Source organism: Bradyrhizobium sp. R2.2-H (genome assembly GCF_004346455.1).
Taxonomy (GTDB): Bacteria; Pseudomonadota; Alphaproteobacteria; order Rhizobiales; family Xanthobacteraceae; genus Bradyrhizobium; species Bradyrhizobium diversitatis.
Genome location: NZ_SMBR01000002.1, coordinates 223,012 through 280,682, shown reverse-complemented (window position 1 = coordinate 280,682; position 57,671 = coordinate 223,012). Strand labels below are relative to the sequence as shown.

36 protein-coding genes (2 of these 36 only partly in view) are annotated in these 57,671 nt (G+C 63.3%); 13 read left to right on the top strand and 23 right to left on the bottom strand.

Features of this window, described 5'->3' with window-relative positions:
* Positions 1-2,039, top strand: partial view of a nucleotide-binding protein gene (locus EDE08_RS05365; protein ID WP_207912895.1) — the 3' portion only. It extends 265 nt beyond the left edge of the window; 2,039 of the gene's 2,304 nt are visible here — the last part of the coding sequence; the start codon falls outside the window, past its left edge; it ends in the stop codon at positions 2,037-2,039.
* 15 nt (positions 2,040-2,054) lie between these two features.
* Here EDE08_RS05365 and EDE08_RS05360 read toward each other — a convergent pair whose 3' ends face one another.
* The 9 genes from EDE08_RS05360 to EDE08_RS05320 all read right to left on the bottom strand — a co-directional run bounded on the left by EDE08_RS05360 (position 2,055) and on the right by EDE08_RS05320 (position 12,648).
* A complete protein-coding gene (locus EDE08_RS05360; RefSeq protein ID WP_131867875.1) occupies positions 2,055-2,417 on the bottom strand; it encodes a helix-turn-helix domain-containing protein in 363 nt (120 codons plus the stop codon).
* Between the two features lie 239 nt (positions 2,418-2,656).
* On the bottom strand, positions 2,657-4,111 hold the full coding sequence (locus EDE08_RS05355; protein WP_165935755.1) for an undecaprenyl-phosphate glucose phosphotransferase: 1,455 nt from the start codon (positions 4,109-4,111) through the stop codon (positions 2,657-2,659).
* 142 nt (positions 4,112-4,253) lie between these two features.
* Positions 4,254-5,279 carry a peptidylprolyl isomerase gene (locus EDE08_RS05350; RefSeq protein WP_131867871.1) on the bottom strand — a complete coding sequence of 342 codons (1,026 nt, stop codon included), beginning with the start codon at positions 5,277-5,279 and terminating at the stop codon, positions 4,254-4,256.
* Positions 5,276-5,869 carry a hypothetical protein gene (locus tag EDE08_RS05345; protein ID WP_131867869.1) on the bottom strand — a complete coding sequence of 198 codons (594 nt, stop codon included), beginning with the start codon at positions 5,867-5,869 and terminating at the stop codon, positions 5,276-5,278. Before EDE08_RS05345 ends, EDE08_RS05350 begins: the two co-directional genes overlap by 4 nt.
* A gap of 2 nt (positions 5,870-5,871) precedes the next feature.
* Complete coding sequence (locus tag EDE08_RS05340) at positions 5,872-7,734, bottom strand: putative porin (protein WP_131867867.1); 1,863 nt, start codon at positions 7,732-7,734, stop codon at positions 5,872-5,874.
* A 41-nt stretch (positions 7,735-7,775) separates the two neighbouring features.
* Positions 7,776-8,489: an energy transducer TonB family protein gene (locus EDE08_RS05335; protein ID WP_131867865.1), complete on the bottom strand. Its 714-nt coding sequence runs from the start codon at positions 8,487-8,489 to the stop codon at positions 7,776-7,778.
* 6 nt (positions 8,490-8,495) lie between these two features.
* Positions 8,496-8,900: an ExbD/TolR family protein gene (locus EDE08_RS05330; protein WP_061029534.1), complete on the bottom strand. Its 405-nt coding sequence runs from the start codon at positions 8,898-8,900 to the stop codon at positions 8,496-8,498.
* A gap of 4 nt (positions 8,901-8,904) precedes the next feature.
* Complete coding sequence (locus EDE08_RS05325) at positions 8,905-10,782, bottom strand: DUF2341 domain-containing protein (protein WP_245524709.1); 1,878 nt, start codon at positions 10,780-10,782, stop codon at positions 8,905-8,907.
* A 54-nt stretch (positions 10,783-10,836) separates the two neighbouring features.
* Positions 10,837-12,648: a ShlB/FhaC/HecB family hemolysin secretion/activation protein gene (locus EDE08_RS05320; protein ID WP_245524708.1), complete on the bottom strand. Its 1,812-nt coding sequence runs from the start codon at positions 12,646-12,648 to the stop codon at positions 10,837-10,839.
* Between the two features lie 298 nt (positions 12,649-12,946).
* Between EDE08_RS05320 and EDE08_RS05315 the strand changes: the two genes are divergently transcribed.
* Positions 12,947-13,606 carry an RNA polymerase sigma factor gene (locus EDE08_RS05315; RefSeq protein ID WP_131867861.1) on the top strand — a complete coding sequence of 220 codons (660 nt, stop codon included), beginning with the start codon at positions 12,947-12,949 and terminating at the stop codon, positions 13,604-13,606.
* On the top strand, positions 13,503-13,820 hold the full coding sequence (locus EDE08_RS05310; RefSeq protein ID WP_131867859.1) for a FecR/PupR family sigma factor regulator: 318 nt from the start codon (positions 13,503-13,505) through the stop codon (positions 13,818-13,820). The genes EDE08_RS05315 and EDE08_RS05310 overlap by 104 nt, the downstream gene beginning before the upstream one ends.
* Before the next feature lie 51 nt (positions 13,821-13,871).
* Here EDE08_RS05310 and EDE08_RS05305 read toward each other — a convergent pair whose 3' ends face one another.
* From EDE08_RS05305 to EDE08_RS05275, 7 genes are all read right to left on the bottom strand, one after another.
* Entirely contained in the window at positions 13,872-14,699 is an 828-nt protein-coding gene (locus EDE08_RS05305) for a lytic transglycosylase domain-containing protein (RefSeq protein WP_131867857.1), read from the bottom strand.
* Positions 14,699-15,118 carry a hypothetical protein gene (locus tag EDE08_RS38985; protein WP_245524707.1) on the bottom strand — a complete coding sequence of 140 codons (420 nt, stop codon included), beginning with the start codon at positions 15,116-15,118 and terminating at the stop codon, positions 14,699-14,701. Before EDE08_RS38985 ends, EDE08_RS05305 begins: the two co-directional genes overlap by 1 nt.
* Before the next feature lie 159 nt (positions 15,119-15,277).
* The gene (locus EDE08_RS05295; RefSeq protein WP_245524706.1) at positions 15,278-16,486 is read right to left on the bottom strand and encodes a polysaccharide biosynthesis/export family protein; all 1,209 of its coding nucleotides are present in this window, start codon (positions 16,484-16,486) and stop codon (positions 15,278-15,280) included.
* 284 nt (positions 16,487-16,770) lie between these two features.
* Positions 16,771-16,983 carry a hypothetical protein gene (locus EDE08_RS05290; protein ID WP_131867855.1) on the bottom strand — a complete coding sequence of 71 codons (213 nt, stop codon included), beginning with the start codon at positions 16,981-16,983 and terminating at the stop codon, positions 16,771-16,773.
* Positions 16,984-17,260: 277 nt separating this feature from the next.
* Positions 17,261-30,517 (bottom strand): filamentous hemagglutinin family protein, encoded by a 13,257-nt coding sequence (locus EDE08_RS05285; protein ID WP_131867853.1) that lies wholly within the window; start codon positions 30,515-30,517, stop codon positions 17,261-17,263.
* Positions 30,518-30,831: 314 nt separating this feature from the next.
* On the bottom strand, positions 30,832-31,638 hold the full coding sequence (locus EDE08_RS05280) for a hypothetical protein (RefSeq protein WP_131867851.1): 807 nt from the start codon (positions 31,636-31,638) through the stop codon (positions 30,832-30,834).
* A 201-nt stretch (positions 31,639-31,839) separates the two neighbouring features.
* Positions 31,840-33,339: a substrate-binding domain-containing protein gene (locus tag EDE08_RS05275; RefSeq protein ID WP_245524705.1), complete on the bottom strand. Its 1,500-nt coding sequence runs from the start codon at positions 33,337-33,339 to the stop codon at positions 31,840-31,842.
* 504 nt (positions 33,340-33,843) lie between these two features.
* Here EDE08_RS05275 and EDE08_RS05270 point away from each other — a divergent pair.
* The 3 genes from EDE08_RS05270 to EDE08_RS05260 all read left to right on the top strand — a co-directional run bounded on the left by EDE08_RS05270 (position 33,844) and on the right by EDE08_RS05260 (position 38,922).
* Positions 33,844-34,773: a peptidylprolyl isomerase gene (locus EDE08_RS05270; protein WP_131867847.1), complete on the top strand. Its 930-nt coding sequence runs from the start codon at positions 33,844-33,846 to the stop codon at positions 34,771-34,773.
* Between the two features lie 67 nt (positions 34,774-34,840).
* On the top strand, positions 34,841-37,027 hold the full coding sequence (locus EDE08_RS05265; RefSeq protein WP_165935756.1) for a glycosyl hydrolase family 28-related protein: 2,187 nt from the start codon (positions 34,841-34,843) through the stop codon (positions 37,025-37,027).
* A 125-nt stretch (positions 37,028-37,152) separates the two neighbouring features.
* Positions 37,153-38,922 (top strand): carbamoyltransferase family protein, encoded by a 1,770-nt coding sequence (locus tag EDE08_RS05260; RefSeq protein ID WP_131867843.1) that lies wholly within the window; start codon positions 37,153-37,155, stop codon positions 38,920-38,922.
* A gap of 62 nt (positions 38,923-38,984) precedes the next feature.
* On the opposite strand, the gene fcl is transcribed toward EDE08_RS05260, so the two are convergent.
* From fcl to EDE08_RS38980, 4 genes are all read right to left on the bottom strand, one after another.
* On the bottom strand, positions 38,985-39,941 hold the full coding sequence (gene fcl, locus EDE08_RS05255) for a GDP-L-fucose synthase (protein WP_502700570.1): 957 nt from the start codon (positions 39,939-39,941) through the stop codon (positions 38,985-38,987).
* Positions 39,919-40,992: a GDP-mannose 4,6-dehydratase gene (gene gmd / locus EDE08_RS05250; RefSeq protein WP_131867839.1), complete on the bottom strand. Its 1,074-nt coding sequence runs from the start codon at positions 40,990-40,992 to the stop codon at positions 39,919-39,921. Before gmd ends, fcl begins: the two co-directional genes overlap by 23 nt.
* Before the next feature lie 122 nt (positions 40,993-41,114).
* Entirely contained in the window at positions 41,115-42,320 is a 1,206-nt protein-coding gene (locus tag EDE08_RS05245; protein WP_245524724.1) for an MBOAT family O-acyltransferase, read from the bottom strand.
* Between the two features lie 227 nt (positions 42,321-42,547).
* Positions 42,548-43,345 (bottom strand): hypothetical protein, encoded by a 798-nt coding sequence (locus tag EDE08_RS38980; protein ID WP_132013654.1) that lies wholly within the window; start codon positions 43,343-43,345, stop codon positions 42,548-42,550.
* A 650-nt stretch (positions 43,346-43,995) separates the two neighbouring features.
* On the opposite strand from EDE08_RS38980, the gene EDE08_RS05240 reads away from it, so the two are divergent.
* The 5 genes from EDE08_RS05240 to EDE08_RS05220 all read left to right on the top strand — a co-directional run bounded on the left by EDE08_RS05240 (position 43,996) and on the right by EDE08_RS05220 (position 51,341).
* Positions 43,996-45,642, top strand: coding sequence for an FAD-dependent oxidoreductase (locus EDE08_RS05240; protein WP_131867835.1), 1,647 nt, complete (start codon positions 43,996-43,998; stop codon positions 45,640-45,642).
* Positions 45,639-46,613: an aldo/keto reductase gene (locus EDE08_RS05235; protein ID WP_131867833.1), complete on the top strand. Its 975-nt coding sequence runs from the start codon at positions 45,639-45,641 to the stop codon at positions 46,611-46,613. Before EDE08_RS05240 ends, EDE08_RS05235 begins: the two co-directional genes overlap by 4 nt.
* A gap of 53 nt (positions 46,614-46,666) precedes the next feature.
* Entirely contained in the window at positions 46,667-48,451 is a 1,785-nt protein-coding gene (gene asnB / locus EDE08_RS05230) for an asparagine synthase (glutamine-hydrolyzing) (RefSeq protein ID WP_131867831.1), read from the top strand.
* Between the two features lie 10 nt (positions 48,452-48,461).
* A complete protein-coding gene (locus EDE08_RS05225) occupies positions 48,462-49,631 on the top strand; it encodes a glycosyltransferase (protein ID WP_131867829.1) in 1,170 nt (389 codons plus the stop codon).
* A 315-nt stretch (positions 49,632-49,946) separates the two neighbouring features.
* Positions 49,947-51,341: a WcaI family glycosyltransferase gene (locus EDE08_RS05220; protein WP_131867827.1), complete on the top strand. Its 1,395-nt coding sequence runs from the start codon at positions 49,947-49,949 to the stop codon at positions 51,339-51,341.
* Positions 51,342-51,344: 3 nt separating this feature from the next.
* Here the strand turns inward: EDE08_RS05220 and EDE08_RS05215 are convergent, their stop codons facing one another.
* Positions 51,345-52,709 (bottom strand): oligosaccharide flippase family protein, encoded by a 1,365-nt coding sequence (locus EDE08_RS05215; protein WP_131867825.1) that lies wholly within the window; start codon positions 52,707-52,709, stop codon positions 51,345-51,347.
* 205 nt (positions 52,710-52,914) lie between these two features.
* Here EDE08_RS05215 and EDE08_RS05210 point away from each other — a divergent pair, with 205 nt between their 5' ends.
* A complete protein-coding gene (locus EDE08_RS05210; RefSeq protein WP_131867823.1) occupies positions 52,915-53,844 on the top strand; it encodes a glycosyltransferase family 2 protein in 930 nt (309 codons plus the stop codon).
* 6 nt (positions 53,845-53,850) lie between these two features.
* On the opposite strand, the gene EDE08_RS05205 is transcribed toward EDE08_RS05210, so the two are convergent.
* Both EDE08_RS05205 and EDE08_RS05200 read right to left on the bottom strand, forming a co-directional pair.
* On the bottom strand, positions 53,851-54,789 hold the full coding sequence (locus EDE08_RS05205; protein ID WP_165935757.1) for a class I SAM-dependent methyltransferase: 939 nt from the start codon (positions 54,787-54,789) through the stop codon (positions 53,851-53,853).
* A gap of 34 nt (positions 54,790-54,823) precedes the next feature.
* A complete protein-coding gene (locus tag EDE08_RS05200) occupies positions 54,824-55,513 on the bottom strand; it encodes an FkbM family methyltransferase (protein ID WP_245524723.1) in 690 nt (229 codons plus the stop codon).
* 232 nt (positions 55,514-55,745) lie between these two features.
* Between EDE08_RS05200 and EDE08_RS05195 the strand changes: the two genes are divergently transcribed.
* Positions 55,746-57,671, top strand: partial view of a tetratricopeptide repeat protein gene (locus tag EDE08_RS05195; protein ID WP_165935758.1) — the 5' portion only. Its footprint extends 543 nt past the window's final position; only the first 1,926 of its 2,469 coding nucleotides appear in the window; the start codon lies at positions 55,746-55,748; its stop codon lies off the right edge, out of view.

The window sequence follows — 57,671 nt, the reverse complement described above, 5'->3', positions numbered from 1 at the left end:
AAGTGGGATCACAGGTCGAGATCCTGGCATCACGCAAGCTCGGGCTCGATGTCGTGCGGGATTTGCATCTTGCCGATGATCCGGCGTTTGCTGCCTCGACCAGCTGGAACCCTTTCGCGTCATCCGCAACGTCGAGCCTCGAAGCTCGCGAGCAGCACGCGCTGGACGAATTTCTCGCTCACCGCAGCATCAGCCGCGCCGAGAAGACCTACGCCCTCAACATCTCCTATACTTCGCAAAGTCCGGCGAGGGCCGCGGAAATCGCGAACGCCATCGCGGAAGCCTATATCGACGACCAACTCGGCGCCAAGTACCGGACGGTGACTCGCGCCGGCGCCTGGCTGCAGGACCGCATCAACGAACTGAGGTCGAAGGCCACTGCCGCCGACCGCGCCGTGCTCGAATTCAAGGAGAAGAACAAGATCGTCGATCTCGGCGGCGCCGGTCCGACCACCGCGGGCGCCGGCACGTTCAGCCGGCTGATCGGCGAGCAGCAGCTCTACGAACTGAACAGCCAGCTCGCCACGGCGCGTGGAGCCACCAGCGAAGCCAAGGCGCGTCTCGATAGGATCGAGCAGGTGCTCAAGATGGACGTCAGCGAGGGCGCCGTCGCCGACACGCTCAAGAACGACGTCATCACCCGCCTGCGCAATCAGTTCATCGACCTTTCCACCCGCGAAGCGAATATTTCCGGCCGGTACGGCGCGGACCATGGCGCTGCCGCCAATCTGCGCGACCAGATGGAGGAAATTCGCCGCAACATCACCGCCGAACTCGGGCGGATCGCCGGCAGCTACCGCAGCGATTACGAGATCGCCAGGACGCGGGAGGAGAGTCTGGAGCGGGCGCTGGCGGCGCTGGTATCCGAAGGCCAGCTCACCAACCGCGACCGGCTGGGGCTCGCCGAGCTCGAGAGCTCGGCCAAGGTCTATCACACGCTGTTCGACAATTTTCTCCAGCGTTACATGGAAGCGATCCAGCAACAATCGTTCCCAATCACCGATGCCAGGATCATCAGCCCGGCGGTCGCACCGGCGAGGAAGAGCAAGCCGGTCACCTCGCTCGTTCTCGCCATTTCGCTGTCCCTCGGAATCATGGCAAGCATCGGCATTGCATCGCTGCGCGAGGCCACGGACGGGGTGTTCCGCACGGCGCGCCAGGCCGAACAGGAGCTCGGAGCGCGCTGTCTCTGCATCATCCCGCAGATGTCGGCCGTGAACGCGCCGGGGCTCATGCGCGGCGGCGGCGCGCCGGAGACGTCCACGCTCCCCGCCCTGCCGGCCCCTGCGCCGGGGCCGGGTGAACCCGTACCCGCGCAGGAGCAGCGCTTTGCATTCAACGATCCCCTGAAGCGGCGCGCCGTCGAGGATCCGATTTCGGTGTTCACCGAGGCATTTCGCGCCATCAAGGTCAGCGCTTGGCTGCAGGCCAATGTTCGCCAGACCAAGGTGATCGGCATTACGTCGACCCTGCCGGCCGAGGGCAAGTCGACCGTAGCGGCCAATCTTGCGGCCCTGATGGCCGACGCAGGCCGGCGCGTGGTGCTGATCGATGCGGATCTGCGCAACCCCAGCCTGGCGCGCTCGCTGTTGCCCCGGCCGCAGGCGGGCTGGCTCGAAGTGATCAGCGGTGAGCTCGATCTCACCGACGTCACGGGCCGCGAGCCGACGACCGGATTGGCCCTCCTGCCGCTGCTCCTGACCGAGGCCCCCGTCCATTCCGACGAGATTCTGGCCTCGCAGGGCTTCCGCGACCTCCTGGAACGGTTGCGCCAGAGCTACGACTACGTCATCGTCGACCTGCCGCCGCTCGCACCCGTCGTCGACGTTCGCGCCACCGTCCCGGCCATCGATTCCTTCGTGTTCGTGGTGGAATGGGGGGCAACCAGCGTCAAGACAGTGCGCCGTCACTTTGCGCCGGAAGCGGAATTGCACGAGCGGTTGCTGGGCGTGGTCCTGAACAAGGCCAATCCTCGGCTGCTCGAGCGCTTCGAGCAGTCCGGCATCTATCGGAATGGCTACTATATGAGGGGAGCCTAACGCTCAAGCATCGGCTCAGCCGTTGTCCGGGCGCCTCATTCGGGGGCTATGCCGCGACCGCAGCTCCTCTTCGTATTTGAGCTTTTCGAGAAGCATGTCGGTCACGAGGCGACGCAGCTGGGCGTTCTCGAGCTCCAGCCGCTTGATGGTCTCGTCCGAACTCGCATCATTGGCGCCCGACTGTGGTCTGCTATCGAGGGCGCGCACGCCATTGTCCGCCGGCGAAGATTTGAGCATCTTCTTCCAGCGATGGTACGTCATGATACTGACGCCGAGCGCCTTCGATATCTCGCGCTGTGTCTTGCCCTTTGCAGCCAGCTCGTTGGCCTGCGCTAGCTTGGCCGAAATCTCGCCGGAGGCATGCCTTTTCCCAACCATGATGGGTCCTTTCAGGCCCGAATGCGCTAGCCCAAGTCTAGTAAGCGCGAATCGTGAACCTTTTCAATAGGCCCTACTCGACTTCTCCGGCCATCGTCATCCGCTGGCCGCAGCCTCCTTGCCTTGCAGGGTCCCGGATCAACCCGCCTGGCCCGGCGCGAACGCCGCGCCTACGAGAACTCAGCATTGATCGTTCTCAGTGATTCGCTCCCTGGTCCAAAGCGGCAACCGCGACCGCATCAATAGGCGTTGCGAGGCCGGATCAACTCGAACGCCGTCCTAAACATGACATAGATATCAAGCATCAGGCTCCAATTATCAATATACCATAGGTCGAGTTCGATCCGCTGCTCCATCAATTCAAGCTGCGGTGTGCCCCCGCGATACCCGTTGACCTGGGCCCAGCCGGTGATGCCCGGCTTGACATGGTGGCGGAAGGCGTAGTTCGCGATCATCCGGCCGTATTCGTAGTCGTGCACCAGGGCGTGAGGTCGCGGCCCGACGATCGACATGTGGCCCTGCAGCACGTTGATCAGTTGCGGCAGTTCGTCGATGCTGGTCTGGCGCAGCAGCCGCCCGACCCTGGTTATCCTGGGGTCCTGCTTGGTCGCCTGGACGACAGACCCGCCATCCTCCTGCACGCGCATGCTACGCAACTTGTAGATGATAAATGGCTTTCCGTTGAACCCATGGCGGCGCTGCCGGAAGATCACCGGTCCCTTCGACTCCAGCTTGATTGCGACGGCGGAGATCACCAGAGGAAGTATGAGGATGAGCAGCGAGGTCGTCGCCACGACAATATCGAGCAGGCGCTTGCTCAGCCGATTCAGGGCCGAGAGCGGAGCGGGCTGCACCTCGACCATGTAGAGCCGCTGCGACATCGAGGTCTGGTGCCGCAGCAATGTGGAGACCGCGCAATCGGGCAACAGCTTCACGGGAAGCGGGATTGCGCGCAAATGGCCGAGCAGCGCCGTGACCGCCTGTGGAGCCGACCAGGGCAGCGCCAGCACGACCTCCTCGGCGGCGGCGTGGCGAATCCGCGCCATCATGGCCTGGCCTCGCTTCGCCTCGGATGACGAGAACAGGTCGTCCACGCGCGGCAAGGTCACGCGTTCGATCTCCTGCAGCCCAAATCGGGTCAGCAGGTCGTTCCGGCCGAACTGTGCGAGTTCCGTAGGCGTTCCGACCACCACCACCCGCCGGCCTCGAATGGTCCCCGTGAGCAGCGCGGCTCTGAGGCTGCACTTCGCCATCCAGCGTCCGCAGACCAGACCGGCGGCCGCAACCGAGACGAAACAAAGCACCGATCCGCGCGAGACCTCGTCACCAGATTTGAAAAGGAACAGGGCCACCGGGATAATTAGCGCCGCGATACACCAGCCGGCCAGGACGCGGCCGCCTTCGCGCTCGTCGTCCAGCAGATGGTTGTGCCGGTACAGGCCAAGGAAATACGCGACGAGGATGTGGGCAAGGCTGGCGACCAATCCCAGCCCTGCATAAAATCCGACGTTCTCAAAGGTCCCCCCGAGAACGTACTGATAAGCGATGCCCCCCAATGCGCCGGCCGCAACGATGATGGCGGCGTCGAGGCTTGCGAACAGCGGCTCGATCAGAACGAACGGAAGGGCAAGACGAACTGGTGATCGGACCTCGGATGTCGTGGTCGATCCACCCGTGTTGGTCAAGTCGGTCACAATGCACCCCCCGGGATCGAAGTCCCGATCCTGATAACATGCGCACTGTACCATAATTATGATACTTTTACTGCTAGTTAACTGTCAATGACGGCCGCACCGGATCGGCCGCTGCGCTGTCATCGCAACGTCATACGGGCGCTCAGCGCGACGGCGCGGCGTCGGGCTTGGGTTCGAGCAGACGGGACAGGGCGATCTCGTTCACGACGGGCGGGGTCTGCTTCAGGAGCTCCGCCACATAGGCGCGGCGGTTCGCCTCGACGCGCTCGGCCCGCATGCGCTGCACCAGAGCGTCTCTCACGTCAGGGAGCGGCCGCGTGTGCGAGGCCTCGGTGTCGACCAGCTTGAGAACGTGCCAGCCGTCCTCGAGGCGGATCGGATCACCAATCCCTGATTTGGGCAGGCCCGTGACCTGCGCGCGGATTTCGGTGCGCAGATCGGGCTCGGCAACCCAGCCGATCTCCCCTTCCCGCCCCGCGGTTGCCGTATCCTCCGACAAGGCGCGGGCGAGCGCACCGAAGTCCGCGCCGGGCTGCTTCACCTTGCGCATGATGTCGTCCAGTTTCCGCCGCGCGGCATCTTCCGCGCCCTTGTCAGCATCCTTCGCGAGATTGACGACGATCTGAGCCAGCCGGAAGCGGCGCGGGACCAGGAACGCGCTGGCGTTGGTCTCGTAGACGCTCTTGATCTCGGCCTCGCTCGGATATTGGTCGCCTACCGCCGTGACCGATTGCAGATAAGTTTCGACGATGAGACCGTCACGGGCCCGCGCAAGCTGTGTCACCACGCTCGGCTGATGGTCCCACTTCTTCGCCGTCGCTTCCTTCAGCACCAGGCGGTTGGCCAGGAGGGCGCGCACGGTCTGATTGAGCAGCGCCGGATCGCGGGCCATCGTCGCCTGCTGGCGGGCGTCCAGCATCTGGATGGTGGCACGAACCTCCTCGGCAGTGACCTCGCTGTCGCCGACCCGGGCGATGACCTCGCCGCCCTTCACCACGGCGTTGTCTTGCGCCGTCGGTTGTGCCGGCGGCGCAGGAAGGGGCGCAGGTGCTGCGCGCTGTGCGGCGGGCGGCGGATTGCGTGTTTGCGTCTGTGCCTGCGCCATCGACATGGACGACACGGTCGTCAGGAACGCGGCGGCAAGCAGCGCGGAGTTGGAGACGGTCATGGCTTGGCCTTCTGCTCGATGATCTTGTCGCGGAAATCCTGCGCGGCGTTCTGGTGTTCGACGCGCTTCAGCCCGAACACGGGATCGCGGTCGAGCACCTTCTCCAGCGGATCCATCCGCTCATATTGCTTGACGACGTCGTCGGCGATTTTGACCAGTGTGACGTTCTTGGCTTCGCAGGCCTTGGCGCTCGCCTTCCAGGTCGTCGCCTCGCCCTCGAACTTGGCACGCTCGGCATCCTTGGTGCGCGCGACGCTGGCCGCTTCGCCGTAGGCCGCCTTCCACTTCTCCAGCGAATCGTCGCGCTCGGCGATGCGCTCGTTGAAGTCCTTGACGGCCTGGCGATAGGCCTGCTCGGCTTCCTTGACCTGGGCACGGTAGGCTTCGTTCTGCTTGCGTAGACGATCCCGCTCTTGCTCGGCCGCGGTCAGCTTCGCCTGCACCGCGGCGCGCTGGTCCTCGGCCGTGCGCGCCTGCGCAGTGGCGCTGCGCAGCGCCTCGCGGAGACGATCGGATTCCTGATCGGCGTGGGCGGCCGTCCCGGCAACCGCTACCAAAAGAAGGATGAGCGGAGAATGCAGAAGCCGCATCGTCAGAACCTTGCATTGAGATCGAACTGGAAGATGTCAACTGCGTAAGGCGCGCCCGCAATCTGGTTTGCGCTCATCCACCGGGTTGTGAGCCATACATTGGATGACAGCGCCACGTTCCCTCCGATGAAGTAGCCTTTCAGGTTAGTGCCGCCGAGACCAAAATCAGAGTCTGCGAACGCATCCAGGACGGCGTCGGACTCGAGATACTTATAGCCGACGTAAGCGTTCCAGTCCCAGAGCTGCTTCAACTCACGGTGGCCGACCGAAAGCCGCGCGAGCCAGCCCTGATTTCCGCCGGCATATTGCTGGGTGCAGGGAAGACCGGGGCAAGGGGCGATCGCGCCAAGAGGGATCAGGCCGTTGCTAGGCAGGATCGTTCCGGCCCCAGCCAGCTTCATTGCGATATCATCGCGATTCCAGGCGACGTTTCTAACATACTCGCCATCGATGATGATATGGATCGGGTTAAAATGTCCCAGATCAAGTCGCGCACTCAGGTCGACATTCTGGAACGCTGATGCAAGCCCAAAGTACTGATAGAGGAATTGCGTTCCCAAGTCATTGAACGCGGTTGGAACGATCGATCGCAGGGGAATATAGGTGTTGCCCTTCTGCGCAAACGACGGACGGGTCAAGTCCGTGTCGCATAGGTCTTGAACGGTGTAGACGTAGCAATTGCTCGAGATTTTTCCCTGGACGTTTGTGAAGTCGTAGAAGGCCGCACCCACGGTGAGTTCGATTTCAGGGTCTGGTCGGAAGTTACCGCCGACCTGGGCGCCGAACATCCATTTGTCTCGGCTCGGCAGCTTCGAGAAGGTCGCCGAGCTCCCATCCGAGCCGACCTGAGCGCCGACATCAAAGGCAGTATTGTAGATCGGAAATGCGCCCGCCACTACGAACGGCGTGACACCGGGCATGACTTCATAACGGCCCTGGGCCGCAAAGCCATCAAAGCCGAGATCACGATGATAGACCAAGTCTGTCGCAGTAAAGAACGGGTTGTCAAAGCGACCGGCGCTGAATGTCATATCGTTGGTCGGGCTATACTTGATGTAGGCACGATCCAACCAGATTGCATACTTGCTGAAGTTGCCTCCTGAGCCTCCCATCGTTTGGTTGAACGAGACTGGACCACTGTTTTCGCCTGTAGCGATCCGAATTCCGCTCGAGAATCCGTCGAAAAGTTGGGCCTCCAGGCCGATGCGCGCCCGAAGGCGCTGGCGGTGCCGGTCCTGATCCGCGTTGTAGGATGGATAGGTGTTTGGATTGCTGATATTACTGACGTCAAATGGATTGCCGGTATTGATGGCATTGAAGTTTGGGAAATAGCCAACCGCATTGCCCGTCGGGAAGAAATCGCTCTCTTGACGTATGCGCACATCGCCATACCAGCGAATGCGTGAAATCCATTCCGGCAACGCACCCGGCGAGGCCCAGCCCTCCTTGTGCGCGCGGTCCATCACTTCGGCCCGGATCTCCTCGCGCAGCTGCTTGCGCACGATCTCGGGGACGTAGGTCACGCGCTTGGTGCCGGGCGGCGAGACGGCGTCCGCCGCACCGGTCGCCTTCTTCTCGGCGCTGTCGGCCTTGGCCGCGGCATCGCGCGTCGCCTGGCGGGCGACATAGGCTTCGTCATCGGCCTGCTTGATCAGGGCGGCCGCCTGCTCCTCGCTGAGCGTGCCCTGTTTCACCAGGAGATTGATCAGGTTGACCGTGGCGTTCGACGACGGCGGTGCGGCCCGCGAGACTGTCGGGCGCTTGCCTTGCGCCGGACTGTCGTCCTGCGCCGCCGCGGGGGCTGCGCATGCGACCAGCATCAGGGCCGTCGTGGCCAGCTCTCGCGTTTTCAGTTCACGCCACATGACGTCACCTCTCCTCTCAACTCACTCATAGTCGCTCGACATCACCCTGCCCGGCTGCGCGCCGTGATGCGGGTGATGATCGGCATCGGCATGTCCCTCGGCGGCGGCTCTCGCATGCGCATGCCGCCGATCACCTGATCGCGGATCGTCGCGTCCAGCGCGCCGTCGCCCGTCGAGGGCGAGAGCTGAACGCGGCTGACCTTGCCCGAGCTGTCGAGCCAGACCCGGATCACCGCCTGCATCGAGGCGTACCGGGTCTTCTCGTTGGCCTGGAGCGCGGCCTCCATTTGCGACTGCACGATGCTCGCATACCAGCCGAAGCGGCTGTTGCCCCCGCCTCCCCCGCCGCGGCCCTTGCCCTGCGCAAGCCCCCCGCTGCCCGGTCCGTTGCCGAGACCAAGGTCCGGCGGGCCCGGCGTCGGATCCGGTCCGGCGTCGGGCGGCGCGTCCTTGGGAATGTCGACCGGCTTCTCCTCGACGACATCCTTGATGGGCGTCTGCTCCATCACCTTCTGCTCGGGCTGCTGTTCCGGCTGCTGCTCGGGCGGAGGCGGTGGTGGCGGAGGCGGCGGTGGAAGCACCATCGTCACCTGAAGCTCGTTGACCTTGCGCGGCGGGTCCTTGTCGCCACTCATCACCATGACGACGACGCCGACGGTCAGCGCAATCACGACCAGAGCCGAACCGCCGAGCAGCAGATAGCGCCGCCATGCCGGACCGCCGTCCTCGTTGCTGTCGTCGTCCCACGCCATCATCCCGTCTCATCGCGCCGACGGCTTGGTCGCCATGCCGACCTGGCTGAAGTTGAGGCGGCCGAGCAGGTCGAGCACGTCGACGACGTTCTGGTAAGGCGTCTGGCTGTCGCCGCGCACGACGATGGGAAACTCAGGCGTCAGCGCACGTTGCTGCACCAGGCGCTGCTCGAGCTCGGGCAGAGTCACCGGGATCGTGTCGAGGAACAGCTTGCCGTCGCTGGCGACCGTGATCGCCTTTGTGGTCTGCTGGGCCAGCGACGGCGCCGCGCTCGCCTTCGGCAGGTTCACCTTCATGCCCTGCACGGTCGCCGTGGTCATGATGATGAAGATCACCAGCAGCACGTAGGCGAGATCGAGCATCGGGGTGATGTTGATGTCGTCGTACGGCTTGCTTTCGGACTGGACTTGCATCGATCTACTCCGCCGCCTGCTTCACCGGCTCGTCCGGAATCTCGTAGGATTCCGCAATCCGCGTGATGAACTCGTCGACGAAGACCTGCATCTCGCTCGAGGCGTCCTTGATGCGGATCGTCAGATAGTTGTAGGCGAACAGCGAGGGAATCGCGACGCCGAGGCCGGCGACGGTCGCCACCAGCGCCGCAGCGATGCCGGGCGCGATGGCGTTGACGTTGACGTCACCCGAGGCCGCGATCGCCGCGAAGGTGATCATGACGCCGACGACGGTGCCGAGCAGGCCGAGGAATGGGCCGCCGGAGATCGCGATGGTCAGCATCACCATCAACCGATTGAGGCGCTGGCTCTCCCTTACGAAGCCGCTGTCGAGCACGGCGCGGATCGACTGGATCGCCTGCGGCGACAACCGGCGATAGCCACCGCCCGCAAAGCGCCGCCGGATTTCCTGTGCGCCGGCTGCGAACAAACGGTAGAGTGGCGAGGCATGGACCGCCTTGCGCTGCTTCTTGCCGAGCTCGCCGCCGAAGCCCGGATCGTTCTCCTGGGTGTCCAGCTGAAGCAGCCCGCCGATGTCGGTCGACGTCTCCCGAAAATGCTTGAGGAAGATGGTGTTGCCGGCTGAGACGCGGCTCAGATATGAGACGCGGTCCACCATGACGTACCAGCTGACGAATGCCATGATTGCGAGCAGACCGATGACGATCCAGCCGTCGAGCGTCACCGCGCGCAGGAGCACGCCGAAATAGCCGCCGCTGAACCAGCCCGCGTTCTCCTCATCCACACTGAAAGCGATCAGCTTGGCCTGGTCGGGGCCCTGCCCGATCGCGCCGAGCTTGATGAAGCCGGGCGGACGCGCGACCTTGGCGATCTGGAATTCGTCGATATCGCCGACAAAGCCCGCGGCAGCGCCGTCTGGTACGGCTGCGGGCGCAGCGGCATCGGCGGCAGGGGCGGCCGCATCTGCAGGGGGGGCAACTGCTGATGCGGCACGACCGAGTTGCGCCGGGCCCGTCATGGTGGGAAGACCGGCGGCGAGCGGCGCGGCCTGATTGCCGTCGACGTAGAGCGTGATCTGGGCGGCCTTCGCGGTGAAGGCGATCTGGTGCCAAGTGCCGGCCGAGATCGCCGCGCCGCCGGCGCTGCGCTGAACGTTGCCGCCATTCGTGACTTCCACAAAGGCGACGCCGTTGTCCAACCCGACGGTGAGCCCGTTCGCGCCTTCGCTGCGTGAGAACACCACGGCGCCGGGTTGCGGTGCGGTCATCTTGACCCACAGCGACCAAGTGAGTTCACCGTTTTCGGCGACCACCAGCGAGGGTGAGCCAGGCAGCATCAGCGCGGTCTGCCCATCGAGGCGGGCGCCCTGGCCGATGATGGCGCCGTCCGCGGCGGGGACCGCATTTTGCGCGGTGTTCGCCCAGGCCGTGACGTCCTGCGCCGGCGTCGAGCGATCGTTGAAATGGTAGACAAGCAGCGTGTCGGGATCATAGGTACCCTTTGCGTCGACCGCAGCAGGGGCCTTCTGATTGCCGTAGTAGAGCCAGATGTCGTTCTTGGCGCCCGGCTTCAGGTCGGGAACGCCGACCCAGACCAGCGCCTCGCCGAGCAGCGAATCGTACTTCTCGACGTGATGCTTGAGCGGCGTCTTGTCGTCGGCGGCCACGAAGCGGAGATCGCCGCCGTCCTCCTTTGCCGCGCCGAAGCGGAAATTGCCAACGTGAAGACGGACCAGCACCGGAGCCGGGCCGATCGCATCGCTGATGCCGGCGCCGGAGGGACCGGTGTCGACGGTGATCTTCTTGCGCAGCGTCCACTGCTCGTTCCACCACGCCGACGCCGAACTCGGCCACAGCGCTGCAAGAAGCAGCAGAGCGAGCATCAACGGCGCACTCAGGCGAAATCGGGGAGGTGATCCGAAGCGAAGGAGCGACATCTAGAATTCCCCCCAGAGTCGAAAGCCGAACCGTGGATAATTGGCGACCGTGACCTGCTGGTTGGTCAGCGGCACGCCGACGAATACGATGCTGTTGAAGTAGCGAAGTGTCTTCATCCGCATTCCGACCCCGTAGCTCGCAAGGTCGAAGTGCGATTGCTGGTCGACGAGGGGCTCGTGGATGCGCGCGTGACCGGCGTCGGCGAATGCAAAGAAGCGCCAGTCGTCGAACGCGTTGAACTTGATGGGATCACCGATCGGGTTCGGCAGGTTCTGCGCCATGTAGGGCGCAAGGTTCGGGCTGCGGATTTCAACCGTTCCCGCCACGCCATAATCGCCGAGCACCTCGGACTCCAGATATCCGCGCACCGTGTCCTGTCCGCCCAAGCTCAGCTGTTCGCTGGACACCAGCGGCTGATCAGCGGCTTGCCCCTGCAGCTTGGCGTAAAGCTGGAAGCCCTCGGCCAGCTCTTGGGTGTGGGATATGTCGGCATGCAGGTGCGCAAAGCTGGCCGTCGCCTTGTAGCGCTTGGCGTCGAACTCTTCCGGGCTGCTGCCGATGCCTCGCAAGCCGGCGGTAATGACGGCATTGAGCTGCGTCAGCCGTCCCTCGGCCTGCCAGCTCGCGCCATAGCTCGCGACGAGCGGCGCGTAAGTCACCGGAGAGTCGAAGCTATCAGTGCCGAGTCGCAATGTCTGCTGGAACTCCTTGTAGTCGATGCCGATTGACAAGGTGTGGAAGAGCTCGCCCTTGCCGGGCAAGGTCAGCACGGCGCGGCCGCCAACCACCTGCCCCGGACCGACGACGTTCGCACCGCCGACGGTTGCAACCGAGCTGTCCGATTTGAGGCCATAGACGAGCACGTTAAGCCAGTCGATCTCCGTCCGGGCCAGATACGAACCGGAGATCACCATCGCATCCTTCGGATTGAGCGGCGCCCACTGGAAGCTCCACGTCATGGAGTGGCCGAGCTGCCATAGATTGTCGTAACGGAGCGATACGCTGGATCGCAGCGCCGTGGTGCTTGGACTTTGCCGGTTGTTGAGCTCGGCACTGCCGTGAAGCGGAAACGTATCCTCGACGTTGAGATCCACGTCGATCGTCCCGGGCGTGACGCCGGCCCGCAGCGCCGGTGTCACGCGGCGGTCCGGCCATCGGTTGAGCGCAACGATGTCCTTCGTTACCGCCTGGAAGTTCGGCAGGGTTCCTTCCTTAAGCGAAGGCGCGCTGCCCTTGATATTCGCGAGATCGAAATAACGTGATCCTTTGACCCGCAACCGTCCGACGCGATTTTCGGCGACCTTGAGCACGACGAAGCCGCGTTGCGCATCCTGCTGCGGGACCGAGACAGCGACGGTCTGGAGGCCCTTGTCATGATAAGCCTTCTCGACTGCCGCGCGGGCCTTCTCGACCTCCTCCGCGGTCTTGTTGGGACCTAAAAAGGGGTAGACTGCCGCCTCGATCTCGATCTGCGGCAAACTATCCGCCCCCTCGACGCGATATTCGTCGATATCGAAGCGCACTTCCGGCGCCGCGGGCTTGGGGGGAGCCGCATCCCGAACGGCTTCACGCTTCTTCGATGCACCGTTGCCGGGCTTTGCGCTTGCAGGCGCGGCGGCAGCGGGCTTTGCGCCTGGATCGGCGGCATTTGTCTCGGATTTCGCTGCGGCCGCCTTCGTCGTGCAGATCGCGCAGATGATTAAACCGCAAAGGAATTGGCGCGACGCACCGGCGGCGCCGGCCCGGATATCGCGCGGCAGCCACGGCGCAAGACGATACACACCGTTATGATACACATCACACAAATTCACCTACGCCTCGATATCATTGTCGCACTGCGTCCCGTTCGCACACGGTTTGCCGGCATTGTTCGGACAGCCCGAGCCGACCGAAACGCACGGTCTGGAAGGCCTTATCCGATAGACGCTGCGCTCTGCGCAGCAGCGAAAATTTTCTCGCAGCTCGTTCATCGACGCTCCTGATGATTTCGTGCAACATAACTCAACCAACAAGACGAGATTGGTACCCACTAACATTTCGTCACATTGTCGTTGTGCGGTCTAATTACCGTCCCGCCGTCAAATGAGACTGAGTGAGTGGGGGCGTAGCATGACCATCGACAGCATCAGCAGCTTGCGGACTCTTCTGCTGGCGGAGTACGTGGACTTTGATCGACGGCTGACCCGGCGGCTCGGCTCGCCGGACCTCGCTTCAGAAGCTCTCAACGAAACCTATCTCCGCCTGGACAAGATGCGCGAGCTCGGCCAGGTGCGCAGCCCCAAAGCGTACCTGTTTCGCATCGCGCTCAACATCGCCGCCGACCGCCGTCGCGCCGAGAAGCGCCGTCTCACCTCCGGCGAGGTCGATGCCCTGCTCGACATTCCCGACGACCGACCCGACGCCGCGCGCGTGATCGAGGATCGATCCGAGATCGATCTCCTCAAGCGTGCAATCGCCGAGCTGCCGGAGCGACGCAGGCGCGTGCTGATGCTTTCACGTATCGATGGCATGCCCAACCGCGAGATTGCGACACTGCTCGGTGTCACGGTCCGCACAGTCGAAACTGACCTCAAACAGGCGGTCGAACACTGCGCCGATCGCCTCAAGCGTCCCACCCGAGTCAAATTCGGTTTTCAACGTCCAGCTTCGTCATACGTACAGAGATATGTCGATCGCGAGCATCCGCTCACGGCCGGCGGATGCGGGAAAGCTCTGGACCGTGACGAAGCGAAGCCAACAGGTCGATCACTTAGATCCCTTAACTCGTGAAGCCCTGTCCTTTATCCTGCGGCTGAAGTCGGGTGAGGCTACGGTCGGCGATGCAGAGCAACTGATCGACTGGCGCGGGCGAAGCCCTGCTCACGAACATGCATTCCGCGATGCGGTGAAATGCTGGCGCGCCATCGGCCAAGCGCTCGCGGGCGGCCGGCCGACGCCGGTGCCCCGCCGCCGGCGGGCTCCCGCCGGCAAGTCCCGCTCGTGAAGCGGCCAGTCGATCGGCCGCCGTCCACGCCGCCAAGTCAACCTTTATAAATCAAGGCTTGCGTTCCACCGCGCCGCGCAGGCGGGTGTTCAGTGCAGCGAGATCGATCGTGCCGCCAGCCGTCTGCACGCGCGCGCGAGATCCCCCGCCGCCCGGCGGGCGGCCGAACGTTGGCTGCGGCACGGAGCCGGTGACGGGAATCCCGTTCGCTGCAAGGTGTGCGCGGACCCGCGTGCAATATTCGACCGATAGATGAGAGAACCGCGTCTCTCCGTGGCCGGCACGGTATTTCATCGCCGCGGTACAAAGATCCCCGTTGGCGCGGCGCCAGGCGCCGGCCAGATAGCGCACCCCGTAATGCACGTTGATCTCCGGCGTCGCCAGTTCGGCGGGCGTGCCAGCGAACCCCATCATCCGGGCCGTGGGCAGCATTACCTGCATCAGGCCGACCTCGCCGTCCATACCGACCACGCCCGGATTGTAGCGGCTCTCCACCGCCATCACGGCATCGACCAAGGCCGGCGGCAGGCCGAAGGCCAGCGACTCACGCTCGATCAACGGCCGGTATTCGGCACGGCCGGCGCGCCAATCGCGACCGAAAATCGCGCTGGTGCGATAGGCGGACACGCCGAGCAGCGGGTTGGCCGGGGGAAAATCGGCGGCAGTGAGCGGACGCGGGGCGAAACGTTCGAGCTCCAGCGGCGCCACCTCGTCATCGCCATCCGCGGCCTCGGCGACTGCATCGGCCTTGACGCCTCCGCCGACGACATGCTCCTGGGAACGCGCCCGCTCCGGCAACAGCAACAAAAAGACGGTGGCCAGCAGCCATAGAAGCGGCCGCCCGCAACGATCATGAAGCCGTCCGTGATGTGCCGACATTACCGCCGCGGCAGAACGTTGGTGGGAAAGCTCGGGGGCCGGTAGGGTATGGCCGAGCGGCCGTAGTTCGCGCCATACTGTTGACGTACGGCTGCCTCGTTCACATTGCCGACGCGCACGTCCAGCGAGCGCGCATCGATGGGCGGCAGGTTGAGCGACGGGTTCACCTTGTCCACTTCGCGCCTGAGCTTCTGGTTGAGACATCCGAACGCGTTCTCGTTCCCGATCTGCACGTCAAGGCAGCGCTCGAAGCTGGGCCCGGGCTGACCGCCGATGATGGTGCCCTGCCGCGGCGGCGGCGCCAAATCGATCGGCCCGGGACCGGGCGACTGCGCGGCGCCGGTACCGGCGATCGCAAACAGGCCGGCAGCGAAAGTCTGCCCGGCCAACCATCCACGTCCGTGCGAAGCCCGGCTCATACCGCTCTCCCCTGCTCGCCGGCATGACGTCCTGCCGTGCCGGAAGCGTCCCGTAACATAAGAAACCGACGAGAACGCAGCCCGACGTGACGAGTAACATCTGCCGACGGGACGTCAAGCCACCGGATATGAACTGGGAATATCGTCACCCTTCGACGCTCACGGACCGCTGGTTGTGATCGTCGTCGTCGACGTCGTCGCCCCCGGGAAGCGGATGTTGTTGACGAGGCTCACGCCGCTTTGAGCCGTCACGAGCGTGGTGTTGATGAAGTTGAGAACCTTGGTCGCGTCGACCTGAGGCGCGTTGGCGGCATAAAGCACGTCGAACGGACGCATCGTCATCTTTGTGGCGATGAAATAGCCGGCCGGATCCTGAAAATTGACGTTGAACACGATCGGGACCGTATCGCCGTCGAACTTCGAGCAGTCGATACCCAGCCGCTCCGCGACATCCCGCGGTTCACGGCGATAGAGGAAGACCGAAGCCGGATCGGCCTGGAGGTCGAACAGCCCACGAGCCTTGGCGACAGCCTGCGTGAGGTTAATCCGCCAGGCGTCGAAATTGAACTCGCCCTGCTGTCCGGTTGCGCCGAACGCGATGAACTTCATCGGCTCGCGGTAAAGATAGATGCGATCACCCGGCTGCACGAAGATGTTGCTTTCGGGGAAATAGACGAGATTGCCGAACGGGACCGTAGCCCGCTTGCCATTGCGCTCCAGCACGACCCAGGTTTCCCACCCGGCACCGCTGATGCCACCGGCACGCGTGATCGCGTCGGTGATGCGGTCCTGCGCGCCGACCGATGGCATCGGGAAACGTACCGGCGTCCTCACCTCGCCGAATACGCTGACGAGCGAGGAGCGCTGCTGACTGGAGGTGACGACGACCTGCGGATCGATCGCGCGTCTCCTGATCTGAGCCAGGATGTCCTCCTGGACCTGCACGTTGGTGCGGCCCGCGGCGCGAATGCGGCCGGCGTAGGGCACCGTGAGATTACCATCATTGTCGACGGCCTGGTCGGGCAGATTGACGAAATTGCCGGGGCGCACGCCCGCCTCCAGCGGTACGTAAAGCCCGCCGGCCGACGCTTCGAAGATGGTGACGCTGATGATATCGCCGATGCCGTACTTGATGCTCGAGGGTGGACGGGCGTCGGTCAGGACTCCAGGTAGTCCGTTGGGCTCGTATTTCTCGAGCAACTGCACGACATCCGGATTGAGTTGCACCATCGCGAAGGGAAGAGTCTTGGTGTTCTCGCTCCTCACGTCGAGACTGGTCGGCCCCGCCATTGGTATGAAGCCGCAGCCACCCAAACCAGCCGAGGCGATCAAGCCACATGCGATCGACACGATCTTCCAAAACCGCATGACTCTTCGTTTCACACCAAGCTGATGTTGGGCAGGACGGACCGTCAGGACGCCGCACCACTTGGGAATGCGGAGGATCGTCCTGCTTGATAGACGACGCGCGGAGGGCACCCGCGAAAAAATGGTCCGGGCAATGCTATTCGTGAGGCAGCCAAGGACCATGTCAGGGTCGGCGCGACCCTGACTGCAGGGCGCAGAGTTTCCCCCCGGACCGCCGAGGCGAGCGTGATGATTGGATTGGGCTTACAGCATAGACTTCGCCGCCGCAGCGAACGGCGAACGCGTCAGGTCGATTCCAGCAGATCTCGCAGACGTGCGATCTCGATCTGCGTCTCGGAGACCATGCGTATCAACAGCGCGTTTTCGTGCTTGAGGTCCTTGATCCGGCGCAGACGGCCGCTTTCGTCCTGCCGAAAGCCGAGATCGAAAACCTTGGCATTCGCCTTTTTCAGCGCGGACTCCGGGCAGACTTGTTCAATCGGATGTGTCGCACGCATTTCAGCCCCCAAAACACAAAATCAGAAAGACAACGTTGGAATATCGTCGGGACAGCAGCCCACTGTCCTCTCACGAAGTTGTTGCCGATCTTTTAGGTATGTTTCTTATCGTTGCTGTGACCGATATTTAAACGAGACGTCAGCTTCCGGATTCGGCGGTTAGTGAAGCAGCCGAAGCTTTTCATTCGGAAACAATATCCTCGTCGCGCCAAATCGGCGTCCTTGCGCGCTCCGATTGAGCCCACGTGACCATTCGACGCAAGGATGATCGCGTCGATCATTGCTTGCTCTCACCAGATGAATTGCCATCGGTCTCCTTGCCGGAGACATCCTGTCCATCGCCTCCGCCATATCCGATGACCTCGACGATGAAGATCGAGGCCGGTTTGCTGGAGCCGCCTGCAGTCGGCGTATCCGCCGTCTTGGCCGCGGCACCGGCGGTGTTCGAACCCGCGGTCAGCGCGCCTATGTTGGGAACGGAAATCGTAGGAACGCCGGTCGAGGTACCCTGGACCGACGCATTGCCGAAATTGGCGACGACGGGAGCGACGAACACGGCATCGCCGGAGGACTGTACGCCTGCCGTACCGAAATCGATTATGCCGCGCGGCGCGAGCAGGTAGAGACTGGAGGTTTCGGCAACGTCCGATGCCTTCAGCGTGCCGATGCCGGCGCCGGTGACGTAGCCACCGAGATCGATGAACTGGTAGTCGTCCTGATCGTAGAGCACCTGCAGCGCCGGCGCCGAGAGCGTCGTCTTGGAGCCGCGGCCGGCATCGAGATTGCCGTTGGAGCTCCACATCGTGACGTCGCCGCCCTGGGTGGTGAGAACGCGGCTCGAATTCACCAGCACGTTCTGGTCGGTGAAGGTGTTGATGGCGCCGCCACCGAGCGTGAGGATGCCGATGTCGCGCAGCTGCAGCGCAGCATTGGACTCGGCCGCCAGCGAGCCGACGATCAGGCTGCCGCCCGGCCCGAAGATCGAGATGTCACCGCCGAGCTGGGTCTGCACGGTCGCGTGCAGCAGGTTCAAGTCGCCGGTCTTGACGAGATCGCTGGCGCCGTTCGCGCCGCCACCAATCGTGTTCCTGGTGTAGCCGAGCTTCGCCGGGAACATGGTGTCGATCATCTCGTAGCCGAAGGCGGTCTTGAAGGTACCCTTACCGACCTCCTTCAACCCGGCAAAGAAGGCTTCATCGACCAGAACGTGCTGGAGGTCCTTTGGCAGGCTCTTGAACTGCTCGAATGTCAGGCTCTGCTTCTTGCCCGTCAAAACGTTGGTTGCCACGACGGTGCCCAGGAAATTCGGGCTGGCGGGATCGAGATATTTGCCGATCATCGCGTCGTAGTCGATGCCGAACTTGACCCCGAACAGGACGTCGATGCTGGCGCCCTGCTTGGTGCCGGCGGTCTCTACGAGGGCAGCGTTGCGCCGCGGGTTGTTCGAGGGTCCGAGCAGCGCTTGGTTGTAGATGCCGACCGAGCCGCCGGTCGTGCTGTCGACGTAGAAATTTCCAACCGTCGAGCTCGAATTTCCGACCGAAACGATGCCCTCCTGCACCAGCGCCTGGCTCGCATTGTTGAACGCCGCAGGCAGGAACGGACCGATGTCGCCGCCAGCCTGCACCACGAGATAACCTGGTCCCGCGACCTGGATGCCGCCGCCATTGGCATACCCGGTATAGGAAATGTTGCCGCCGGCGACGATCTTGCTGACGTCGTTGACGTGGATGTTCTGCACGATGACGTTGAGATCGACGATGTTGCCGCCGGCATAGATGCTGACCGGCCGGTTGATCTCGATGCGCTGGTAGACATCGAGCGTGTCGCTCAACGTTCTTCGGCCGAAGGTTCCGGTGGCAATGATGTCGCCGGAGGCGGCGTAGATCCTTGCGGTGCTGTCGCGGCCCTCGGCAGCATCGTTGGCGTGCGCCAGAACGGCGCGGCTGGAGGATTCGCCGTAGCCGCTGTTGGGCCGGTACGGATCGAACGCGGCGTCGAACAATGCTGCCCCGGCGGAGATCACCGGACGCGGTGTTGACAACGTGTTGCTCGATTGTTTCGGGTAACCGAACGTCAGGTCGATGCTCCCCTCCGCCAGCAAGTCGAACGTCCCGTGATCGGACGCACTGAGCACGATACCGGGAGTCGGAATTGCGAAGCCCGTAGCGTTTTGGACGCGAATACTGCCGATTCCGGTCGTCATGAGATTGCCTTGCAACGCGATTGCCTTGAGGCTGGCCGGATAGACGGCGGAGGCGGCCGGCGTACGCTCCGTGCCGACCGTCAGCGGCGATAGGCCGATGGTGATATCGCCGGACTTCGCCAACAGGCTGACCTTGCTATCGGGGCCATAGGTGTCGAAGTAGAGGGCCCTTGCCGGGAGGGCGCTGTTCTTCTCCAGCGGATCGGCCTCGCTTGGCGGCTGGGCATGCAACGCCGCCGGATTGACGACCCCGGCTACCGCGACCGAGCCGCCGGCTACGACGGTGATCTGTCCGGTGTCGACCGCAAGTTGCGGCAGATTCGGAAGGCTCAGCCTTTTGCTGCTAGGGGCCTGGATGTTGGGATTGCGGTCGGCAAAACGGTAGATCGTGCCATTGTCGCGGACGTCGCCAGCGGCCTCGATGCGGGCGTGGCCGGAGCCCTCGTAGAAGGACCCGCCGCGGATGTCGCCGCCGGCGCGCACGAGCATGTTGCCGCTGCCGTAGACATGCGTGACCGGCGTGCTGCCCGCGGCGAGGCCGTCGGTGACGCGGCCCGTGGTGGGCGCAGAGACCGAGACGTCGACGAGGTCGCGTCCGGCCAACACGCTGATATTGCCGCCGGCGCTAAGGAACCCCTGCTGGAAGCTGCCGTATTGAATCCACCACGCGGTCTGCGAGGCGATCGAATTCCCTGCCGGAGCGAACACCCCTGCCCCGACCATGGCCGCACTGCCGCTCGGCGTGATCGAGGCGTTGGACAACAGCCAGGGCTGATAGTACTGAGGCACTTTCTGGACAATCAAGACGGGATTTCCGTCCTGGTCCTTCAAGGGTTTGCCCTCGGCGTCCTGCGCCTGGATCGTGATCACTTTGCTGCCACCGACGATATCCCGCTGCGCGTCGATCAGGACATCGCCGCCCTTCTCCGGGAACGCGGCTGCGGTCGGCGGACCATAGTAGAGCTCGCGAGCGTCCGTCGCTGCTGCGTTGCCGTAGCCCAGCACGCGCGGCTCGTAGAAGCCCTTGCCGTCGGGATCGGTCACCACGATCGTCCCATCGGTTTGGACGGTGTACGGATTGGCATAGGCCGCCGTGTTGACGCCGGCTGCGTAGATCACGCCCGGGGCGCTGGTGTCCTTGAGAATCACGTCCCGCGCTGCCGCGACGTTGATATTGCCTGTCCCAGTGCGGATCATGGTCGGGATGTCGACCGTCACTTGCACGGTGCTGCCTGCCGTGTCCTTCACCAGCGTCTGCTGGTAGCTGCCGTGCTTGTCGACGATGACGTCGCCGACGTTATTGGCGAGCGGAACCCGTGCGCCGACATTGGCACTGGAGAGGTCGGCACCCGCGGTGAGATGATACGACCAGGATGATGGCGCCGTGATCGGCTTGAGGTTGCCGGGGCTGCAATCGATGGTGCAGACCCGCAGGGTGTGCGGGAACAGGTCCGCCGCGGCGAGATCAAGACTGGACGGGCTGATGCCGTTCGCCGCCGCGTTGTAGGGAGCGGCTACCGAACTCCCGGGCGTGTTGAGATAGTAGGTATACGCGCCTGTTGCCTTCTCGTCGAAGTAGCGGCTGGAGGCGCTGCTGGTGCCGAGATAATTGCCGAACTGGAAGAAGCCGTCCGAAATCGAGGCGTTGACGTTGATGTTGCCGGATGAGCGCAGCGTCAGCGCGCCCGCATCGAAGCCACCCCAAGGCGTCAGAAGACGGTATTTGAAATCGATATAGCTCGAGGCCGGGTCATACTTGCCGTCCTTGAGTCCTCCGACAGTGCCGGCGGCCAGATTCCAGTTGCTGCTGACGGTGATGTCGCCCTTCGAATTGACGAGATCGACCCCGGGCTGCACATGCACGACATCGGCGCCGAGGCTGGCGGCGAGCGGCGCAAGGCGCGTAAACAGGTTGCCGAAGCCGTAGCTCTGCCCGTTGTAGCTCCAGGTACCCTTGGTGATCTGCGAGACGATGTCCCCGAAGAACGCGTTCCCGGTGCCGGCCCCGCCGGTGAAGGTTGCTAAGCCTGCGGTGCCCTGGGTGGCCGGATTGAAAGGATCGTAGACGCCGCTGGACTTCAGCGGGATAAAGTTGGGTATATCAGGTACAAATGTGAGTGTCCCGTCAGACGACGCGACGGTCTTGCCCGAGAAGCTCGAACCGGGTGCGAAGGAAATGACCTGGACACCTCCGGCGCCCGAGACCGTGACGTTCGACGGCGCGGACCCGGTGTAGCCCGTGAAACCATCGACGAGGTTCATCTGGGCCGACACGATCTTGAGGCTGGAGCGGGTCGCAGTGACCCTCACGGTCTGACCGTCGGAGCGCGTAATGTCCGCCCAGGTCGGCGCGGCCGTATATCCGCTGCCGGCGCTCGTGACGACGATGTTCAGAGCCCCTCCGAACGCCAGGGTCGAGACCGTCCCCTGCGCTCCTCCTTCGAAGGTGATCTTGTATGTGGTGCTGCCGTCGAACACGAAGCCGGGATCAGAGGGCGGCAACGCGCTGAACGCGTTGAGCCCCATCACGTAGCCATTCATCGTTGCGATGACCTGACCCGTGCTGTCTCTCAAGCTCGCAGTCGTGGTGGGCACACCCGAGAATCCCGCGAAGACGCTGCTTGGATTTAGTGTGAACCCGCTCACATTGGTCCACGAGCCGGTCGTCGCGGGGATGAGATTCCCATTCGGATCCACGCCTTTGTACCAGCCGGCCGTGTCGATCGTGCCAAACCAGCCGAGGCTCGATCCATCGATGCCGTTCTTCCCGGCCGTGGTGTCGAACGCGATGTAGCCGTTGACGGCAACCGAGCGCGCGCCGACGATGCTGGTCATGGTACGATCGTTGACGTTGTTGGTTGCATCGAGCACGGGCAGTTCGTCGAATGTCTTGTCGCCGTCGGCGTAGAACTTGGCGCCGTGCGCGCCGGCCGTGTTAGCCACATTGCTGATCGCCGCGATCTTGACGTCGTTGTTGCCGTCGAGCGGCGCGCGGAACGTCACCGTGCCGCCGCTGAGACCGCCCTTGGCGCCGCCGGAGACGTTGATCTGCGTGCCCTGCTGCAGGTAGATTTTCGACTTGGCGTCCCAGCCGATTCCGATGATGACGTCGCCGCCCCGCTCGTCGGCATGCGTCGTCGAGGCGTCGATCACGCCGCTGCTGGCGAGGAGGACCGCGTTGGCGCCGTAGAGTGCAACCTGTCCGCCGGCCTGTCCGGTTCCGTCAGCGGTCTTGCCGCCGTAGCCGGTCGCGTCGATCAGGCCGCGGATTTTCACCTGCCCGAACTGCTTGCTCGCGTCGCTGCTGTCCCACGCCGAATCGTCCGCGGTCAGCGTGACGGCATTGGCCTTGAGCGTATGGCCGGCCGCCAGTTCGAGATTGCCCGTGCGCGTACGGACGTCAACCGAACCGGTGAGACCGCCCGCGAGCAAATTGTCGGCGAGCGAGGTCAGGTCCGCGCTGCCCAGCGTATCGAGTTTGAAACGACCGCCGAGTCCTGAGGCGCCGGCCCCGAGCAGTTCGCCCGCGATCGTGGCACTGCCGCGGACGGCATTGACTTCGATCTGGCCGCCATAGCCGAGACCGCCCGCAGGCTGCGCGACGTCGACGATGCTGTCGGTGTCGATCTTGACCTTGCCCTCGCCGGTGAACGGCACCACTGCCGTGCCGCCGATGTCGGCATTGAGCACGATCTTGCCGCCCGGCGCGTAGGTATCGATGTCGAGGGTCTTCTTGTAGCCGGCCGCCGACAGATAGGAGCCCTTCTCAAGTTCGAGATTGCCGGCGATTGCGCTCAGCGTGATCGTCCCGCCCTGCGCCTGGATGGTGCTGGCAACGGTAATGTTGGCGGCCGTGATCTGCAGGCTGCCGCCGACCTCGGTGCTGTCCGCCGGACGTTCGACCGCGCCGGTTCGGGTGCTGCTGTCCCGGATCGTGACGTTGCCGGCATAGCCCGTGATCGAGAAGCTTTGCGACTTGGCACCGCTTGCGCCGGCGACCAGCACGCTCGGCGTCGTGATCGCAAGATCGACCTTGTCGGTGTTGTTGACGCCCAGGGTCAGGGCGCCCGGCCCCTTGATCAGCACGCGCCCGCTCGCGGACATGCCGACGCTGGAATAGCCGGCGATCGTCATGTAGGCGGCCTGCGTGATGCCGTTGACCGGAGAGTTGCCGAACTCGATGTCCTCAGCGACGAGCTGCAGGCCGTTGCCGCCGGCGGTCGCGCCGCCGCTGAAGGCCGGTCCGGCCGTATTCGTCAGTGTAATGGTCTCGCTGGCCGTGATGGTGGCATCTCGCGCGACGCCGCCGTCGAGGCCCTGTGCTAGGCCATTTGCGTCGAGGATCAGGTTGCGCGTTCCCGAATTGAAGCTACCGTAGACGGTGATCGGTGCCGACAAGGCGCGCAGCGCGAGCGTGTGGACGTCGGCAAACTGGGCGCTGTTGGCCGGCAGCGTCAGGCTCACGCCGGCAACCGGGTTGGCCGCGCCGATCCCGATGCTCGGAGCGACCAGGTTGACGCGGCTGGCGTGCAGATCGGTCGTATTGACGGTGATGGCCTTGTTCGCGGCGGTGCCTTGCAGTGTCAGCGTATCGGTCTTGATCGTGACGCCGTCAGCGACCACGACCTTGCCGCTGTCGGCGGTGTTGCCCCCCGGCAGCGTCAGGCTTCCGCTGACCTGCCCGGTCGCAAGTCCGGGAATGTTCGCGGCGTCCTGCGTCGTGACGTCCCTGAAGCTGATCGTGAGCGACGGCGCCGAGACGCCGGTCTTGGATGGTCCGGTGAGTTGGAGCGTGGGATCGTTGCTGGCCGCGAACAATGCGCCGCGCCCGGGCTGCTGCGGACCGCCATTGGCATAGTAGCCCAGCACCTGCTGGGTGGCCGCGGTGAAAGCGGGAAGCTTCGTCAGGTCCGCGCCGGTGATCGTCGTTCCCGACAGCGTCCCTCCGAGGGCGGTGGCGACGCTCTGGGCGGTGATCGCCGCCTGCTGGTCCGAGACGACGATGTAGTGGCGTCCGAAGCCGGCGTGAACAGTGCCCCTGGTTTCGATGACGCTGCCCGATTTGACCGTGACCGTTCCACTGCCGTCGACCGGAACATAGACCGGCACGTCGAGCAGGACGGAGCTCGATCCGATCGTCACATACTGCTGGGCCCGCTGCTGCCACTCTCCGGTTTGCTGCGCGACGAGTAGGATTTCCGGCGCAGTCAGGGCCTCGCCACGGGTGTCGACCACCAGGTTGCTCGCCGTCGGCGTGATCAGCGTGCCGTTGGCAATGTCGCTGCGGATGCCGCCGATCAGAACGCTCTCGAAACCGTAGATCTGGTCGAGATCCAGCCCGACATAGCCGGCAGGCACGTCCTTGGCCGCGTAGGCGGCGTGGCTGAGCACGGCGAGCTTCGGCGCGCTGATGTCGAGTTCGCCGCCGCGCCCGATATTGCCGTTGCTGTCGGTACCCGGCTGGGTCAGCGCCATGCCGTTGAGAACGATCGTCTGCAGGGCAGACACGGACAGACGGCCGGCGTCCATCGGCAGGCGCGGCGGGATCTTGTTCTGCTTGGCCGCCGCCTGGGTGAAATAGCGGTTGGCACCGTTGAAGCTGTACTCGCTGTACTGCTGCCATACCGAGTTCGTCTGCACGGCGAAGACGGTCTGCCCGGACGACTGCTTTCCGGGCGCTGTCGACTGCGTGTAATTGCCCGTGACCAATACGGTGCCGTCGGTCAGTTTGGTGCCGGTCGGGATGTGCTTGCCGGTGTTGTCCTGGGCGTAGACGACGGCGCGCATCGCACCGGGCAGCGTCGCGTAGTGCGCAGGATAGAGCGTGTAGGTGCCCGCCGGGATGCCGTTGCCGCCATCGATGGTGATCTGCTGGCCCGCCAGCGGCACGCTGTCGCCGGGCTTGACCGTGACACCGTTGTCGGCGCTGCGCGCGGTGGCGAAGTGGATGTCGTAAGCCGCGATGGAATCGTTGCGCGAAGGCACCAGCGCATAGACGGTCTGGCCCGAGGGCGTCGTCGTCAGCGTGTCGCGCGAGCCTCCCTTGCCCTGGATCCATTCCGCAGCCTGGAGATCGCCGCCGCCGCGCAGATCGATGGTGGAGCCGTCGGCACGCGTCACCGTCGATCCCGACAGGAGAAGACCCTTGGAGGGCGGCGCAGTCAGCGGATAGAGATTGGCGTTGTAGTACCAATCGGTGCCGTCCGAGGTGGCGCCATAGGGCACGGTTGTGTCGGCCAGCGTGACCGAGGTGAGGCTTCCCGGCGCCAGCGCCACCGACTGGGTGATGATCTTCGACACGGCCGCATCGGTGTTGCCGAGCGTGATGGTGCCGAGCGGGGCAAACAGATTGCCTGCCTGCTCGATGGTCGCCGCCCGCACCGTGATGCCCCCGCCGGCCGAAAGCGGAATGGTGGTGTCGCTGCCTGCAGGCGCGGTGAACTTGACGTTGCCCGGCGTTTCGATGGTGAAGTTGACGGCGGTGACGGGATATAGGCGTTGGGCGGAGAACCGCAGATCGCCGGCCGTGAAGAGATTGGCAGTGAAGCTCGACTGCTCGGCAGTGGCCGCCTTGTCGTCGTTCCCCTTCCTGAGCCCGTCTCGAACCTTGAGCGTGTTCAGCCGAATGTCGCCGCTCGCAATGAAATTGACCTGGCCGAAACTGGAGAAATTGAGCCCCCTGATGGGATCATTGTCCGTGATCTTCAGCGGCGTCGGCGCGCCTTCGAGGTCGATGGTCCCGGCGCTGACGGTCAGGGTGCTCTGGCCGGCAGCCGGCTTGTTGCCGCTGCCCGACAGCGAAACATAGGCGGCCGACAGGTTTACGTCGGCGCCGGAAGCGGGTGCCTTGAACGTCCCGGCCGCGATGTGCAGGCGGTTCGTCACGCTCCAGTTCAACGGCCCTGCGAACTGCAAATCAAAGAAGTTGATCGCCGGAGTCGTGGGATTTATGCCGTAGGTGTTGCCCGGAATGTCCGTAAAGATCACCGGGACGCCACCAGTCGCCCCGGCGGCATAGAGATAAACATTGTCGAATGGAGCAAGTTGATCGGCCGAGACGTAGAAGATTCCCGGCGAAACCTGCCCGGCGCCAATCGCCTCCTGTCCCAACGTGATGGGCCCGCCACCTAGCAGCACCGTACCGCCGTTGGCGCGCGCGTCCGGCGGGACCGAGTTGACGACGCTGCCATCGGTCGCGATGGCGCGGCCTCCGGTCGCGGCAAAGCTGCCCCTCCAATCGAATCTGACGACATCGGCACTGACCGTGCCGGCATCGCTCCATGAATCCTGTTCCGACGGACCGGCGCGGCCGTTCGCCACCTTGATCTTGCCGGCAGCGCCGGAAACGTCGACAACGGCACCGGCATCTGCGGTCAGCGACGCGCTGCTGGGTGCGCCATAGACGAAGTAGGACTTATTCTTGCTTGGGTCGGTCTTGTTTTCATAGGTGTTGATCTGGGTGATCTGTCCACCTTCAACGGCGAAAGTTCCGCCTGCGATGTATTTACCGCTGGTTGCCGGGCCGTTGACCGTTCCGAACAGCGGATCGGCGACGAACGTTCCCGACAGGTCGATCCTGGCGTCGGACGACAGGTGCGTCGAATTCGAATTGATGAAGACCGATCCGCCGCGATTGATGATCGTACCGAGCAAATCGACCGACTGTGCGGGAGCGGTCCAAAGAGCCGAGCTTGGCAAAGTTGTCTTGTCGCCGACGACTGCGGCCATCGCAATCTTGGCCGTAGGGTCGGTTGCGATCGTCGAGCCCTTGTCAAGCGTGATGAAGTCCGCTTTGAGCGTCAGGTCGACCGCTTTGGGCAGCTTTTCGGCTGCGCGTTGGGAATCCGAAAGCGATGCTCTCAGCACGTTGAATTGCGAGCCCAGCTTCGTTCCAGTCTGCGTACCTGTAAAATCGAACACACTCGGCAGATTGCTTTGCTGCAGTCTGAGCTGTTCGTTCGCTGACAAAATGACGTTCGCTCTGCTATCTGCGGACCAGTCGTCAGTTACGGACTCGATGGTGTAGGAACTGAAACCTTCGAAGAACGACAGCGGGAGTGTCATCGCTCCGCGAATGCGGACCGATGACGTCTCCTTGTCTTGAAGCGTCCCGTCGATGCGGATCGTATCGGCTCCCGCAATTCGGAGGTTCCCGTTCGTCTCGAACCCGTACCCGAGCAACTGGCCGTCCAGCTGCAGCAGGGCAACGGCGCCTTGCGTCGGCCTTTTCTCGCCGGAGTCGCCCGGCGAAACCCACTTGGCTCCCTGGTAGATTTCCAGTGAGATTGAGCCCCCCTTTCCTTCCATGGTGCCGGAGGCGACGGTCCGCGCCTTGCCTTGAGGCGAGATGTATCCGCCGCTCGACACGTCCAGCACGCTATTGGTGCCCAGCAAGATGCTTCCGGTCGTGTCCAGATAGCCACTGTCGAGAGCCTCGCTGCTCTTGTTGGTCGAGATCGAGATGCTGCCACCGTTGAGAAATGCCGGGCCAACGGCATCGATGCCGGCGACGCGGCTGATATCGTTGACAAATCGTCCGCTCACATCGATCTTGCCTCCGACATAGACGTTGGCAGCCAACGGCGCTTCGGTACTGTTTTTAGTATTGTCCCTGTAGCTAAACTGCGAGCCGAAGCTGTTCGAAATGGCGGCTCGATCAGTAACGAGTTTCACACTGCCGCCTGCCGCCTCGATGTCTCCCGCGATGTCGATGATAGCGGCCACCACGGAGAGATTGCCGCCAGGCGCCAGAGTGAGCTTGGCCGGCGGAGGGTCTTTGTCCGCCGGATAGGGCCCGCTGCTGACGCGCGACAACACGAAATCGGAGGCCGTTACCGACAAGGAACTAAGGCCGTAACTCGACAGGATCTCGTCCGACAGTACGGTCTTGAGTGGTACAAACTCCTCGTCGTTGCGCCTATAGCCGCTCGTCGTCGCGTAATTGGCAGATTCCAACGAACCAATCTGGACGCTCGACGGGGTCGTCAATGAGAGCGAGCCCTGCAGCGGCAATTGACCGCTGCTGATCTGTCGCTCACCTGCCGTCGAACCGAAATAGATGATGCCTTTGTCAAGCGGCGCAAGATTGACCGTCACGACGCTGACACCGCCGGCGGCATGGCCCTCGCTATAGCCCGGCGAATAGATCTGACTCTGCGTCGACCAGTATTCGGTGACGCCCCACCGCTCATGCTTGCGGATGAACTGCCCGGCAACGCCGAGATAGGTCATGTTCGGGTCGGCTTTGGAGATGTCGTAGATGCGCCCGTCGCTGCCGATCAGCCGCGTCGTGTTCACCATGCCAGGCAGGAACTTGACGCTGCCGCCGGCGACGTTCATCACCGAGCCGGCGGTGATGACGCCCGAGGCTGCCCCGTTCTCGACCTTCAGATCCGTGTTGAGACTGATGCTGCCGCCGACGGTCATCAGCTGATAGATGCTGCGCGGCACCTTGGCGACGTAGCCGCTGGCATCGGCGATCGGCGTGCCGACCCAGGTCGTGCCGTCGCTGCGCGTGCCGGTCTTGCGGATGTCGATCCACAGCGTCTGGCCGTAGACCACGCCGCTGCCGTCCGCCGAAACGGTAGCGTAAGGCGGGCGCTGCAGCGGCATGTCGGCGAACTCGGCCAGCAGCTTGACGGGGATGACGTTGTAGCCGGCCGGCAACTCGACGTTCTGGAGCCCCGCCACGTCGATCGTGGCACCGGGTGCGAGCAGGACGGACTTGGGATCCAGAGAATTGGGATTGACTCCGTTCTGATTGCCGTCAGTGCCCGACGTCGTCCCCTGATGGAATAGGCTCCACACCTTGTTCCCCAGATCCTTGGGGAAGTTCATGGCATTGAGCGAGACCTGCGCCGAGGGTGCCGAGATCAGGCCGCTCGCGCCAATGGTCACGCTGGCCTGGGCCGAGGCCTCGATGTAGGTCGGCACGAAGCTCTGCGAGCCGGGCAGGCCTGCCGACCCGTCGTCCACCGGCAGGCTCGAGATCACGCCGTCCATGGTGACGCTCGTGGCGGCGCGCAGCAGCACGAAGCTGTTGCGGCTGATGCTGGTGTCGGCGGACACCACGCCTTGGAGCAGATGCCCGGCGCTGTCGGTCAGTGCGCGGCCATTCGCATCGGTTGGATTGGCAATGCTGACCTTGTCGCCGTTCATGACGAGGACGCCGCGGCCGATATCGATCACGCCGTCGTGGACGGCCTCGCCTGTGCCCGGCAGGTAAAAGTTGGTGCGCGGGTAGCCGAATGGATCCGTGCCGTTTGGATCGGTGTTGTACGACGCGGCGAATTGCGAGAGCCTGAACTCCGTGCCCGGGAACTTGTTGGTGTTGCCCTTGTCGTCCTTGCCGAGCACTTCCTTGGGGAACACCGAGTAGCCGTTGGGCACCACGTCGATGGTGCGCGCGGCGACCATCGCCACCTCGCCGGTCGTGGCCGTGATCGACCCGGAATTATAAACGTTGGCGCCGAACAGGAAGACCGAGCCGGGTGAGCCTTGTGCGACCTGGTCGTAGCGGATGTTGCCGGTGATCGACGCGCCGCGCTCGACCTTGATGTCGCCCGCGACCAGATTGGTCGCCGCGCCGCCGTCCTTGTCGTAGATCGAGAAAGAGTTCAGGTTGGCGATGCCCTGGTCCATGAAGAACTTGTCGCGTTCCTGGAGCGACGCGCCCAGCTTGCCGACATCGAGGCTGGAGGCGATCAGGGTGTGGACGTTCACCTGCGCCCCCGCACCGAACACGATGCCGTTTCGGTTGATGAGATAGACGCCGCCGAGCGCGTTGATCTGGCCGAGGATGCGGCTGGGCGACGCACTCGAGTCCACCCGGTTCAGAGCGATCCAGTCGGACGCCGATTGCTGGAAATTGATGGTGGTGTTGGCGCCGACGTTGAAGCTGTCCCAGTACAGGATGGCCTTTTTCTGGGTCTGCTGGATGTCGACGTCCACCTTCGTGACGCCATTCACTTCCTTGGCGCTCTGCTTCGGCGCGTTGGCACCGGTCCATTTCGACGGATCGAGCTTGATCCCGGCCAAAGGATCGTTGTCGGTGCCGCCGGTGGGCATCAAGCCTCCCGTGACCAGCCCGTTCGGAACCGACCCGCCGGCGGCCCGCGCTGCGGCGGCGGCATCGGCCTGCAGCTTTCGCGCGGCCGCGAGCGCGGCTGCCGCGCGGGCCAGCGAGGCCTGCGCCTGCGTCGCCGCTCCCGCTGCCTGCTGCGCGGCCTGGATCGCCGCCTGCTGCGCTTCCTGCGTCGGTACGACCGTATTGGCGCCCGGCGTGAGGCTGCGCGCGTGGCCGTAGCCGCTCGCCAGCGACAACGCCACCAGACTGACGCCGCACAGCAGCGCACGTTCGAAGGCCCGGCGAGAGCCCCGAGCAGTTGCGCCCGGGGACGGCATAACATTGTCAGGATGGGGCACGCCGCAGCACCTTCAAATCGAATGGTTCCAGCCGGGCAACCGCAAGGCAGGCCCGTGCGGCGCATTTACCTTTCGTTTACTAACATTGATATGTCAGAATTGTAGCACTGACGACAGATGCCACCGGCGTTATGATATCAAATAACATGGCGAATGGCGCGGATCAGGCCGTCCGGCGTGCCGATCAGTCGCAGATAAAGCGCCGGCGGCAGGCGGGGTCAGCGCGGACCCCGATTGGCGAGCGGATTGACGAGACCGGGCGGCAATCGGAGATTGGCAGGCATGGCCCGGCCGATCGGCAGGTTCATGTTGGCGCCCGGATGAACATAGGTGCCATCGTTGGCCGCAACGGGCGGCTGGGCGGTCGGTGCAGCGGGCATCGCCGGCGGCACGGCCGGCATCGGCGGCGGCCCCGCAAGCATGGGGGCGCCAGGCGTCCCGCTTCCTTTCACGTCCGGCGCCGGGAGATCGAGCACGGCCTGATCGAGGCCCCTTGCCAGTTCGACCCGCCGCCGCTCGACCGCGCGGAGCGTCCATCCATTGTGATTTTCGCCGGCCCTCAGCCGGACCACCGACTTGCTGCGGGCGTCCAGAAAGAGGCCGATCTTTTCGGCGCCGATGATGGTTCCGAGCAAGGACAGCTGCGGCGTTTCCGGCTTGGGCGGCGGCCCCGGCGGAGGCGCGGGCATCGCCACCGGCGCGACCGCGGGCGGACGCCGGGTCGGCGCGAACAAGGGCCGCTCGCGCGTTGCCGTCAGACGTGCCAACGGAATTGCCCATAGCGGATTGTCGCCGAGCGCACGCTGCGGAAGGCCGGCAGCCGGCGCGCGCTCGGGAGCGGCTGCCGCACGCCCGGACATCGTCGGGCTCGTCGCGCCCGGCGTAGGATCGGCCGGTTTCGTCGCGAACAGATCCTCGGCGGGCTCGGTCGCGATGACATCCATCGCCGACGGTGCACCGACGGCCGCGACCGCCCCCAATACGAGGACGCCCGCAAACGACATGACAAGAAGGCGCAGCGACATGGCAGAGGCGGTCCTTGCTCGACCCCGAGCGATAACGTTGCGTCTTATCACCGATGTGACGCCATGTGAAACGGTTATCACTTCGGCGCCGCGTTCCCCTGCCTCGCGATGGCCCTGTCATGCGACACAGCAAAAAATGCACCCGGCTGACGCCGGGTGCACAGTCTCGGATCGTTGATCGGACCGGAGCCCGAGCAGCGATCAGTAAGCGCCGACCTTGCCGGAGCAGCCGCTGCCCTGCGGACCGTTGGTGGGGTCGTTGAGCAGCGAGTAGATTTCGTTCTGCCACACCGACGGGACCTGGGCGAAGCCGTTCTCGTTGAAGATGCCGGCCGCGCTGGTGCCGTACACGAAGTCGAGCCAGGTCTTGAACCAGATAAAGGCGTTGTTGCCGTTCGCGTGGGTCTGGTAGCACTGGTACATCATGATCCACGAGAAACCGGAGATCGGGTACGAACCGGCGACCACCGGATTCGCGTTCACGCCCTGAAGGCTCCAGGTCAGCGGGTTGGCACGGCTCGAGGCGTCCATCTGCGGAATGGCGGTCGCCATCGCCTTCTGCGCGGCAGCCGGGGTCGGCGGCTGGAACTGGCCGGTCGAAGCGGTGATGTCCCACTGCGACTGCAGGTTCGCGGTCTTCAGGCCACCGACCTTGACAGGCAGCCAGAAGTCGGACGACGCGTAGCCGATCGCACCGTTGGTGTTGGTGACGAGAGTGACGAGCGCGCCGCTGCCCGAAGCGTTGGCGAAGGTGCCGCCGCCCGGATTGGCATTCGAAGTGCCGCACTGGTTGGTCGCGAACTGATCCGGCCAGTTGAGCTGGTTCGCACCGCGCGGAACCAGCGGGGTGGAGCAGGCCTGCGCACGGTCGGTCCAGGGGAAGGCGTAGGAGACGACGGTCGAGTCGGTCTCGTTGTTGGGACCGAACTCGTAACGGCACTGTTCAACCAGGGCATTGGAGAACAGGAAGGTGGTGCCGCTGCCGTCCGTGCGATGCACGAAGGTGATGTTGCCGGTGCCGAGCACGCCGCCGTTGAGGGCGGTCAGGATCGGGTTGTTCCACTTGGTGATGTGACCGGAGACGATGCCGCAAACGGCGTTGCGCGACAGGTTGAAGCCGGAGCTGCCGCCGGCCGGGGTGGCAGGCAGGATGTTCAGCGCCGCACCGGTGCCGTCCTTGCCGTTGAAGCCCAGCGCGACCGGGCCGACCACGGCCGGGATCGCGATCATGTTGCCGAACTTCGACTGCGGGCTGTTGGCGCCGCCGGTGTTCCACGCCGTCATATCGGCCGCGTTGACGACGTCGTCGCTGCCGACGAACTGGACGCCGTCATAGTCGGCGGTGCTATTCACGTTCCAGTTCGAGTCGGTGTAGGCCGGAGCGGACGACGAGGGCGTGCCGATCTGGGTCTTGTCGTTGGTGCGCAGCACGGTCTTGCCGTTGCCGGACCCCGTCGCCGCGTACAGCATCACGCCGCCGAAGCCGCTGGTGTTGAAGCCGGTGCAATTCGCCGCCTTGGCCATCGGACCCGGCCTGCCGGAGCTGCCCTGGGCCTGGCTGTACATGCAATCCATCAGCTGACGATAGACGATCTGCGGGAACGTCGCGCCAGCGCCGAACGCAAGCGACTGTGCCTGTGCGGATTCGGAAGCGACGCCCATCGCGGCGAACGCAACCGACCCCATAAGTAGCGCCTTCATGTTTCGCATAGTCTTGCTCTCCCTGTTTGGATCCCCCTGGCTGCCAACCCCGGCAGCCGGGTCCCGGAGCGCCGCGGAAGCTAACCGCGATATGTGAGACTTTCATTGTTATTTTGTGAATTATGATATCATCATCTCATTGAAACGTGAGACCAAGAATGATCGCATCAACGAACGCCAAGAAAATACGCAGGAAATCGCCGCTCGATCATCCATGGAAAATGTTATTCGCAGGGCTGCGCCGTCACAGGCCGAAGATACTGCGGCAAGAACGGATCGGGTTCGATAGTCGCTGCGCACAACTCTTTGTTGCAAGCCGCGGTCCTGCGAATCGCGAATAACGCGACTTCACATACATGTCTTGCCGACATCACATCACCGTCAACGTCAAGCCGTTAAAAAGCGCCCCCGCAAAGTGATCGCGCTTCGACATGCAGCCTCGACCAGTTCAGACGCATGACGAGTGGCGTGAGCTGCAACGACTGTCCCACGAGAGGAAGTGACATGAGCGCCTCGTCCGCCATCCTTATGGTTCGCCCCTTCGACAAGGCACGTGCGGGTGCTGCGAGCTTCTGGCTTGCCCTTCTGCTCGGTGCCGCGACACCTGCGTCCGTCCAGGCTCAAACGCCCGAAACCGTCGTTGCCATCGTGAACGGCCAGAAGGTTCTCGAAAGCGACATTCAAGTGGCCGACGATATTCTCGGCCGCAATCTTCTCGCGCGCGAGCCGGCCGAACGCCGCGAGACTCTCGTGAAAATACTGATCGACGGCGTGCTGCTGTCACAGGCCGCCAAGGATCGCAACATCGTGGACGAGGCCGACTTGCAACGTCGTGCGACGTTTACGCGCAACCAGGGGCTTGCCAACCATTTCCTGACGATCATCGGGCAGCAAGCAGTGACCGAGGAGGCGATGCGCAAAGCCTACGAGGAAGTCGTGGTGAAGGGAGCGCCGACTGAACCGGAGCTCCATCTGCGACACATGGTCTTCATGATTTCGCCTCCGGCGGACGATGGTGCGGTGAAGGCGGCGGAGCAGAAAGCGCAGGCGGCGATTGCACGGATCAACAAGGGCGAGGACTTTGCCGTCGTGGTCGCCGAAATGTCCGAAGATCCGACGACCAAGAGCCGAGGCGGAGACTACGACTGGCGCGCGCGCGGCGAGATCGGCAAGGAATACGCCGAAGTTGCCTTCAAGCTGAAGAAGGGCGAAGTTTCCGCACCATTCAAGACGGCCGTCGGCTGGCACATCTTGAAACTCGACGACGCGCGGACACGACAGCCTGTCGCTTATGACAAGATCCGTGACCGCCTCGCCGTTCTCGTTGCGAACGCCGCACAGCTGGAACTCGTCGACAAAATCCGCTCCGAAGCCAAGATCGAGCACATGAACCCGCCAGAGAGAGCGGACAAGGAAACGGTCGGCCGCAAATAGCATTTTGGCGATGACCTGCCCTACCGACCCAAGCAGGCGCGTCGAGCAGCGCCGCGGGACCTCCGCAATGACGAAGCTCCGGTTGGGCATCCTGCTGCACTGTCTGTGGGGTGGCACCGCAGTTGCGCAACCCGTAATGTTCTGGTTCAACGACCCGGTTGGACCGGACGAGACTGTCATGGTCACCGGTTCGGATCTCGACCAGATCACATCGGCGACCGTGGCTCAGATAGGCGACGTGTCCGACCGTGGCACCGGACAGGAAACGACCATCCCTATCCTCCAGTCCAATCCGCTCTCCCTCAAATTCGTGATCCCGAAGAACTTCGGCCCCGGCCTGTACCGGTTCACATTGAGGCATGCGCAAGGCGCGATCTACGGACGGATCAATCTGCCAAGTGTCTATTGGAGACAGGGAGATCTCGGCAATGATGCATCGCCGGACGGCTGGCTTCAGGTGTTCGGGCGCAACATTGTTCGCGACTCCGGACGGGCACATTTGTGGCTGATTGCCGAGGAAACTTCGCTCCGGATTGATGCCCCTCTCGTCAAAGGCGATATGTGGCGTGGCATCTTCCGCATTCCGAAGGACGTCAAGCCCGGACGCTATGCCCTGCGGCTCACGAACGGAGACGGAGTTGAGAGCGAGTCCGTCGATGCCGGCCCCCTCACCGTCCGCGCGCCCGCGACGACGGCAGGGCAGGAGTATGATGTTAGGGCCTACGGCGCAAACGGAGATGGACGTCTCGACAACGCGCGAGCGATCAAGGCTGCGATCGATGCGGCAAAGGAAGCCGGCGGCGGCACGGTCTACTTCCCGCGAGGGCGATATCTCGTCTCCGATATGATCAGCATCCCGCCTGGAGTGAAGCTCAGAGGAGAGCGCACTGATCTCGTCAATCTGCTTTGGCCGGACTTCGAAAGCCTGCCGGCGGCCCTGATCCGCGGAACCTCGCGGTTTGCGATCGAGGATCTCACGATCTACGCCTCGAACCACCCCCACGTGATATCCGGCGGATTCCAGTTCGGCGATCAACAGGCACCTGGCGCCGGTGAGATTGCCATCAGGCGCGTTCGCATTCGAGCCTCGGCCTTTCGAGGCTTGATGGAGCCGGACGCCGCTCTGCGCCGCATGAACGACTTTCAGCGACTTTACGCCGCCGCGGCGCCGGACAGCATCCGGTTGAGCGGCGACCGGGTCGAGGTCACCGATTGCGACGTCCTGGGGTCGGGACACTCGTTGAGGCTGTTCAAGGCGAGCAACGCCGTCGTGACCGGCAACATCCTGATCAACGGACGCTATGGCGCCTACTCCTTGGTCGGATCGCGGCGGGTCATTTTCGAAAACAACACTGTGAGTTCATCCGATCTGCAAGCCAGCGGAGGCGGGATCACTACGCTTTCGAAATTCGTCAGCGCCTCCGAGAACATCTTCATCGGTGGCAACAGCTTCAGGGCCATCTACGGTCTCGACCGCGAAGCGATGACGACGGACGGACCCGGCGGCTATTACTTCGGTCGCGCCGAGAGCACCAAGCCCGACGGGCTGTTGCTTCGCGATCGGCCCAATCAATATCCCGCGGGCCTCGATTGGACGGACGCCGCCGTCATGGTGGTGAATGGCCGCGGCACCGGCCAATATGCCCGCCTCAAGGGGCGGGAGGACAGGCCGGACGGCCTGTCGATCACGCTCGATCGCCCCCTCCAGGTTTCACTGGACCATACGTCGGAAATCACGGTCACACAGGCCCAGCAGAACTACCTCGTCATCGGCAATTCGTTCGAGGACACGGGCGTCGCGGCCCAGGCGTATGGAACGGCGGTGGACCATGTCATCGCCGGCAATCACTCGAACAGAACCAGCGGCTTCGCTGCCTTCGGCCTGTCCTATGAGCAATTCCAGCCCGTCTGGCGAACGCAGTTCCTGGGCAATCACATACTCGAGGGCAACGTGTATCGCGCGGGCCCCGAACGCTCGATCTTCTCCAACGAGGCCTCGATCCTGGTGCGCGGAAACCAGACATCGACCAGTGCGAACCGTCCGCCAATGGTTCAGGCGATCGTCATCCGGGGCAATCGTCTCGATCAGGACGCTCACATCGAGATCAGGGGATTTGTCCCCGCCTCGCCAGGTGTTCGCGACGTCGTCATCGAGGACAACATCACGGGCGCCTCGCGCGAAGGGCTGACCATTGATCGCGGCGTCGCGTGGTGGATATCCCGCAAGAACGAAGAGAGGCGCATCCAGAAGTAGCGCGGCCCGTGTCCGGCGGCGCCCCAGTCACCCAAATGATATGTTCCGTTGTTAGTTAACCATTCGCCGGCCCACATAACCGTCACAGCAATCTCTTGCCCTGAGCATCCCCGAAAGCTGCCCTGATGACCGCAATCCTCGGCCTGAACCTCAACCATCCAGATGCCTCCGCGGCGCTCGTCCTCGATGGGAAAGTGGTCGCTGCAGCCGCCGAGGAGCGCTTCGGTCGGCGTATCAAACACGATCCATCCTTTCCCCAGAACGCGATCCGCACCGTCCTCGCCATGGGCGGAATCTCGGCGAAGGAGCTCGACCTGATAGCGGTCGCGCGCGACCCCTCCCAGAACCGGGCCGCGCAAGTATCCTATGTGCTGCGCAATCCCATCTCCGGCGGCATGGCCGCCATGGAGCACATTCGCCGTGCACGGGTCGATGTCAGCATCAGCGACATGGTCGCCGAGGCCTGCGGAGAGGACCCGGGCACGGTGAAGGCGAAGCTGGTGCCGGTCGAGCATCATCTCTCGCACATCGCCAGTTCCTACTATTGCTCGCCGTTCGAAAGCCTGACCGCCGGATTCTCGTATGACGGCAGTGGCGATTTCACCAGCATGATGGCCGCCCGCTGCGAGGGCACCAGCATAGAGGTGATCGACCGTGTCCACCTGCCCCACAGCCTGGGCTTCTTCTACACGGCCTGCTGTCAGTTCATCGGGTTCGACGGCTTTGGCGAGGAATACAAAGTCATGGGGCTCGCCCCTTACGGCACGGACAAGTATTTGGGTGAAATGCGCGACCTCGTCCAGACCCGTTCCGATGGCTGGTTCAAGCTGGCCGACGGCTATTTCGGCATGCACCGCGGCGGCGAAGGCGACAAGATGGACGACAACCATCGTATCGACATGATGCGCCTGTTCACGGACAAATGGACCGCCAGGTTCGCCGCGCCGCGACAGCGGAACGAGGAGATGACACAGCGCGAGAAAGACATCGCGCGCTCGTGCCAGATGCGCTTCGAGGAGATCTCGCTTCACTGCTTCAAGCGATTGCACGATCTTGTACCCGCCAGCCAAGTCGCCTATGCGGGCGGATGCGCGCTCAACGGTGTCATGAACGCGCGGCTGCTGCGAGATACCCCCTTCCAGCAAGCCTACATGCAACCCGCTTCGGCCGACGACGGTCTTTGCGTCGGTGCTGGTCTATGGGCTTGGCACAATGTCGCAGGCGGGCGGGAGCGGTTTCACATGACGCACGCCTATTGGGGTCCTTCGCACGCAGACGAGACCATGCGGCGGACCGCCGAAGCTTCCCAGTGCCCAATGCGGGAGCTGGGGGATGGGCATGTGCCCAAGGCGGTTGCCGCACTGCTGCATGCCGGTCTGGTCGTCGGTTGGTATCAGGGGCGATCTGAATGGGGGCCGCGTGCGCTTGGCAATCGCTCCATCCTCGCCGACCCGACGCGTCCCGACATGAAGGACGTCATCAACGCCAAGATCAAGCGGCGCGAGAGCTTTCGTCCCTTCGCACCCAGCGTCCTGCAGCCCGCCGTCGCAACCTATTTCGAGCAGGACGTCTTTAGCCCCTTCATGATGCACGTCGTCAAGCTGCGGCCGGAGTGGCGGGAGAAGCTTCCGGCCATCACCCACGTCGATGGTACTGGCCGGCTGCAAAGCATCGCGCGTGAGACCAATCCGCTGTATTATGAGCTGATCGAGAGCTTCGGCGCCTTGTCCGGCATCCCGATCGTGCTCAACACAAGCTTCAACGAGAACGAGCCGATCGTGGACACGCCCGAGCAGGCAATGAGCTGCTTCCTGCGGACCGGCCTCGATGCAATCTGCCTCGGCCGCTATCTCGTGGTGAAGGCCGAACACGCGCATCTTCTGCCAAACGCGTGAAACGTTCTGCAGGCACCACGGGACGTGATGCTTGATTGATCCGTCCTGGATCTGCCCCTCGGTCAGGCCGGAAGCAGCGTCGTCTTTTGGTAGGCCTCATAAGCGCGCCGCAGACCCTCTTCCAGCAAGGTCGTGGCGCGCCAGCCGAGCCTGGCGAGCTTGGTGACATCGAGCAGCTTGCGCGGTGTGCCGTCGGGCCGCGAAGTATCGAACGAGATCTCGCCGTGGTAGCCAACCACTTTGGCGACGACGCGTGCGAATTCGGCGATGCTGATGTCCTCGCCCGTGCCGATGTTGACGAGCTCCGAATCCGAATAGGTCTTCATCAGATGGACGCAGGCGTCCGCCATGTCGTCGACATAGAGGAACTCGCGCCGTGGCGTGCCGGTGCCCCACACCACCACGCTTCTCGCGCCCGTGACCTTCGCTTCGTGGAAGCGCCGGATCAGCGCGGCGACGACATGGCTGTACTCGGGTTCATAGTTGTCCCCGGGGCCGTAGAGGTTGGTCGGCATCACGCTGAGGAAGTCGCTGCCGTACTGGCTGCGATAGGCATCGGCCATCTTGATGCCGGCGATCTTGGCGATCGCATAGGGCTCGTTGGTCGGCTCTAGCGGCCCCGTCAGCATGGAGTCTTCGCTCAGTGGCTGCGGTGCCAACCTGGGATAGATGCAAGAAGATCCCAGAAACATCAGCTTCTCGACGCCGTTCAGATGGGCGGCGTGGATCACATTGGAAGCGATCGCGATGTTGTCGTAGATGAACTCGGCGCGTAGCGTGTTGTTGGCGAGAATGCCGCCAACCTTAGCCGCAGCGAGGAATACGACCTGTGGCCGCATGTTCTTGAACCAATCGAACACGGCCGCCTGGCTGCAGAGATCGAGCTCGCGCCGGTCCGCCGTGACGAGATCGATCTCCTCCCGCGCCAGCCGCCGTACCAGAGCGCTGCCAACCATGCCACGATGGCCGGCGACGTAGACGCGCTTGCCCTGCAGTTCAAACCGAGTGCCGCTTGCCATAGGCTCCATTCCGCTTCGCCTCGGCCAGATCGCTGGCCACCATCTCCTCGACCAGTTGCGTGAAGGTCCGCTTCGGCGCCCAGCCCAGCACCTTGCGCGCCTTGCTGGCGTCGCCGACCAGGATGTCGACCTCGGTCGGACGGAAATAGGCCGGATCGATCTTCACAACGGTCTTGCCGCTCTTTTCGTCTACGCCGATTTCGTCGACGCCCTTGCCGCGCCATGCGATGCGGCGGCCGACTTGCGCGAAGGCCAGTTCGACCATCTCGCGCACCGAGCGCGTCTCGCCGGTAGCGAGCACGAAGTCATCGGGTTTGGTGGCCTGGAGGATCTTGTGCATGCCTTCGACATAATCCCTGGCGTGGCCCCAGTCGCGCTTGGCCTCGACATTGCCAAGATAAAGCATCTCGTCAAGCCCGACCTCGATGCGCGCCACGCCGCGCGTGATCTTGCGGGTCACGAACGTCTCGCCACGGACCGGGCTCTCGTGATTGAATAGGATGCCGTTCGCGGCGAACATGCCGTAGGCCTCGCGGTAGTTCACCGTGATCCAGTAACCGTAGAGTTTTGCGACGCCGTAGGGCGAGCGCGGATAGAACGGCGTGGTCTCCTTCTGCGGTATCTCCTGCACAAGGCCATAGAGTTCCGAGGTCGAGGCCTGGTAGAACCGGGTCTCCTTCTCCATGCCAAGGATGCGGATCGCCTCCAGAAGCCGCAGCACGCCAACGGCATCAGCGTTCGCCGTGTATTCCGGGCTCTCGAAGGAGACCGCCACATGGCTCTGCGCGGCGAGATTGTAGATCTCGGTCGGCCGGATCTGCTGCACTAGGCGGATCAGGCTGGTGGAGTCGGTCATGTCGCCGTAATGCATCAGAAACGGCACATCCCCGACATGGGGGTCCTGATAGAGATGATCGACCCGTGCCGTGTTGAAGGAGGACGAGCGCCGCTTGATGCCGTGCACCACGTAGCCGAGCGACAACAGATATTCGGCAAGATAGGCGCCGTCCTGCCCGGTCACGCCGGTGATGAGAGCGATCCGCTTACCCATTTCCACACCCTACTGCTGCAAATTCGCGATACCGCATGCCGTCCCCACCCGGGGCCTGCTTGACACACCGGCCAACCCATACCCACACGATCACTTCCCAAGTGCTGCACATCCGCCCCTGCTCAGAACTGGAAGTAGATGAACTCGGCATGACCAAAAATGCCGAACAGTATGATGTAGTATGCGAGCGCCACGCCTGCGCCTGTGGGAAGCCAGCGTATTTCACTGAGCGCCTGAAGCCGCTGTGGGCGGAATGCGAGGTGGAAGTCGACCACAAACAGGATGAGCAGCGAGACCCCCAGCATCGCCAATTCCACGCTCGCGAGCCCAAGCATCTTGAGCGTGCCGTATGACACCGGACCGAACTCGCCGAGGCTTCGGAACGCGACAAATGCATTGGCGAGGCTGGTCGAACGAAAGAAGACCCAGCCTGCCAGCACGATCGCCATCGTCCAGACCCAGCCGAGCAGCCGTCGGGCGGTCCGGTTCAACCAAAGCTCCACCCTTGCGACCCTCGCGAAGGCGCGCTCGAGCACCAGACCGGTTCCGTGCAGCACGCCCCAGGCAACGAAGGTCCAAGCAGCGCCGTGCCATATTCCACTGACTGCGAACACGATCATCAGATTGCGCGCGGTGGTCCACTCGCTGCCGCGGCTGCCGCCGAGAGGAATGAAGAGATAGTCGCGAAACCAGCTGGAGAGAGATATGTGCCAGCAACGCCAGAACTCGTTCAGGCTGCTGACGAAATACGGCTGCCGAAAGTTGATCATGAGATCGAACCCCATGATCCGCGCCGTCCCACGGGCTATGTCGGAATATCCGGAGAAGTCGCAATAGATCTGAATGGCGAAGAGGACGACGGCCAGCAGTTGGTAGCTTCCCGAATATTGTTCGGAATTCGCATAGATCCCATTGACCACCGGAGACACGACGTCAGCGATGCACATCTTCTTGAACAATCCGAAGCCGATCAAAAACAGGCCGGCGTTCAGATCCGGAAAAGACAACCGATGCACGGTCCGAAACTGCGGCAGCATATGCCCGGCACGCTCGATTGGGCCGGCAATCAGTTGCGGAAAGAAGCTCACATATTGGGCATAGGTGAGGAAGTCGCGCTCGGCCTCGACCTTCCGATAATAGACGTCCAGGGTGTAGCCGATCGACTGAAACGTGTAAAAGGAGATGCCGAGCGGCAGCGCGAGCCCCAGCGCGTAATCCGGAATGACGTAGCCGAACAGTCCGGCCGCACCGATCACGTTCGCGATGAAGAAGTCCAGATACTTCACCGTCGCGAGAATGCCGAGATTGATGGACAGCGCCAATATCATCGCCGCCCTGCGGCCGCCTTCCGTCCGGGAACGCGCCATCATCAGTGCGGTCGTGTAGTCCACCGCCGTGGTCAGTGCGAGCAAGAGCCCGAAGGAAGGACGCCAGCTCATATAGAACACGTAGCTCGCGATCAGCAGTACGATCGGCTGTGTCCGCTTCGGCAGACCAAAGAAGACCGCAAGAAACGCCACGAAAAACGTCAGGAACTCGAACGAATTGAAGAGCATCAGTCGAATGCTCCGGTCGCCTTCAGAAGTCTGGCCAAATCTGCCGTAAAAACCTTTGCACCGCTCGGGTTCATGTGCTGGGGATCGGCAAAGAGCGCCGGCGGATAGACGAAATAGTCGGGCCCGATCACGCGGATCAGCGGCCACTCGGACATGACCGTCATCCGCAGCTGGTCGGACGCCGCGCACGGCGCCACCTCGCCTTCGCGAAAAAGCCCTGGAATGAAAATCACCTGAAACCCATACTTGCGCGCGAGATGTTCGAGCCGACCGCGCACATGGGATAATCCGGGAATGAGACGAGGTTGGCTCCGGGCGGCATTGTCGGTCGGTAGCGAATAGTCGGTCGGCAGCCGGTCATCGGAATATTGGCTCTGCGACTTAATGAAGTACCAACCCCTGTCTTCGATCATGGCCGACTGCTGCGCTTCCACGTCGCGCACCGCTTCCGCAAGCCGATTTCGGTTCTGGAGGAGAAACAGCGCGGCATCGCGGGGCAAGGCGCGGAACGGGAAAAGCGTACCGGCGAGGCGATTGTCGTCGTGCAGCAGCGCGGCAAGTCCCTCGGCTTCGGCTTTCCCGTCCCAGGGGATCGTCAAAAGCACGTGCGTCGGGATGTTGCCCGCCGCCAAAGCGGCCTCCAGGATGGGAAGGAAGCGCACTTCTCCGGGCAGTCCCAAATTGTAGGAGCGGAAGTGCGGTCCCACCTCGGCGTCGAGATCGCGCGGCCGGAAGGCCGCGAGGATCTTGCTGTGGCCAAACACCATGACACGATGCCGGTCGAGCGGATCGAACATCGGATTCTTGACGAGCGTGTCGAACTTTGCGTCGGCAATGACGACCGAGCCCGCCTTGAGGAAAGGAAGAAAAAGGTAGGCCGCCCCCAGCGCAATCCAGACCGCACCGAAGAGCAGGACAAATATCCCTGCTCGCCTGATCCAGGATCCCGTCTGCGCCGCAGTCGAAATATCGATTGCGTGGTGCCCTCCCGAGCCGCCGAGTGCCTCCGTCACATCGATCGCCGGTCGCGGCAGGTTCGAAACGAGCGACAGCTTTTCGGAAGGTTGGTGCCGGCGTGGCTTGGACATTTCCGAGACAACTCACGGGACTACGCTGCAGCGGGAGGACGCCGGGTGGTCACGCCGATAGAGCACTCGCTCCGACCTGCGAGCCGCGGATCATCGCCGCGCATGTCGCAGCTACGATCCGGTCTACCCGTGCTACCCGAGAGGCAGCCGATAGCAAAAAAACATTACAGTTTGACGATATCATTCGGACACCATCACATTAAACGCCGGATTGCGATGATAACTAACATTGGCTAGAGAAGCCCGCGTTCGCTTGTGCGCGGGACGACGCGCAAAGCCAGTCTCGCGCATGATTTCGGGGTAGAGCATGACGGTAACGGTCACGATTACGACCTCTGCGGTATCGAACGAGATGCGAGATGCTGATCTCATTCGCTGATGTCGGCGAACTCGGACCTTGCGACGTTTGCGTGGTCGGCGGCGGGCCCGTTGGCATCGCTCTCGCGCTCGCATGTGAAGAACGCGGCCTTTCCGTGGTCCTGGTGGAATCCGGGCACGAGGGCTCGGACGAATTCGCGGCTTCACTGTCGACTGCCCATTTGGTCGACGAACAGCGGCACGCGCCGACGCAGGTCGCAATCTGCCGCGGGCTGGGTGGAACGTCGCGCTGGTGGGGCGGGCGCTGCGTTCCGTTCGACCAAGTCGATTTCGCCATTCGCCCCCACGTTCCCGGCGTTGTTTGGCCCATCACGCATCGGGAGATATCATCCTGGTATGAAGCAGCGGCTGCTTTCTTCGGGATTGGCCCTGCTCGTTTCACCACTTCGCCCGTATCGACGTCGCTGGGCGACGTCCGAACCGACCAGCTCGAACGCTGGACGGCGGAGAACGACGCCGGGCGCAGGAATCGCGCGCGTCTCGCGCAATCCTCCCTCATCAGGGTCGTGCTGGGTGCGACCGTGACGGAATTCAAGGTGTCGGATGACGGTCGCCGCGTCGTGGAACTGACCGCTTGCAATGCTAATCAGAGGCGACGTATCACCGCGCACTCGACGGTGCTGGCTTGCGGCGGTCTGGAAACAACGCGGCTGCTGCTGGTCGCGCAGCAGAATCGGCCCGGTCTGCTCGGCAGCGCCCTCGGCCGTTTCTACATGGGGCACGCTTCCGGAAAGATCGCCGACGTGGTTTTCACGGACCCCGACACTGCATCGGCTCACGACTTCTTTCTCGACGAGGGGCTTTATGTACGGAGGCGCTTCACACTTGCGGCCGACGTGCAGCAGCGCGAAAAACTCCTCAACATCGCCTTCTGGCTCGACAACCCGCCGTTCCACAACGCCGCGCACCGCAACGGCATTCTCTCCTTGGTCTGGATGGCGCTCGCCATACCGCCGATCGGCCGACGGCTGCTGCCAGAAGCCATCCGCGCAATTCACGTCGGGCCGGCGCCGCATCGCTGGAGCGACCATCTGCTCAACGTGTTGCGGTCACCGTTCGCAACGCTGCAGGATCTCGCCACCATCGTGCAGGAGCGATTTCTCGCCAAGCCTCGGCGGCCGGGCTTCCTCATACGGAGCGCAGAGGGCCGCTATGCGCTGCATTTCCTGGCCGAACAGGCACCCAACGGCAACTCCCGTGTCAGCCTGTCCGACCGCAAGGATGTGCTGGGGCTCCCCTTCCTCGATGTCGACATACGCTTTTCGGAGGTCGACGCTCAGTCCGTCGTTCGCGCCCATGAGATCCTCGACCAGTCGCTGCGCGAGTCCGGATACGGACGTCTCGACTACCACGTGCCGGCGGAAGCGCGCATCGCCAGCGTATTGCGTCAGGCCAAAGACGGCTTCCATCAGATCGGCACGACCCGCATGGGCATGAGCGCAGAGGACAGCGTCGTCGACGCGGACTGCCGTATCCACGGCATCGAAAACCTCTACGTGGCATCCAGCTCGGTATTCGTCTCCTCCAGCCACGCGAACCCAACCTTCTCGGCCGTAGCGCTGGCGTTGAGACTGGCTGCGCACCTATCGGAGAACGCACGCGCCGGGTATCTTGGAGCAGCGGCATGAGACTGGTCCGTGTTCCGAAGCTGGGTCGCCAGGTTTCGGCCATCGGTTTTGGCTGCGCGTCGCTGGGCTCGCGCATTTCAGCATCGGAAGGCCAGCGCGCGGTGGCGCGCGCGCTCGACCTTGGCGTCAGTTGGTTTGACGTCGCTCCTCCCTATGGCGATGGTCGTGCGGAAACGCTGCTCGGCCAATGTCTTCGCGGGCGGCGCGACAAAGTCGCGATCTGCACCAAATTCGGCATCGCTCCGCCGCAGCTGTCGCTCACCGCACGACTGCTTCGACCCGCCGCCCGCCACGCTATTGCCTCGTTTCCCGCCCTGCGGCGGATAGCGTCCGGAGCTCGCTCGACCGGAACGCGAGCGGCCATCGACGCGGAGGAGATCGAGAGGTCTGTGATGAACAGCCTCCGCGCACTTGGAACGGACTATGTCGACGTTCTTGCGCTGCACGACCCGACACCCGACGAGGCCGCGAGCGACCACATTTTCGACCGGCTGCGCCGCCTTGTCGAAAAGGGATACGTACGCGCCCTGTCCGTTGCAGGCGAGCCAGCCAGCGTGATTGCAGCCGCCCGCAGCGGAAAGCCGATCGACATCGCGCAGTTTCGCGACACTCCGCTATCGAACGCCGCCCCGAGTCTGCGCGTGCTGTTCTCCGCTCCCCCTCTGCTCGTGACGCACGGGGCATTCGATGCCGATGCCAGGCTGGCCGTCGCCGGCCTTTCCGATGACCGCGCCAGGCACGTCAGTGCCGTTGCGCGCGACCACGGGATCGAATTGCCGGAAGGCGCTGCGGATCTGCTTGTGCACTTCGCGTTCGCCAACAATCCCGACGGCATCGTGATCGTCTCGATGTTCCGGACCGAACACATGCAGCGCAACCTGGCGGCATGCAGAGCAACGCCGGCGCCGGCGCTTGCCTCCGCCTTGCGAGACGCGCTGACCGCAACCCACGCCCTGGCGGGAGCATCCTGATGCATCGTCCTGACACCTCGCCACGGCGTTTCTCAGCTGGGGAATACTGAGCCATGTGCGCAGTCAACGGCTCATTCGCCTACGGCGCCGATGCCCCCCGGGTCGACAGGTCCGAACTGCTGCGCGTTCGGGACGCCATGACCGCGCGCGGTCCCGACGCGGCCGGCATTTGGCTGTCTGAGGACATGCGCGTCGGATTTGCGCATCGGCGGCTCGCCATCATCGATCTGAGTGAAGGCGGCGCGCAGCCCATGCTCGATCCGGAGACCGGCAACTGGATCTGCTTCAACGGGGAGATCTACAATCATCAGGCCTTGCGCGCTCGCTTGAATAGCGAAGGCGTTGCGACGCGCACGCTCTCCGACACCGAAGTCCTGCTGAAGCTCTATGCCCGGCGGGGCACCCGTATGTTCGAAGATCTGCGTGGTATGTACGCCTTCGCGCTGTGGGATGCCGGGCGGCGGGAGTTGCTGCTGGCCCGCGATCCCTTCGGCGTAAAGCCGCTCTACGTTGCCGACGACGGCCGCACGGTTCGCTTCGCATCGCAGGTCAAGCCGCTGCTCCTGACGCCCATCGACCGCAGGCCCGAGCCAGCCGGCCACGCGGGCTTCCTGCTCTGGGGATCGGTCCCTGAGCCCTACACGCTCCATCGCGGAATCCGCGCCCTGCCGCCCGGTCATTGGCAGCGTTTTGGAAACGGACACGCGACACCGCCGGTGAGCTTTGCCAACGTCATCGACGCGCTCGGCCATCTGCCGTCGGCTGCGAGAGGTCGTGCAGGCGACGCGCTCGAGCAGATCGCTGCGGCAGTCAAAGACAGCGTCGCCGCCCACATGGTGGCCGACGTACCGGTCGGCGTGTTCCTGTCGGCGGGTCTCGACTCCACGATGCTCGCGGCCTGCGCCGCGCATGCGGGAGAACTGCGCACGATCACCCTCGGCTTCAACGAATACGCCGACGGCCCTCACGACGAGGGGGGACTGGCCGGTGAAGTAGCAAGCTTGCTCGATGCAAGACATACCCTGCACCGCATCTCCGCGCACGACTTCAAGAGCGATCGCGAGCGGTTGATCGATGCAATGGACCAGCCTTCGATCGACGGCATCAACGTCTGGTTCGTTTCCAGAGCCGCTGCCGCACAAGGCCTCAAGGTCGCCATCTCGGGGCTCGGCGGCGACGAACTGTTCGGATCTTATCCCAGTTTCGACCAGGTGCCGAAGCTCGTGAAGCTGATGCAGCGTACTCCGGTCAGCGCTCGCGCCGGAGTTCTGTTGCGCCGCCTCGCCCAACCATTTTCCTCATTCATGCCGTCGCCGAAATATGCCGGGCTAGCCGAGTACGGCCATAGCCTTGCGGGGGCCTATCTCCTCCGGCGAGCGCTTCACATGCCTTGGGAGCTCACCGAGTTGATGGACCCGGCCATGGCGAAGGAGGGCTTGCAGGAGTTGGCGACGATGGACCGCCTCGAGGCGAGCATCCATGGGCTGGATCGCGATCGCATCGCGGTCTCGGCGCTCGAAATGCAATGGTACATGCGTAACCAATTGCTCCGTGACGCCGATTGGGCGGGCATGGCTCACTCGATCGAAATCCGCGTGCCGCTGGTCGACCTGCACTTGCTTCGCGACTTCATCGAGTTACCGGACCTCGATGCGGCGAGCGAGAAGCGCACCATCGTTCGCCGCGTCGCGCCACACCTGCCGGAAGAGATACTCAATCGACCAAAAACCGGATTCTCCGTCCCAATCCATCAATGGCTCAATCCCGGGGCGAGGCGCGGTGTCATGCAATATCGGGACTGGGCAAAGCAGCTCTACGGACACTTCGCGGCAGCGTGAGGGGAAGGCGATGAAACTTCTGCACGTCGTCTCCTCCGTCGATCGCCGGTTTGGCGGGCCGATCGAGGGCGTCCTGCAGCGCGGCCTTCGCCTGCGGGAGATGGGCCACGAGGTCGAAGTAGCGTGCTCCGATGATCCCGGCGCACCACATGTGAGTGCCTTCCCCCTTCCGGTTCACGCGCTGGGTCCGCCGCGTCGGGGCGGTTATTATTACGCGGCCTCGCTGCGTTCCTGGCTGCGTGCTCACGCGGCGAGCTACGATGCCGTTGTCGTCAATGGCCTCTGGCAGTATCACAGCTTCGCGGCCTGGCAGGTGATGCGCCAATTGCGGCGCCCTTACGTGATATTCACTCACGGAATGCTGGATCCCTGGTTCAACCAGGCCTACCCGCTCAAGCACCTCAAGAAGCTGATCTATTGGCCCTTCGCCGAATACCGGGTGCTGCGCGATGCCGCCGCCGTCCTCTTTACCAGCGAGGACGAGCGGCTGTTGGCGCGGCAATCGTTCTGGCCGTATCAGGCTCGCGAACGTGTCATCTCCTATGGTACGCGCCTGCCGCCGCAACATGCCGAGCCGCTTCGGGAAGCTTTCCTCGCCGATCATCCAGAGTTGCGCGGCAAGCGCGTGCTGCTGTTCCTGGGCCGGCTTCACGCCAAGAAGGGTTGCGACCTCGTGGTCGAGGCCTTTGCACAGGTCGCCGCCAGGGAACCGCGCCTCCACCTGCTGCTGGCCGGGCCAGACCAGACCGGATGGGTAGGAGAACTCAAGGCTCGGGCCAGGACGCTTGGGCTGGCCGAGAGGATCACCTGGCCGGGCATGCTGGAAGGGGACGCCAAATGGGGTGCGTTCTACGCCAGCGAAGCCTTTATGCTTCCGTCACATCAGGAAAATTTCGGCATTTCCGTTGCGGAAGCGCTCGGCTGCGGACTGCCTGTCTTGATCTCCAACAAGGTCAATATCTGGCGGGAGGTCGTCGCAGCGCAGGCCGGCCTCGTTGCCGAGGATTCCGCAGCAGGCACGCTCGACCTTCTCAAGGCTTGGCTGGCGATGGAGCCGGACGAGCGCGTGGCAATGACCGAACGCACGCGCGCGCTTTTCCAGGAACGCTTCAGCGTCGACCGGATGGCGACGGCATTAATCGATGTGGTCACCGGCCTGCAGGCGGCGCCGCGCACCTGATGGAGGAGCGCCGGAACGCGATTGGCGACCCGGCTCCTCGGCGGGACGTAGCTATCACCGAAGACTGACGCCCCATCCCAATTGTTATCTGTCTTATCGTTATAGTGATAATGTCACATGCGTAATGATATCAGAAACGCCAAGACGCAGACGGGAACACGCTGACGTCGGGCCGGACCGCGATACGCTTCTGCTTCACGTCCAGTTCCGTTTCCCCCTGCAGGCGCCATGACCGATTGCCCAAACGGCTCGGCAGGCCGGGATTTTGGGGGCCGGTCGAAGCCTGGCGCTTCGGCCGCGGAAACGAGGGCGGTCATGCGGGTCTTGGTGGTAGGGATCAATTACGCTCCCGATCTGATTGGTGTTGCGAAATACACCACTGAATTTTGCGAAAGCATGGCTGCGTGGGGGCATGAAGTCCGTGCCATCACCGGTCCCCCGTATTATCCGGATTGGAATATCCCGCAAGAATATCGTTCACGATGGTATGTGCGTGAACGCCTGAACGAGGTAGACGTCATCAGGGCGCCCATTTACGTCCCGGTGCGACCCTCCGGCCTCAGACGGCTGCTCCACCATGCATCTTTCCTGGTATCGGCTGCCGGTCCGCTACTGTCCGCCGCCCTGTTCTGGAAACCTGACATCGTATTCGTCGTCGCCCCCTCGCTATTGGTCGCTCCGGTCGCCGCGCTTGCCGCACGCCTGGCCGGCGCGGTCTCTTGGGTTCATGTCCAAGATCTCGAGGTGGACGCGGCGTTCGAAGTCGGCCTGCTGCGCGGCGTCACCGCGCGCCGCGTCATGGCGGCGTTTGAACGTTGGATTCTGAAGGCTTTCGAGAGGATCTCGACCATCTCGCCGCAAATGATGGCACGGCTCGAACACAAGGGTATCGCACCAGGCAGGTTGCGTGAATTCCGCAACTGGATCGATACCGGAATTGTTACACCCGGCTCCCGCCAGACACCGCTCCGGACCGAGTTGCGGCTCGAAGCAGACGATATTGTTGCCCTCTACTCCGGCGCCATGTCGAACAAGCAGGGGCTGGAGCTGATCATCGAAGCGGCCGCGGCCGTGAAGGACGTCCATTCGTCGCTCAAATTCGTGTTATGCGGCAACGGCCCGGCCAAACCGACGCTGATGCAGATGTCCGACGGCTTGAGTAACGTCCGCTTCCTTGATCTTCAGCCGATTGATCGCGTCTCGGAACTGCTCAGCACGGCCGACATCCAACTGCTGCCGCAGAAAGCCGAGATCGCCGATCTGGTGCTTCCGTCCAAGCTCGCCGGCATGCTGGCCTCGGGTCGTCCGGTCGTCGCAATGGCCAAGCCAGGCACGGGCCTCGCGACGGAGGTCGAGGGCGCAGGCCTTGTCATCGAGCCCGGCAGCGCGGACGCGCTCGCAGGGGCCCTCCTGGCCCTAGCGACCGATGACGCGCTCCGCGCCCGATTGGGCGCCGTCGCGCGCAGGCGAGCGGAGCAGAGATGGGACCGGGTCGCGATCATGCGCTCGCTTGAGCGCGAGTTCATGGCGTTTCCGCAGTGCGCCACCTCATCCACGCCGCTCATACAGCAAGCGGTCCTACCGGCACGCTCGATCGAGCACGTCTCGACGGGAAGCCGGCGACGTCCGGATCGGCCTGGCCGGCCATTCTCGCGTCAATCCATGCGCGCGCCGAATCGTGGCGTGCTGTCCGCCAAGGAGAGCCCCTGAGCTTCAACTGCGCTCGGAGGACCCCGGCGAGGTCACGCGCGTACGCTCCAGAAAGCGATATCCGACATAGAGCGTCACAAAGTTCAATAGCACCTCCGCAACCGCGAAGGCGAATACGTGGAGCAGCGGAAGCAGACTATAGCTCGCGACGACGCCCACGGCTGCACCGATCGTCAAGGCCCAGGCCGAAGCTGCATATGCCCCTGCCGCGGCAAGACCCTGCCAGGTCATCTGCAGCAGAGCCACTGTGAGGATGGTCGGCGCAAATCCGACCATGACGATTGCAATGCGATTGAGCGCGCCGTCCGACCAGACGGCAACGGCGCCAGCAAGCAGGGTCGCTCCGGCCGAAAACAGCACTGCGCAGGCGAGCGTCACTTTCTGAGCACCTATGACGGCGGCGAGGCTCTGTCTGCTCGCCGTTGCCAAGCGCTCGACCAAGCCTGGAAACTCGACACGGAGAACGAATTGCAGAACCTGGGTGGCGGCGGTGACGATCTGCTTGGCGTAGACGAACACGGCCGTGGTCTCCGCGCCGAGATACGCCGCGCTGAGAACAAGCTGGACGCGCATGTTGATCTGACCCGGCACGATCTGAAACGAAAGCGCCAGGCCATCCTTAAACGCCCTTGCAAACCCTGCCTGTGATGGCTTGTGGAACTCGGGATGCCACCCCTTCGAGGTTAGCAGCGCCCATTGCGCGGACAGCGTCAGGAGATATCCCACCGAGAACGCAGCGCCCATGATTGCGCCAGCCGCTTCCCGAGAGCAATGGGACGCCAGGAACAATCCTAGAGCATTGACGACGTAGGCGATCGAGCCCGTCATCCCGCTGACCCCGCTCAGTCTCAGTCCATCGAGCAGACCGACACCGTTGACGGACCAGAGCAGCAGGCCGGGCAGTGCGAGAAACACGTACCAACGCCCCAGCGGGTCGTCCGAGACCTCTACTGCGTAGAGCGTGGCGGCCGCGCCGACGATCAGGGCCGTCAGCATCCTGATCGCGCTGGTGTCAGCGAAGGCCTGCCACATCTTTGCATTCGGCAGCCCCTCCGGCGACAGATGCACAACGGCGCGGGCCAGCGTGATGTTAGCGCCGGCGTCGACGAGGATGATGCCTAGAATGGCAAAGGAATAATGCGTGGCGAAGACGGCGAGCAATTCGTACTCGCCTGCAGCCAAAAGGCCGGTCTGGACGGCGAAGATGGCTCCCTGGCCCAACGCGAGCCCCGCGACCATCAGACCGACATTGGCGATCTGGCGCCGTCGACCCTGGCCGAGGTGCAGCCGCTCCGCCGGCCCGGGCCTTGCGCCCGGGATCGCCCGATCTGGTTCGCCAGAGGGGGCCGCGACACTCGTTTCAAGCATGACATTCCCGAAGTGGACTGAGGGTCCGCGTACACCGCCCAACAACCGCCGGGCGGACCATTATCATCGTATGGTTTGGTATCATTACACAGCGATAACAAATTATGTGACGCAACAGCTGCGCACGCATTCTGTCACAGTCCTGTTCAGTTGTAACGTTAGATCAGGCAACGGCTCCCGATGATAAAATATCAGCAGTAGAAGCATGACGAAGGACAGTGAGTTGCCGCGCCTTGCCGTCATCATCCTGACGTACAACGAGGAACGTCACATCGCACGGGCGCTGGCTTCCGTTGCCGGGATCGCGAGCGAAACCATCGTCATCGACAGCTTTTCGACCGATCGAACGGTCGAGCTGGCCCGCGCCAATGGCGCGGTCGTGCTGCAGAACAAATTCGTCAATCAGGCCAAGCAATTCCAATGGGCGCTCGACAACGCGTCGATTTCGGCCACATGGATCATGCGGCTCGATGCCGATGAGGTGATCGAAGCTGACCTCGCTGCGCGTATCGGGGACGAGCTGCCCCGCCTCGGCGAAGACGTGGTTGGGGTCAACCTCAAGCGCAAGCACATTTTCCTCGGCCGCTGGATCCGCCACGGCGGCCGATATCCCCTGGTTCTGCTCAGGATCTGGCGGCGCGGCCACGGACGCGTGGAGGACCGCTGGATGGACGAGCACATCGTCGTCTGGGGCGGCCGAACGATCACGTTCGACGGCGGCTTTGCCGACCATAATCTCAATGACCTCACACACTTCACCGAAAAGCACAACAGGTATGCCACGCGCGAGGCAATTGAGGTCATCAGCAGCCGCACCGGTCTTCGGGGGGAGGCCGCTACGTCCGTTGACAAACCGGGCTCGCGCCAGGCCGCGTTCAAACGCTGGATCAAGGAAAGGCTCTATAACCGGATTCCCTATCAGATCAGCGCGCCTTCCTATTTTCTGTATCGCGTGATCTTCCAGCTCGGATTTCTCGACGGCAAGCAGGGTCTCGTTTATCACGTCCTGCAGGGTCTCTGGTACCGGTTCCTGGTCGGCGCCAAGGTGACTGAGCTCGAAACGGCAGTCGGTCACATCAATGATCGATCGGAGCTGCGGGCGGAGCTTCGTCGACTGACCGGGCTTGATCTCTAGGCTGGTCTACACCTTCCTGAAGTACCCGTTGACGAACATGCCCCTGTTCATACGCGTCGAAAGGCCCAGAAATCCCTTCAGTGCAACAGACGGCAACGGCGCCAGCGGACCGAATCTCTTCTTGAACTTGCGATAGTCGAACCTGCTGACCGTCTCGCAGTTGACGGTCTCGAAGCCGCGGCTTTCGAAGGCTGCGACCAGCGCTCTTACAGTGAAGAAGTTCAGATGCTCGGGCGGCACGATGAATATGTCGTCTCGACCCTGGAGCATCGACAGATAGGAGCGGAAATGGGGGATGGCAATCGCGCAGATTCCGCCCTTCCGCAGCAGGACGTTCAGGCTGCCGACGGGATCGGCATCCATCGGCAGATGCTCGAGCACCTGTGACAAAAGAACCGCGTCGTAGATGGCGGCATTTCGGCGTGCGAAATCGGCATTGAACGGCTCGGCACGCGCCTCGAACCCGTTCATGCGAGCATGGATCTTGCGCGATGCTTCTCCGAGCTCGATTGCATCCACAGCGAAGCCGGCCTGAACCAGCGCCCTGGAAAAGAATCCATAGCCGCAGCCGACGTCCAGCGCCTTCCGGCCCGGCGCCAGCCGCTGGAGATTGTCGGCGATCCTCTTTGCATCGACCGTGGAATTCGGAAAGTCGCGCTCTTCCCGAATGGCCTGATCATAGTGTTGCAGAACGTCGCTGCTGGTGAGATTGACCTCGAGCGCGCTCTGCGTGCCCGAATAGAATTCGAATAGCTCCTGCTCGGTCGGAATCGGGAAGGCGAAAGCACCGCCGCAATTCGAGCAGCGGAACAGCGGATAGAAGCGACCGTTATGCTTGGATTGCTTCGAGAACCAGTAACTGGGCCCGGGATGGCGGCAGAACAGGCAATTCCCGGGAGCGGCCGAGCCGTCCGACTTGTGCAGCGGCTGTTGCGGGGCGAGCATGCGGGCGGCTCCGGTTACGAATGAAAATACGCGATCACGCCGGCCGGGAGGCCAGAATGTGCGAGGCATCGGTCCAGTTCAGCTTGAACCCGCTGCCTTTCAGAATGCTCTCGATCCGCTCCGGATCATCCGCGCGACCGCTGCGATCGAGCACGCCGAAATGCACCTCGACGAACACCTTGCGCAGGCGCCTGTTCGCCAAGGTCGCCTGCAATCCCTTCAGAACCGACAGTTCATGGCCTTCGACGTCGATCTTGATCAGGTCAGGGACATCCGCCTGCCCGCCGCCGACGACGTCGTCGCCAGTTCTCAACTGAACCTCGATCGCGCCCTCGGAGATGATCTCACCTGACCGAAGCACATGCGACGTCGTTCCGTCGCCGCCATCGCCCAGGAAGCAGCTGCGCTCTGTCCTCTCCGACAGGCCACAGCCCAGGATGGTGATATTGTGCCGGTCGGCGCAGGCCGAACGCAATCTCGGCAGGTTAGCGGCGTCGGGTTCGAATGCGAACACCTTGCCCGAGACGCCGACCCAATCCGAGAAGCTGGTCGTATAATGCCCGATATTGGCGCCGACGTCCCAGACGACGTCGCCCTGGCGGCAGGCGAGCATCAATTGCTTCGAGAAGGGGCTCTCGTAGTCCTTTGCGAAGCGACCGAGCATCCGCGGCACACCCGCCGCACGCGCGACGCGCCGAAGTTGCAGGACATACCGATTGGACATCAACGACAAGGTCGCCTCCCACCAAATTGCGTCGCGCGCAGGCTCATAACAGAAATGATGTATGATGCAACGTAGCTAACGTACATCATGTTATTTCTGTTCGATGGCATTCCCATGTCATGGCGCAATGCCGGAGCGGCCGCGGCTGACGGCTGTCACAGTCTTGTTCAATTGGCGACATAAGGAACAGGGTCGGTCCGACGAACGACATCACACGGACGCTGTTTTCCAGATGCGAAACGAGGCACAGATCCTGGACCGGGCGCTTTCCCTTCATAACATGGGGGATATCGCAGGCGCCGCGAAACTCTACGAACGCATTATCAAGAAGAATCCTCACAATCTGCAGGCCGTGCATTTCCTGGGCGTGGCGGAAGCCGCGTCCGGAAATCTCGCGCGGGCCAAGCTCCTCATGAAGCAGTCCCTTGGGGTAGCGTCGACCAATGTGGACTTCATCGAGAACTATGCGGCCGTACTGCATCGCGCCGGCGAGCATGATGAACTCGTTCATCTGTGCAGGCATGCCCTGCCCTTTGCCCCGGCCAGCCTTGCGCTGCTGCATGCCGGCGCGGCCGGCCATCTTGCACTTGGCCAGTTCCAGGAAGCAGTCGAGCTGCTGACGCGTCTCATCAAACATTATCCCCATCATTTCCCGGCGCACGTCATGCTCGGCTCGGCTCTCGCCAAGAGCCGGCACCACGACCAGGCGCTTGCGGCCTATCACCGCGCGCTCGAACTGCAGCCGCACTTTGCGGAGGCGCATCTCGACATCGGGACGATCCACTTCGCAGACCGGCGCCATGGCGAGGCGCTCGCCGCCTATGACCGCGCCATTGCGATACGGCCAGATCTGGTCGACGCCTGGGTCGGCAGGGGCAATGCGCTACTGGACCTCGGACGGATCGAGGAGGCCACGGCTGCCTACGACCGGGCTCTGGCCTTGAGACCGCAACTTGCATCGGCCTGTTGCGGCAAGGGAAACGCCCTGCTTCGGTCTGGCCGGCAGCGCGATGCCGTCATAGCGTTCGACAACGCGATTGCTGCGGAGCCCGGTTTCGCCGAGGCGTGGGTCGGACGCGGCACCGCGGCACTGTTTCTCGGACGGCACGACGACGCATCGGCCTCCTTCGACCGGGCCATCGCCGGCAGTCCGCAGCTTGCAGGCGCGTGGCTAGGCAAGGGACAGGTGAGTTATCAGCAAAAGCGCTACGAGGAGGCGTTGGCTGCGTGGGAAAAAGCGCTTGCCTTGAATCCCGATCAAGCTGAAGTCGCAGCTGCGTGTCTGCGGGTCAAGATGCATCTTTGCGACTGGACTGACTTCGAGACCGGCTGCGAGACCGTGAGATCGGCGGTTCGGAACTCCCGCCTCGTGTCGCCTTTGATGCTCGTCGCCGTGCCGTCGACCCCGATCGAACAGCTGGACTGCGCGCGCACGTGGGTGACGCATCACCATTCCAGAATGGGCCGCCTGCCCGGCCGCAACGAACGCCGGGATCAGGGCAGAATCCGGCTGGCTTATCTTTCCGCCGATTTCCACCAGCACGCGACCTCGCACCTGATGGCGGGCGTGTTCGAGCATCATGACCGGACGCGCTTCGAGATCACCGCAATCTCGATCGGCCCGGACGATGGCTCGGACATGCGCGAACGGATCGTGGCCGCTTTTGACCGTTTCATCGACGCAAGGCCACTCGGCGATGCCGACATCGCCGAACTCATTGCGCGTCTGGAGATCGACATCCTGATCGACCTGAAGGGCTTTACCCAGGATGCCCGCACCGGCGTCCTGGCGCTGCGTCCCGCGCCGATCCAGGTCAGCTACCTCGGCTTCCCGGGGACCATCGGCGCCGACTTCATCGACTATGTCATCGCCGACCGGGACGTCATTCCCGAGCAGGATGCCGCGGCCTATGCCGAAAAGATCGTCTGGCTGCCTGACAGCTATCAGGCGAACGATCGCAGCCGCGCCATCGCCGATCTGCCGGCCGATCGTGCCGCGCACGGGCTTCCCACCGACGCGTTCGTGTTCTGCTGCTTCAACGACAATTACAAGATAACGCCCGATGTCTTCGCCTCCTGGATGCGGATCCTGAACGCAGTCGACGGCAGCGTCTTATGGTTGTTCGAGGACAATCCGGTGGCCGCGGACAATCTGCGT

Coding starts and splice junctions, on each gene's coding strand:
- EDE08_RS05360 (WP_131867875.1), bottom strand. CDS start 2,417: ATGGTTGGGAAAAGGCATGCCTCCGGCGAGATTTCGGCCAAGCTAGCG.
- EDE08_RS05350 (WP_131867871.1), bottom strand. CDS start 5,279: ATGACCGTCTCCAACTCCGCGCTGCTTGCCGCCGCGTTCCTGACGACC.
- EDE08_RS05345 (WP_131867869.1), bottom strand. CDS start 5,869: ATGCGGCTTCTGCATTCTCCGCTCATCCTTCTTTTGGTAGCGGTTGCC.
- EDE08_RS05340 (WP_131867867.1), bottom strand. CDS start 7,734: ATGTGGCGTGAACTGAAAACGCGAGAGCTGGCCACGACGGCCCTGATG.
- EDE08_RS05335 (WP_131867865.1), bottom strand. CDS start 8,489: ATGATGGCGTGGGACGACGACAGCAACGAGGACGGCGGTCCGGCATGG.
- EDE08_RS05330 (WP_061029534.1), bottom strand. CDS start 8,900: ATGCAAGTCCAGTCCGAAAGCAAGCCGTACGACGACATCAACATCACC.
- EDE08_RS05325 (WP_245524709.1), bottom strand. CDS start 10,782: ATGCTCGCTCTGCTGCTTCTTGCAGCGCTGTGGCCGAGTTCGGCGTCG.
- EDE08_RS05315 (WP_131867861.1), top strand. CDS start 12,947: ATGACCATCGACAGCATCAGCAGCTTGCGGACTCTTCTGCTGGCGGAG.
- EDE08_RS05310 (WP_131867859.1), top strand. CDS start 13,503: ATGTCGATCGCGAGCATCCGCTCACGGCCGGCGGATGCGGGAAAGCTC.
- EDE08_RS05305 (WP_131867857.1), bottom strand. CDS start 14,699: ATGTCGGCACATCACGGACGGCTTCATGATCGTTGCGGGCGGCCGCTT.
- EDE08_RS38985 (WP_245524707.1), bottom strand. CDS start 15,118: ATGAGCCGGGCTTCGCACGGACGTGGATGGTTGGCCGGGCAGACTTTC.
- EDE08_RS05295 (WP_245524706.1), bottom strand. CDS start 16,486: ATGCGGTTTTGGAAGATCGTGTCGATCGCATGTGGCTTGATCGCCTCG.
- EDE08_RS05290 (WP_131867855.1), bottom strand. CDS start 16,983: ATGCGTGCGACACATCCGATTGAACAAGTCTGCCCGGAGTCCGCGCTG.
- EDE08_RS05280 (WP_131867851.1), bottom strand. CDS start 31,638: ATGTCGCTGCGCCTTCTTGTCATGTCGTTTGCGGGCGTCCTCGTATTG.
- EDE08_RS05275 (WP_245524705.1), bottom strand. CDS start 33,339: ATGAAGGCGCTACTTATGGGGTCGGTTGCGTTCGCCGCGATGGGCGTC.
- EDE08_RS05270 (WP_131867847.1), top strand. CDS start 33,844: ATGAGCGCCTCGTCCGCCATCCTTATGGTTCGCCCCTTCGACAAGGCA.
- EDE08_RS05265 (WP_165935756.1), top strand. CDS start 34,841: ATGACGAAGCTCCGGTTGGGCATCCTGCTGCACTGTCTGTGGGGTGGC.
- EDE08_RS05260 (WP_131867843.1), top strand. CDS start 37,153: ATGACCGCAATCCTCGGCCTGAACCTCAACCATCCAGATGCCTCCGCG.
- fcl (WP_502700570.1), bottom strand. CDS start 39,941: ATGGCAAGCGGCACTCGGTTTGAACTGCAGGGCAAGCGCGTCTACGTC.
- gmd (WP_131867839.1), bottom strand. CDS start 40,992: ATGGGTAAGCGGATCGCTCTCATCACCGGCGTGACCGGGCAGGACGGC.
- EDE08_RS05245 (WP_245524724.1), bottom strand. CDS start 42,320: ATGATATTGGCGCTGTCCATCAATCTCGGCATTCTCGCGACGGTGAAG.
- EDE08_RS38980 (WP_132013654.1), bottom strand. CDS start 43,345: ATGTTCGATCCGCTCGACCGGCATCGTGTCATGGTGTTTGGCCACAGC.
- EDE08_RS05240 (WP_131867835.1), top strand. CDS start 43,996: ATGCTGATCTCATTCGCTGATGTCGGCGAACTCGGACCTTGCGACGTT.
- EDE08_RS05235 (WP_131867833.1), top strand. CDS start 45,639: ATGAGACTGGTCCGTGTTCCGAAGCTGGGTCGCCAGGTTTCGGCCATC.
- asnB (WP_131867831.1), top strand. CDS start 46,667: ATGTGCGCAGTCAACGGCTCATTCGCCTACGGCGCCGATGCCCCCCGG.
- EDE08_RS05225 (WP_131867829.1), top strand. CDS start 48,462: ATGAAACTTCTGCACGTCGTCTCCTCCGTCGATCGCCGGTTTGGCGGG.
- EDE08_RS05220 (WP_131867827.1), top strand. CDS start 49,947: ATGCGGGTCTTGGTGGTAGGGATCAATTACGCTCCCGATCTGATTGGT.
- EDE08_RS05215 (WP_131867825.1), bottom strand. CDS start 52,709: ATGCTTGAAACGAGTGTCGCGGCCCCCTCTGGCGAACCAGATCGGGCG.
- EDE08_RS05210 (WP_131867823.1), top strand. CDS start 52,915: ATGACGAAGGACAGTGAGTTGCCGCGCCTTGCCGTCATCATCCTGACG.
- EDE08_RS05205 (WP_165935757.1), bottom strand. CDS start 54,789: ATGCTCGCCCCGCAACAGCCGCTGCACAAGTCGGACGGCTCGGCCGCT.
- EDE08_RS05200 (WP_245524723.1), bottom strand. CDS start 55,513: ATGTCCAATCGGTATGTCCTGCAACTTCGGCGCGTCGCGCGTGCGGCG.